55 protein-coding genes and 1 pseudogene (1 of these 56 cut by a window edge) are annotated in these 55877 nt (G+C 69.6%); 32 read left to right on the forward strand and 24 right to left on the reverse strand.

The window, feature by feature from the left end; genetic code table 11:
- Positions 1-30: 30 nt before the first annotated feature.
- The 5 genes from ACN20J_RS47270 (at position 31) to ACN20J_RS47290 (ending at position 4107) form a co-directional block, all read left to right on the forward strand.
- Positions 31-714: a GntR family transcriptional regulator gene (locus ACN20J_RS47270; RefSeq protein ID WP_419668508.1), complete on the forward strand. Its 684-nt coding sequence runs from the start codon at positions 31-33 to the stop codon at positions 712-714.
- A 165-nt stretch (positions 715-879) separates the two neighbouring features.
- Positions 880-1599 carry a helix-turn-helix domain-containing protein gene (locus ACN20J_RS47275; RefSeq protein ID WP_419668509.1) on the forward strand — a complete coding sequence of 240 codons (720 nt, stop codon included), beginning with the start codon at positions 880-882 and terminating at the stop codon, positions 1597-1599.
- Between the two features lie 10 nt (positions 1600-1609).
- A complete protein-coding gene (locus ACN20J_RS47280; protein ID WP_419668510.1) occupies positions 1610-2494 on the forward strand; it encodes a hypothetical protein in 885 nt (294 codons plus the stop codon).
- 307 nt (positions 2495-2801) lie between these two features.
- Positions 2802-3005 carry a cold-shock protein gene (locus tag ACN20J_RS47285; protein ID WP_055617413.1) on the forward strand — a complete coding sequence of 68 codons (204 nt, stop codon included), beginning with the start codon at positions 2802-2804 and terminating at the stop codon, positions 3003-3005.
- Positions 3006-3117: 112 nt separating this feature from the next.
- Complete coding sequence (locus ACN20J_RS47290) at positions 3118-4107, forward strand: phosphotransferase family protein (RefSeq protein ID WP_419668511.1); 990 nt, start codon at positions 3118-3120, stop codon at positions 4105-4107.
- A 492-nt stretch (positions 4108-4599) separates the two neighbouring features.
- Here ACN20J_RS47290 and ACN20J_RS47295 read toward each other — a convergent pair whose 3' ends face one another.
- Both ACN20J_RS47295 and ACN20J_RS47300 read right to left on the reverse strand, forming a co-directional pair.
- Positions 4600-4758, reverse strand: coding sequence for a hypothetical protein (locus tag ACN20J_RS47295; RefSeq protein WP_419668512.1), 159 nt, complete (start codon positions 4756-4758; stop codon positions 4600-4602).
- 30 nt (positions 4759-4788) lie between these two features.
- A complete protein-coding gene (locus tag ACN20J_RS47300) occupies positions 4789-6276 on the reverse strand; it encodes a hypothetical protein (protein WP_419668513.1) in 1488 nt (495 codons plus the stop codon).
- Between the two features lie 458 nt (positions 6277-6734).
- On the opposite strand from ACN20J_RS47300, the gene ACN20J_RS47305 reads away from it, so the two are divergent.
- Positions 6735-6896, forward strand: a complete 162-nt coding sequence (locus tag ACN20J_RS47305) for a hypothetical protein (protein WP_419668514.1) — start codon at positions 6735-6737, stop codon at positions 6894-6896.
- A 27-nt stretch (positions 6897-6923) separates the two neighbouring features.
- Here ACN20J_RS47305 and ACN20J_RS47310 read toward each other — a convergent pair whose 3' ends face one another.
- Positions 6924-7583: a response regulator gene (locus tag ACN20J_RS47310; protein WP_190231397.1), complete on the reverse strand. Its 660-nt coding sequence runs from the start codon at positions 7581-7583 to the stop codon at positions 6924-6926.
- A 48-nt stretch (positions 7584-7631) separates the two neighbouring features.
- Entirely contained in the window at positions 7632-9659 is a 2028-nt protein-coding gene (locus ACN20J_RS47315; RefSeq protein WP_361894266.1) for a sensor histidine kinase, read from the reverse strand.
- A gap of 116 nt (positions 9660-9775) precedes the next feature.
- Here ACN20J_RS47315 and ACN20J_RS47320 point away from each other — a divergent pair, with 116 nt between their 5' ends.
- The 5 genes from ACN20J_RS47320 (at position 9776) to ACN20J_RS47340 (ending at position 12569) form a co-directional block, all read left to right on the forward strand.
- Positions 9776-10471, forward strand: a complete 696-nt coding sequence (locus ACN20J_RS47320) for a hypothetical protein (protein WP_419668515.1) — start codon at positions 9776-9778, stop codon at positions 10469-10471.
- 183 nt (positions 10472-10654) lie between these two features.
- Entirely contained in the window at positions 10655-10993 is a 339-nt protein-coding gene (locus ACN20J_RS47325; protein WP_361911076.1) for a hypothetical protein, read from the forward strand.
- A 36-nt stretch (positions 10994-11029) separates the two neighbouring features.
- Positions 11030-11467, forward strand: coding sequence for a hypothetical protein (locus ACN20J_RS47330; protein WP_361911079.1), 438 nt, complete (start codon positions 11030-11032; stop codon positions 11465-11467).
- Positions 11468-11649: 182 nt separating this feature from the next.
- On the forward strand, positions 11650-12249 hold the full coding sequence (locus ACN20J_RS47335) for a DUF2589 domain-containing protein (RefSeq protein WP_190231402.1): 600 nt from the start codon (positions 11650-11652) through the stop codon (positions 12247-12249).
- On the forward strand, positions 12246-12569 hold the full coding sequence (locus ACN20J_RS47340) for a hypothetical protein (protein WP_361911082.1): 324 nt from the start codon (positions 12246-12248) through the stop codon (positions 12567-12569). Before ACN20J_RS47335 ends, ACN20J_RS47340 begins: the two co-directional genes overlap by 4 nt.
- Positions 12570-12760: 191 nt before the next feature.
- Here the strand turns inward: ACN20J_RS47340 and tnpA are convergent.
- A pseudogene (gene tnpA / locus ACN20J_RS47345) lies at positions 12761-13132 on the reverse strand (IS200/IS605 family transposase).
- A 580-nt stretch (positions 13133-13712) separates the two neighbouring features.
- Between tnpA and ACN20J_RS47350 the strand changes: the two are divergent.
- Positions 13713-14081 (forward strand): hypothetical protein, encoded by a 369-nt coding sequence (locus ACN20J_RS47350; RefSeq protein WP_361911085.1) that lies wholly within the window; start codon positions 13713-13715, stop codon positions 14079-14081.
- 90 nt (positions 14082-14171) lie between these two features.
- Here the strand turns inward: ACN20J_RS47350 and ACN20J_RS47355 are convergent, their stop codons facing one another.
- Together ACN20J_RS47355 and ACN20J_RS47360 are read right to left on the reverse strand one after the other, a co-directional pair.
- Positions 14172-14846, reverse strand: coding sequence for a GOLPH3/VPS74 family protein (locus tag ACN20J_RS47355; protein ID WP_419668516.1), 675 nt, complete (start codon positions 14844-14846; stop codon positions 14172-14174).
- A gap of 244 nt (positions 14847-15090) precedes the next feature.
- Positions 15091-17334, reverse strand: a complete 2244-nt coding sequence (locus tag ACN20J_RS47360; RefSeq protein ID WP_419668517.1) for an MMPL family transporter — start codon at positions 17332-17334, stop codon at positions 15091-15093.
- A gap of 242 nt (positions 17335-17576) precedes the next feature.
- Between ACN20J_RS47360 and ACN20J_RS47365 the strand changes: the two genes are divergently transcribed.
- The 3 genes from ACN20J_RS47365 (at position 17577) to ACN20J_RS47375 (ending at position 19978) form a co-directional block, all read left to right on the forward strand.
- Positions 17577-18323, forward strand: a complete 747-nt coding sequence (locus tag ACN20J_RS47365) for a TetR/AcrR family transcriptional regulator (protein WP_361894289.1) — start codon at positions 17577-17579, stop codon at positions 18321-18323.
- A 96-nt stretch (positions 18324-18419) separates the two neighbouring features.
- On the forward strand, positions 18420-18836 hold the full coding sequence (locus ACN20J_RS47370) for a YciI family protein (RefSeq protein WP_419668518.1): 417 nt from the start codon (positions 18420-18422) through the stop codon (positions 18834-18836).
- Positions 18833-19978 carry an RNA polymerase sigma factor gene (locus ACN20J_RS47375; protein ID WP_419669082.1) on the forward strand — a complete coding sequence of 382 codons (1146 nt, stop codon included), beginning with the start codon at positions 18833-18835 and terminating at the stop codon, positions 19976-19978. The genes ACN20J_RS47370 and ACN20J_RS47375 overlap by 4 nt, the downstream gene beginning before the upstream one ends.
- A gap of 8 nt (positions 19979-19986) precedes the next feature.
- Here ACN20J_RS47375 and ACN20J_RS47380 read toward each other — a convergent pair whose 3' ends face one another.
- Positions 19987-20850, reverse strand: coding sequence for a LysR family transcriptional regulator (locus ACN20J_RS47380; protein WP_361993985.1), 864 nt, complete (start codon positions 20848-20850; stop codon positions 19987-19989).
- Positions 20851-20919: 69 nt separating this feature from the next.
- Between ACN20J_RS47380 and ACN20J_RS47385 the strand changes: the two genes are divergently transcribed.
- Positions 20920-21822 carry an EamA family transporter gene (locus tag ACN20J_RS47385; protein ID WP_419668519.1) on the forward strand — a complete coding sequence of 301 codons (903 nt, stop codon included), beginning with the start codon at positions 20920-20922 and terminating at the stop codon, positions 21820-21822.
- 121 nt (positions 21823-21943) lie between these two features.
- Positions 21944-22516 (forward strand): dihydrofolate reductase family protein, encoded by a 573-nt coding sequence (locus ACN20J_RS47390; protein WP_361911103.1) that lies wholly within the window; start codon positions 21944-21946, stop codon positions 22514-22516.
- Positions 22517-22789: 273 nt separating this feature from the next.
- Here ACN20J_RS47390 and ACN20J_RS47395 read toward each other — a convergent pair whose 3' ends face one another.
- Together ACN20J_RS47395 and ACN20J_RS47400 are read right to left on the reverse strand one after the other, a co-directional pair.
- Positions 22790-23239: a spore-associated protein gene (locus tag ACN20J_RS47395; RefSeq protein ID WP_419668520.1), complete on the reverse strand. Its 450-nt coding sequence runs from the start codon at positions 23237-23239 to the stop codon at positions 22790-22792.
- Positions 23240-23430: 191 nt separating this feature from the next.
- Positions 23431-23766 (reverse strand): MarR family winged helix-turn-helix transcriptional regulator, encoded by a 336-nt coding sequence (locus ACN20J_RS47400; RefSeq protein WP_361993993.1) that lies wholly within the window; start codon positions 23764-23766, stop codon positions 23431-23433.
- On the opposite strand from ACN20J_RS47400, the gene ACN20J_RS47405 reads away from it, so the two are divergent.
- Positions 23758-24216, forward strand: coding sequence for a nuclear transport factor 2 family protein (locus tag ACN20J_RS47405; protein ID WP_419668521.1), 459 nt, complete (start codon positions 23758-23760; stop codon positions 24214-24216). The two genes, ACN20J_RS47400 and ACN20J_RS47405, sit on opposite strands and share 9 nt — an antisense overlap.
- A 138-nt stretch (positions 24217-24354) precedes the next feature.
- Positions 24355-24810: a hypothetical protein gene (locus ACN20J_RS47410; RefSeq protein WP_419668522.1), complete on the forward strand. Its 456-nt coding sequence runs from the start codon at positions 24355-24357 to the stop codon at positions 24808-24810.
- 158 nt (positions 24811-24968) lie between these two features.
- On the opposite strand, the gene ACN20J_RS47415 is transcribed toward ACN20J_RS47410, so the two are convergent.
- From ACN20J_RS47415 to ACN20J_RS47425, 3 genes are all read right to left on the reverse strand, one after another.
- Positions 24969-25514 (reverse strand): AAA family ATPase, encoded by a 546-nt coding sequence (locus ACN20J_RS47415; RefSeq protein ID WP_419669083.1) that lies wholly within the window; start codon positions 25512-25514, stop codon positions 24969-24971.
- A gap of 261 nt (positions 25515-25775) precedes the next feature.
- Positions 25776-27845: a protein kinase domain-containing protein gene (locus tag ACN20J_RS47420; RefSeq protein WP_419668523.1), complete on the reverse strand. Its 2070-nt coding sequence runs from the start codon at positions 27843-27845 to the stop codon at positions 25776-25778.
- 75 nt (positions 27846-27920) lie between these two features.
- Entirely contained in the window at positions 27921-28112 is a 192-nt protein-coding gene (locus tag ACN20J_RS47425) for a hypothetical protein (RefSeq protein ID WP_361911122.1), read from the reverse strand.
- Between the two features lie 89 nt (positions 28113-28201).
- Here ACN20J_RS47425 and ACN20J_RS47430 point away from each other — a divergent pair, with 89 nt between their 5' ends.
- Positions 28202-28690, forward strand: coding sequence for a MarR family winged helix-turn-helix transcriptional regulator (locus ACN20J_RS47430; RefSeq protein WP_361994001.1), 489 nt, complete (start codon positions 28202-28204; stop codon positions 28688-28690).
- A complete protein-coding gene (locus ACN20J_RS47435; protein ID WP_361911128.1) occupies positions 28687-29973 on the forward strand; it encodes an MFS transporter in 1287 nt (428 codons plus the stop codon). The genes ACN20J_RS47430 and ACN20J_RS47435 overlap by 4 nt, the downstream gene beginning before the upstream one ends.
- Positions 29974-30074: 101 nt before the next feature.
- On the opposite strand, the gene ACN20J_RS47440 is transcribed toward ACN20J_RS47435, so the two are convergent.
- On the reverse strand, positions 30075-30833 hold the full coding sequence (locus ACN20J_RS47440; protein WP_361994004.1) for a YhjD/YihY/BrkB family envelope integrity protein: 759 nt from the start codon (positions 30831-30833) through the stop codon (positions 30075-30077).
- Positions 30834-31753: 920 nt separating this feature from the next.
- Here ACN20J_RS47440 and ACN20J_RS47445 point away from each other — a divergent pair.
- The 6 genes from ACN20J_RS47445 (at position 31754) to ACN20J_RS47470 (ending at position 39660) form a co-directional block, all read left to right on the forward strand.
- Entirely contained in the window at positions 31754-32857 is a 1104-nt protein-coding gene (locus tag ACN20J_RS47445; protein WP_361894320.1) for a LacI family DNA-binding transcriptional regulator, read from the forward strand.
- A gap of 718 nt (positions 32858-33575) precedes the next feature.
- Entirely contained in the window at positions 33576-34820 is a 1245-nt protein-coding gene (locus ACN20J_RS47450) for a sugar ABC transporter substrate-binding protein (RefSeq protein WP_419668524.1), read from the forward strand.
- A 24-nt stretch (positions 34821-34844) separates the two neighbouring features.
- Positions 34845-35822 (forward strand): carbohydrate ABC transporter permease, encoded by a 978-nt coding sequence (locus ACN20J_RS47455; RefSeq protein WP_419668525.1) that lies wholly within the window; start codon positions 34845-34847, stop codon positions 35820-35822.
- On the forward strand, positions 35819-36688 hold the full coding sequence (locus ACN20J_RS47460) for a carbohydrate ABC transporter permease (protein WP_419668526.1): 870 nt from the start codon (positions 35819-35821) through the stop codon (positions 36686-36688). Before ACN20J_RS47455 ends, ACN20J_RS47460 begins: the two co-directional genes overlap by 4 nt.
- A gap of 135 nt (positions 36689-36823) precedes the next feature.
- Complete coding sequence (locus ACN20J_RS47465) at positions 36824-38026, forward strand: glycoside hydrolase family 1 protein (RefSeq protein ID WP_361894329.1); 1203 nt, start codon at positions 36824-36826, stop codon at positions 38024-38026.
- Positions 38027-38223: 197 nt separating this feature from the next.
- Positions 38224-39660 carry a glucoamylase family protein gene (locus tag ACN20J_RS47470; protein ID WP_419668527.1) on the forward strand — a complete coding sequence of 479 codons (1437 nt, stop codon included), beginning with the start codon at positions 38224-38226 and terminating at the stop codon, positions 39658-39660.
- A gap of 55 nt (positions 39661-39715) precedes the next feature.
- Here the strand turns inward: ACN20J_RS47470 and ACN20J_RS47475 are convergent, their stop codons facing one another.
- Entirely contained in the window at positions 39716-40918 is a 1203-nt protein-coding gene (locus tag ACN20J_RS47475) for an erythromycin esterase family protein (protein ID WP_419668528.1), read from the reverse strand.
- Positions 40919-40976: 58 nt separating this feature from the next.
- Here ACN20J_RS47475 and ACN20J_RS47480 point away from each other — a divergent pair, with 58 nt between their 5' ends.
- Entirely contained in the window at positions 40977-41726 is a 750-nt protein-coding gene (locus tag ACN20J_RS47480) for a TioE family transcriptional regulator (RefSeq protein ID WP_419668529.1), read from the forward strand.
- A 34-nt stretch (positions 41727-41760) separates the two neighbouring features.
- Here the strand turns inward: ACN20J_RS47480 and ACN20J_RS47485 are convergent, their stop codons facing one another.
- The gene (locus ACN20J_RS47485; RefSeq protein WP_189842490.1) at positions 41761-42780 is read right to left on the reverse strand and encodes an aldo/keto reductase; all 1020 of its coding nucleotides are present in this window, start codon (positions 42778-42780) and stop codon (positions 41761-41763) included.
- A 152-nt stretch (positions 42781-42932) separates the two neighbouring features.
- On the opposite strand from ACN20J_RS47485, the gene ACN20J_RS47490 reads away from it, so the two are divergent.
- Positions 42933-43523 carry a TetR/AcrR family transcriptional regulator gene (locus tag ACN20J_RS47490; protein WP_189842584.1) on the forward strand — a complete coding sequence of 197 codons (591 nt, stop codon included), beginning with the start codon at positions 42933-42935 and terminating at the stop codon, positions 43521-43523.
- A gap of 156 nt (positions 43524-43679) precedes the next feature.
- Positions 43680-44495: a DUF899 domain-containing protein gene (locus ACN20J_RS47495; protein WP_361911155.1), complete on the forward strand. Its 816-nt coding sequence runs from the start codon at positions 43680-43682 to the stop codon at positions 44493-44495.
- Positions 44496-44526: 31 nt separating this feature from the next.
- On the opposite strand, the gene ACN20J_RS47500 is transcribed toward ACN20J_RS47495, so the two are convergent.
- On the reverse strand, positions 44527-44814 hold the full coding sequence (locus ACN20J_RS47500; protein WP_419668530.1) for a hypothetical protein: 288 nt from the start codon (positions 44812-44814) through the stop codon (positions 44527-44529).
- A 234-nt stretch (positions 44815-45048) separates the two neighbouring features.
- On the opposite strand from ACN20J_RS47500, the gene ACN20J_RS47505 reads away from it, so the two are divergent.
- Complete coding sequence (locus tag ACN20J_RS47505) at positions 45049-45501, forward strand: DoxX family protein (RefSeq protein WP_189842487.1); 453 nt, start codon at positions 45049-45051, stop codon at positions 45499-45501.
- A 5-nt stretch (positions 45502-45506) separates the two neighbouring features.
- Here ACN20J_RS47505 and ACN20J_RS47510 read toward each other — a convergent pair whose 3' ends face one another.
- Genes ACN20J_RS47510 through ACN20J_RS47520 form a run of 3 tightly spaced genes read right to left on the reverse strand, consistent with a single transcriptional unit; the run spans position 45507 to position 48144 of the window.
- Entirely contained in the window at positions 45507-46166 is a 660-nt protein-coding gene (locus ACN20J_RS47510; RefSeq protein WP_189842486.1) for a response regulator, read from the reverse strand.
- Complete coding sequence (locus ACN20J_RS47515) at positions 46163-47311, reverse strand: sensor histidine kinase (RefSeq protein ID WP_189842485.1); 1149 nt, start codon at positions 47309-47311, stop codon at positions 46163-46165. The genes ACN20J_RS47510 and ACN20J_RS47515 overlap by 4 nt, the downstream gene beginning before the upstream one ends.
- The gene (locus tag ACN20J_RS47520; protein WP_189842484.1) at positions 47308-48144 is read right to left on the reverse strand and encodes a CPBP family intramembrane glutamic endopeptidase; all 837 of its coding nucleotides are present in this window, start codon (positions 48142-48144) and stop codon (positions 47308-47310) included. Before ACN20J_RS47520 ends, ACN20J_RS47515 begins: the two co-directional genes overlap by 4 nt.
- A 229-nt stretch (positions 48145-48373) precedes the next feature.
- Here ACN20J_RS47520 and ACN20J_RS47525 point away from each other — a divergent pair, with 229 nt between their 5' ends.
- Positions 48374-49240: an LLM class flavin-dependent oxidoreductase gene (locus ACN20J_RS47525; RefSeq protein ID WP_362305427.1), complete on the forward strand. Its 867-nt coding sequence runs from the start codon at positions 48374-48376 to the stop codon at positions 49238-49240.
- Between the two features lie 12 nt (positions 49241-49252).
- Here the strand turns inward: ACN20J_RS47525 and ACN20J_RS47530 are convergent, their stop codons facing one another.
- The 4 genes from ACN20J_RS47530 to ACN20J_RS47545 form a co-directional block, all read right to left on the reverse strand.
- Complete coding sequence (locus ACN20J_RS47530; RefSeq protein ID WP_419668531.1) at positions 49253-50104, reverse strand: SDR family oxidoreductase; 852 nt, start codon at positions 50102-50104, stop codon at positions 49253-49255.
- 203 nt (positions 50105-50307) lie between these two features.
- Entirely contained in the window at positions 50308-51150 is an 843-nt protein-coding gene (locus tag ACN20J_RS47535; RefSeq protein WP_419668532.1) for a hypothetical protein, read from the reverse strand.
- 6 nt (positions 51151-51156) lie between these two features.
- The gene (locus tag ACN20J_RS47540; RefSeq protein ID WP_189842480.1) at positions 51157-55341 is read right to left on the reverse strand and encodes a hypothetical protein; all 4185 of its coding nucleotides are present in this window, start codon (positions 55339-55341) and stop codon (positions 51157-51159) included.
- Positions 55338-55877, reverse strand: partial view of a hypothetical protein gene (locus ACN20J_RS47545; protein WP_419668533.1) — the final stretch only. Its footprint extends 3207 nt past the window's final position; 540 of the gene's 3747 nt are visible here — the last part of the coding sequence; its start codon lies off the right edge, out of view — the gene reads right to left on this strand; its stop codon occupies positions 55338-55340. Before ACN20J_RS47545 ends, ACN20J_RS47540 begins: the two co-directional genes overlap by 4 nt.

Here is a 55877-nt window from a genome sequence, read left to right on the forward strand (position 1 = left end):
ATTATCTACTGGATCGTCTACGATGGCGGCATGACCCAGACGGCCCACACCTCGACTTCGCCGGGCAAGCAGATGCTCTCCGAGCAGGTCTACGCACACCTGCGGGACGCGATCATGCGCGGGGAGTACGCACCCGGCCACGCCCTCAAACCGCAGGACCTCGCCAAGGAACAGGGCGTGAGCCTGGCGGTCGTGCGGGAGGCGCTCGTGCGGGTGGTCGGCGAGGGTCTCGCCGACCGGCTGCCCAACCGCGGCTTCGCCGTCCCGTCCTTCTCCGACAGCCGCTGGCAGGAGATCACGGAGGCCCGCCGGACCATCGAACCGGTCGTGCTGCGCATGTCCGTCGAGCGCGGCGACGTCGACTGGGAGGCCCGCGTTCGAGCCGCCCACCACCGTCTGGCCCGTACTCCGGCGTACGTTCCGGAGGAGGGCGAGTACTACAGCAGCGCATGGTCCGAAGCCCACCGGGTCTTCCACCGCACCTTGTTGGAGGGCTGCGGCAACCCCGTACTGCTGGAGACCGTCGACCGGATGTGGACCGCGAGTGAGCTGGCTCGCCGCTGGTCGGCACACCGCAACCCCGACCGGGACGGCCTCGACGAGCACCGCCGACTGGAGGAGGCGGCGCTGGCCCGCGACGCCGACACCGCGGCCGAGGTACTGGCCCAGCACCTCACCCAGACCGCGGCCGGACTGACCGCACCACCAGCGTGAGGACAGAGCCGCGCATCCATTTCTCGTGAGCATGCGCGGGCGTCAAGATCCCCGACCGCTGCCCGGAACCAGCGGACGAATGCTGCCGCTGGGTGCTGGGTGCTGGGTGCTGGGTGTCGGGTGCGGGCCGTGGACGAAGCCAGTCGGAGTTCTATCGTGGATGGCGTGACCTACCGCGAGTTCCGTGCGCCGACCGGGCTGCTGCCCGTGGTCGCTTGTCTGTGGCGCAACGACACCCTCGTGGACGGGACGGAGCGGGTGGTTCCGGACGGCTGCGTCGATCTGGTCTGGCTGGGCGACGGCCCGCCACTCGTTGTCGGCCCCGACACCGGCCCGGTGCTGTGGGAGCCGACTGGCATGCCGACCTGCGGCGTACGCCTGCGACAGGGTGCCGCGGGCAACGTGCTGGGGCTGCCGGCCTCGGAGGTCCGCGACCTCCAGGTCCCTCTCACCGAGGTGTGGTCGGAGGCCGAGGCCCTGAGCGAACAGGTGGCCACGGCCGGTGACACGGCCGAAAGCCTCCGCCTGCTTGCCGGAGCCGTTCTCCACCGCCGGGCCACGCCTGATCCGCTCGCCACCGCGGCGGCCCGTCGCCTGGCGGGTCGGGAGATCCGGGTGGCCGACCTCGCCGCCGAACTCGGAGTCAGCGAGAGGCAGCTCCATCGGCGGGTGACCGCCGCGGTCGGTTACGCCCCGAAGACGCTCGCCCGCGTCGCCCGGCTCCGCCGGCTCATCGGGGCGGACGAGGCCCCCGCGATGTCGCTGGCCGATCAGGCGCTCGCGGCCGGCTATGCGAGTCAGGCCCACATGACGGACGAGGTCCACCGGCTGACGGGAGTCACGCCCGTCCGATTCCTGGAAGACGTCCGGCTGACCGCCGCCTAGCGTCGACGGCATGACTACTCGAACGACCACTGGGACCAGCAGCGAATCCCGTATCGACTCGGCTCGACAGTTCATGGAAGGCACGGCCCGCGTGCTGGAGCGGCGCCAGCTCGAAGTGTTCCTCGACGACGCGCCGGTCGAGCCGGTGCTCGACGCGCTGCGGCCCTACCGGAATCCCGACGGCGGCTTCGGCCACGCGCTCGAACCCGATGTGCGCTGTCCGGGCAGTCAGCCCTCCGCGGCCCTCACCGCACTCGGGGTTCTGGCGGAGATCGGCGCCACGAAGGACCCGATGGTCACTGCGACCGCCGACTGGGTCGCTTCGGTCGCCCGGTCCGATGGCGGTGTCGCACAAGTACTGCCCTCGGCGCTCGGCCACCCGCGTACCCCCTGGATGGAGCCGAACGACGAGTCCAGCTTCCTGACCTTCGCGATCGCCGGCCGGCTGCACCAGCTCGGGGTCGAGCACCCGTGGCTCGACGCAGCTACGGCCTGGAGCTGGCGGGAGCTCGAATCGCGGAAGGAAGCCGGCGGCTACACCGTGGTGTTCGCCCTGCAGTTCCTCGACGCGGTGCCCGACCCGGACCGTGCCGCCGCCGCGATCGACCGGCTGCGGCCGTCGATCCGCCCCGACGGCACCGTCCCCGTCCCGGGCGGCATCGAGGGCGAACACATCAAGCCGCTCGAACTCTCACCACGGCCGGAAACCCCGAGCCGGGCACTCTTCACACCCGCCCAGATCGATGCCGATCTCGACCGGCTGGAGGGCGAGCAACTGGAGGACGGCGGCTGGGACTTCCACTTCCTGCACTGGATGCCGGCTCAGAGCACCGAGTGGCGCGGCATCGTCACCCTCGGCGCCCTGCACACCCTCCGCGAGCACGGCCGTCTCTGAGCGGCTCCGGTGGTGCCCGTCGGGTTCTGCTGTTGCCGCGCTTGCGAAGGGGTCCCGAGCGCAAGGAGAACGGTTGCCGACGCTGCGCGCGCGGACCGCTGACGGGCAGTACGCGCGACGCGGTTCGGATCATGGCCGTTGTTCTCTGGTGGGAGCCGGTTTTGCCGTGTAGCGTCACTGTCAGATGTCGTGGTTCGCAGTACCTGCCCGCGCTCCGGCGCGGGCGTTTTGCTGTGCAGTGCCGGACCAGGGCGATCACCTCCGGGGCCGCGCGGTGCGGGTCCGATATTGACTGGAAGGCATCAGCATGGCCAAGGGAACCGTCAAGTGGTTCAACGCCGAAAAGGGCTTCGGCTTCATTGCGCAGGACGGCGGGGGACCGGACGTCTTCGCGCACTACTCCAACATCAACTCCACCGGCTTCCGTGAGCTCCAGGAAGGCCAGGTCGTGACCTTCGACGTCACGCAGGGCCAGAAGGGCCCGCAGGCGGAGAACATCACGCCCGCCTGACCCACCGGTCGGACATCGTCGGCCCCCGGAACATGTGTTCCGGGGGCCGACGCATTCCTGAGATGGTCCCGTACGGGTCCGTAAGTCATCGTGGGGGAGAGGCGGTTCGGACGTGGCACCCAGGGCAGAGACGCGCGCGCAGTTGGCCGATGCGGCGCGGGCCGCGCTGGGCGGCGGGCGTCGGCTGGAGGCCGCTGAGCGGATCGCGGGCGGTAGCAAGAAGGGCGTATACCGCCTGGTGATGGATGACACGACGACCGCGATCGCCTACCTGTGGGACGACGCCGAGAACTACTGGCCCACGGCCGAGGGCGACGACGACCTCACCGACCCGTTCGCACCCGGCCTCGGGCTCGACCTGTTCCAGGCCGCGCACACGCGGCTCGACTCGCTCGGCGTTCGCGTCCCCGCCATCCGTCTGGTCGACCGCGACGGCGCCCATTGCCCGGCCGATCTCGTGATCGTCGAGGACATCCCGGGCGAGAACTTGGAGGATCTGCTCGCGCGCGAACCGAGCGCGGCGGCCCCGGTCATGGCCCGGCTCGGGGAGTCCCTTGAGGCGATGCGGCAGCATCGGGCGCCCACGTACGGCAAGGTGGCCGTGGTCGACGGGGGAGGCACGTCGCTCGGGACGTCGTGCGAGTCGGTCGTGCTGGACCGTGCGCTGCGGGATCTCGCAGAGGCGGCGTCGCGTGATCCGCGGATCGCGGGGGTGCGCGACCGGCTGGAGGAACGGCTGCGAGGGCTGGCGGCGGAGGTGCGGCCGCGCACGGAGTACGCCGTCGTGCACGGCGAACTGGGGCCCGACCACGTGCTGGTGGACGCGGTCGGGAACCCCGTGGCGATCGACATCGAGGGCTTGATGTACTTCGACGTCGAGTGGGAGAACGTCTTTCTACGGATCCGTCTGCACGACGCCTACCGGCCACTGGAGGTGGACGGACTGGACGAGAACCGGCTCGCGCTCTACACGCTGGCGCAGCGTCTGTCTCTGACGGCGGGGCCACTGAGGCTGCTCGACGGAGACTTCCCCGACCGGGCGTCCATGGCGGGCATCGCCGAGTACAACCTGAACCAGGCGCTGGAACTGATCCGCACCTGAACGCCCGCCGCGTCTCGCCTTGTTCCGTGTGCGTCAGTTCTGCCTTCTACCTTTGAGGGTGTTACCCGTCTGAGTGAGACCGAGGCCGCACGGCTGCGATGGGTAGGGGATGCGCCTCATGTCCTGGACGCGGAAGCGCCAGACCCGCGGTGTGCGGGGATCGTCCTGGGGAGGTTCCACGGTCCTGGAGCCGAGACGGACGGGTTGTAGCCCCAGGAGAAGCCGCCCGGAACTCTGCCGCGGGCATGAGCTCGATCGCGTTGACGCCAGGATCCGCCAGATACGGAAGGCGCTCGACGACAGCGGCGAACGTGCTCGGCCCGCCGCCCTGTTGGCCGTTGAAGGTGCCGATGTGCATCTCGTAGACGACGAGTTCATCCCAGCCCGGCGTGCGGTACGGGGGCGCCCCACCCGAAGTCCTGGGTGGTGAGTAGGAAGTTGCCGTTCGAACCGGTCATTGCGGAAGGGCTATCCGGCCGCCCTCGTGGGGCATCAGGACCCCGGCTGCCGACCAGGCCAGCCGTCGAACGAGCCGGTGACACAGACGGCACGGGCGTGGGGTGCCCAGACCCGGAAGGCCGCGCCGTCCTCGTACGGCATGCACCCCGTACCGGGGCGGTGCGACGGAGCGGGCACATGCGTATCGCTCATCATTGTCTCCGTCCGGAAGTTGATGTCCTATCAGGAACGGGAGAAGACACGTCGGAACAGACCCGTGACCTCGTCGGCCCAGCCGATGACCTTCAGGGTCGAGTCCAGGTTCCCCGGCGGCCGGTTGATCAAGGTGTCGTTGCGGATGAGGCGGTCGAAGTCGACGAGCACCGGGCTCTTGCGGGGTGTACGTCCGTCGGGCCGTAGGAACTGGACGCCTGCCAGCTCCATCACACTGATCAGTTCCTGGGCGAGGATGCCGTACCCGACCGTCGTGGGGTGGACACCGTCGAGCGAGAACAGGCCGCCGTCGGTACGCCGCTCGTTCTTGCCCGCGAGGAAGTGCGAGTTCGGCGGCGGCGTCAGCGCCTGCAGCGCCGGCGGCAACTCGTACGGCCGCCACCAGGGGGGACGTGCCTCGGGGTCCTCGGCGTACCGGCGAGACGCGAGCCGGTCCAACAATCCGCAGGTCTCCAGCAGATACCAGTCCTTGCCCGCCTGCCGGGCGCTGCGGACCTCCGCGGTGATTGCGTCGTTGTACTCGTCGATGACCTCGTCGATCTGACGCGCCTGGCCACTCGTGATGTGCGGGTCCTGGCGGGGGTCGAAGTCTTTGTCGCTGATCCAGGGGCGGGTGTAGTAGGAGAAGTACCGCGAACCCGGCGCTGCCTTGCCCCGCACTCCGCGCGCGATCGGCGCGATGGTGACGTGCGGGACTGTGCACCAGATGACATGCCGTGCCTTGATCCCGGAGACCTCGGCGGCCACCCGGCTCAGTTCGGCCTTGAAGTGCTGCGCCCGCCAGACAGTGAAGGCCCCTTTGCGGGACAGGTCGTCGTAACCGTCCTCGCTCCAGACCACACTGAGTTCGGTCACGGCCTGCAGGGCATTGTTCGCGCCGAGGAAGACGATCAACGTCTCGATCCCGTGCTCCGAGCCGGTGCCATCGGTCTCCTCGCCGAGCCGGGCCGCGGAGCCCAGTTGGGTCAGGGCCCCCGCCTCCGGGGGCTGAGTGGGCAGTGCCCGAAGGGCGGCGCGCTCGCCGGCGTTCTGGACGACCTGTTTGATCAGATCGTCCTTCGGCGCGTCGATCCGATTACGGCACTCGTTCGCCGACTTCGACAGCGCGTCGCGCAGATCCCACCCGAAGACCGCGAGGTTGTGCATGATGGCGGTCGTCGGGGGCACCGACAGGCCGGGCCCTCGCTCCCAGTGGTCCTCAACCCGGTCCATGAGGGTCCTGGCCCGGAACAGCGCGAGCGGCGTCTCCCACCAGTCCACGTCCCGCCCGTAGCGGGCATGCAGGTCACGCAGGAGCAGCTCGATATTCAATGGCAGTCCACCGAAACCTTCGTAGAGGGGGTACTTGAACTGTTCGAAGCACCCCATCTCGTAGGCGACGATGGCCGGATAGGACAGACCGGTGTTGAAGATCGCTCCGCTCTGGAATCCCTGCGTCAGTGAATCCCCTATCGCCACCAGCCGGTGCTTCGGCTCTCCCTGCCAGTCGCTGGTCACCCCTACCCCCACCTTGGGGTCGGTCTCGGGTACCCGCGGCCCCTGAGGACGTACGGAATCGGCCATGATTCCCCCTGGCCCATCGCGGCGCACCGACTGTGCCCTCGCGGGGCTTCTTCCTGCGTAGCGCGGCCCGGCTCGGAGGGGCACATCCCGGACGAGAGATACGCATAACTCAATGCCGCTCCACACGCCGGACATCCCGCCGTTCCCGGCGCCCTGCTCCGTGGTGGCTGGTTCAGGCACGTGCGTACGCTCGGCCTTCCGGGACAAGAAGATGGATTCGAGGGGCACGCAGCCGGGAGACCTCCGCGGCGTCCTGCGGATCCCGGCTGAGGGAGAGGGGAGCGACGATGCCTGCCGGAGACATCCGCGCACGACGAAGGCCTGCCACACCGTGAGGTACCGGCTGATCGACGCCGTAGGCCTCCAGCGCGGCTGTTCCACGGGACTCGCGCGTGAAGGGCGAGTACCGGGGCGGAACCGACCGGGACGTCCAGCAGATCAGCGTCGATCAGGCGCGTTCCTGCCTGGCAGCCGAAGAGGTCAGTAATTGCATCCGTGACAAATCGGTGCCGGGCGTGATCGGCCTGGCTGCCAGGCTCCATCGCGTCTCCTGACTCCGCCCGATCCGGCCTGCCGTGGCATCACGGCAGGCCGAGGCCTGCGTCCCGGGCCAGGGCCACGGCTTCCGCGCGGGTACGGGCGCGGAGTTTGGCCAGGACGTCGCTGACCCGGTTGCGTATCGTTTTTTCGGAGAGGGAGAGGTGGCGGGCGATGGAGGTGTTGTCCAGGCCGCGGGAGAGCAGGTCGAGGATCTGGCGCTCCCGGTCAGTGAGTTGGGGGAAGGGCAGCGCGTCCTGGGCCGCGTGCGGCGAGGCGAAATGGGCGAGTACCCGCTGGGCGATGCGGGGGCCGAAGACGGCTTCGCCGCGTGCGGCGCCCAGGAGGGCCCGGTGGACGTCCGCACCGTCGGCCTCCTTCAGCAGATAGCCGCAGGCCCCTGCGCGCAGGGCCGCGAAGACCGAGGCGTCGTCCTCGTCCATGGTGAGGACGATGACCGCGACCTCGGGATGGACGCTGGTGATCCGGGCGGTCGCCTCGAGACCGCCGACCCCGGGCATGCGCAGGTCCATGAGCACGATGTGCGGCAGCAGCCGTGCGGTGGCGGCGATGGCTTGGGCTCCGTCGGAGGCCTCCCCGATGACGGTGACGCCGGGCAGGTCGCTCAGTACGGTCGTCATCCCGGCCCGGAAGATCGGGTGATCGTCGACGACGAGGACGGTCACAGGCTGCGGCTGGCTCATCTCGCCCTCTCCTGTGTCGGCGTCCCCCACGGGGCGCTCGCGGGTCGGTCAGGCAGTGGCATGTGTCTCCTCTCGGGGGAGCGGCATCCTGGCCTGCACCGAGGTGCCGCCGCCCGGGGCCGGGGTAATCGCCAGCCGGCCACCGACCTCCGCCGCGCGTTCGCCCATGCTGCGCAGGCCCACGCCCGCACGGTGGCGGGGCGGGATGCCGCAGCCGTTGTCCTCGACGGTCAGTACGAGAACTCCGGCGGTGACGCTGGCGGTGAGGGTGAGACGGCCCGATGCGCTGTGCTTGAGGGCGTTGCCCACCGCTTCGGCCGCGATTGCGTACGCCGCCACCTCGACGGAGGCGGGGAGTTCGGAGCAGGCAGCGGTGACCGAGCAGCGGCAGGTGGGAACGTCGTAGCCGGCGAGCAGTTCACGTAGCGCGCCTGCGAGGCCGAGCTGGTCGAGCACGGCGGGGCGCAGGCCGTTCACGACGGTGCGCAGATCACCGACTGTCGTGCGCAGCCGGTCCCGTACCACCCTGATGGCGTCCGCGAGCCCGGGGTCGGTGGCCCTGCGGGCCAGGGAGTCCAGCTGGTGGGCGGTACCGGCCAGGGAGGGGCCGACGCCGTCGTGCAGGTCGGCGCGGAGCCGGCGGCGTTCCTCCTCCCGGACGGCGACGATGTGGGCCCGGCTGCGGGCCACGTCCTCGACGAGCCCCGCCGCGTACGCGAGGGTCGCAGCCCGCGCCGCGACCTCCTCGGCCGCGGCCCGCTGCTGTGCGGTCCAGGGCTCGGCCGCACGCCGCCGCCCCAGGTGAAGTTCGCCGACCCGGCGGCCGAGCGCCAGGCAGGGCACGGTCCGCCAGCCCGCGCCGGGGACGGGTGTGCCGGAGGTCGCCGTCACGGCCGGCCCGGTGAATGCCGCGTACGGCAGGCGCAGGGCGCGGCGGAGCTCGTCGACGAGGAGGTGCATGGCCTCGACCGGTTCCGAGGCGGGGGCGAGGTGGCGGCCGACACGGGCCATCACCGCGTACGGATCGTGGCGGTGTCCGAACAGCAGCCGGTCCACGGCTGATTGGACCGCCCCGCGCCCTGCTGCCGCGAGGAGTGCGGCCGCGGCGATCGCGGCCGTGCCGGCGGGTGAACCGGGCGCGAGGGTGCCCGCGCCCGCGACGACGGCCAGGTAGACGCCGAGGACCAGTCCGCTCAGCAGGGTGAAGACGATGGCCCGGCCGAGTACCACCTCGACGTCGTAGAGGCGGTGGCGCAGCATCGCCACGGCGATACCCGCCGGCGGACCGAGCAGCCCGGCCACCATCAGCAGGTCGGTCAGTAGCTGGGGGAGTTGCCCGGCGGTGAAGCCCACGACGGTGAGCGCGAGGGTCATCAGGAGACCGCCGAGCATCAGCCACTGCAGCTGGGAGCGCTCCACGCCGCGTGCCGCACGGGTGCGTAACACGATGAAGAAGCAGGCCGCGGCGGTGCCGGCGGCCATGCATGTGGCGGAAGACGCGTACATGACGGTGTGCAGCCACTCCGCGTCCCGTACACCCAGCGGGTTGGCCAGGGCGGGCACCGGGTCGGTGCCGCTCGGACGCAGCATCGCGGCGAGGGTGCCGGTCGTGGCGGCGGCGATGACGGTCCACGCGAGCACCCGGCGCGGGCGGGTGCCGAGCCGTCCGTACGGGAAGAACAGCGGCACCAGAGGGGTCGCGAAGTAGTAGCCCACGAACCCCCAGCAGCCCAGCCAGGCCCCGAACTGCCAGCCGGGCAGAGGGTGTTCAGCGACCAGCTGTGAATACGCGGCGTAGTAGGTGAGCAGGTGGTACGGGCCGATCAGCGCGGGCGCCATCATCAGCCAGACCAGCCGATTGCGCGGCTGGACGCGGGCCACCGCCGCGCCGAGCAGTGGCCACACCGTGCCCAGCACCAGATCGCTCCAGAACAGCTCGCTGAGCTCGATCTGCCGTGCCAGCACCGCGTGCGCCGGCACGGTGGCAACGCAGCTCGCGGCACCGACTCCCGCGACGGCGTACGCGGCACGGCGCAGCGCGCGGTCCCGTCGGTTTCCTCGGTCCCCCCGGCCCATGGGGACATGGTGGCGTACGGATATCCCGGGCGAAAGGGACTGGTGTCCCTGTTGCCCGGGACGCCGCCGCGTGGACAGTGCTGCTCAACCGTTCACAGCCAGGGGAGCTGAGGGTCATGGCAGCAGTGGATCCGGGAGCAATAGCCGACGCGGTCCGGTCCGGCGGCGGCAACGGGCGGGCCAGGTGGCCGCTCTACGGGGTCGCGGCAGGCCTGCTCGGTGTCGTTGCCACGTTCGTCGCCGATCCGCGGAACGGCGTCGTGGAGACGGAACGCGTCGACACGTCCATCCTGGACGAGGTCTCCCGCGGTACCGCCCACCTGGGCCTGGTGGCGGGGTTCATCACCGTCGCCCTCCTGCTCGTACTGGCAGCGGCCTGGCGGCGGCAGGTGGAACCGCGGGTGCCGGGCAGTACGGCGGCGCATGTGGTGAGCGGCGCGCTGACGGCTTCGGCGGCCGGGCTGACGTACGGATACGGCTGGAAGGGCGCGCTGGCCATCTATCTGCCGGCGGGGATGAATGAACAGTCCTTCGGCGACGACGGCCTGTTCGTGTACTTCATGCTCAATGACTTCGGGGGCCACATCGGCTGGCTGGGCGTGATCGTGGCGGCCGGGGCGATCGCCTGGATGGCTCTGCGCGAGCGGACGGTATCGCGCTGGATAGGCGTGCTGAGCCTGTTGCCGGTGCTGGCGGTGACGGTCTTCGCGGGGGCGACCGGACTCCCCGGCTTCCAGGGCGTGGCCGGGCCGGTGTGGCTGCTGATCGCGTTCGCCGGACTCGCGGCCGGACGCAGCACGATCGTCCGCTGAGCGCCCTGCTCCGGAAGGGTCGTGCAGCGGTTCGGACGCAAAGCCTTCCCGCGACTGATGATCCAGGACTCGCCGGACGACACGCCCCTCACAGAGGCTCTGCCCCGACGAGCGGGATCGCAAGGACCCACCCACCGGCCAACCGGTGAAGCACCGGCCGGCTACCACACGAAGGACACCACTATGCCCACCGCACGACTGCTGACTCTCACCTGCAACGCCACCGAGGACTGGATGGGGGACGACGAGGTGCTCGTCAAGGTCTTCGGCACGCGCTACGGCGAGGCCTACCGCCCCATGAACAACCATCAGACCTGGGACATCAACCTCGACGCCCCCTTCGGCACCGATTCGCGGATGCGTATCGAGGTCTGGGACAAGGACCTGGGCTGGTGGCTGGACCCCGACGACCTGCTGGGCGTGCACTACGTCAACGCCACCCAGGCCGGCACCGGGCAGAAGTCGGCGGAGTTCAACGCCGACGGGGCCAGCTACACCCTCGTCTACGAAGTGGTGGCCTGACCGACCACCCGACCAGCCAGAAAGGAGCACATAAGCATGGCCACTGCAACGGAGCACGACAACTGGCCCGTGGTGTCCCTCGAACTCGCCAAGCGCGTCCCGCTGAGCGCCGGCGCGGGAGACGGCCGCCTCCTTACTACCCCGACACCCCTCTTCGCCGTGGCGAACAGCATCGACATGGCGCCGGTCGGCGACGGTGCTACCGGCGTGACGGTGCGGACATTCTGGTGGGGTTTCCACCTGCAGATCGACCACGACACACTGCGGCAGATCCTCGACGCGGCGGACACGGTCAACGAACTGGTGGTCACCGTCGGCGGCACCATTCCCAGCCCCGTACAGCCGTGGATCCTGCTGATCGGCCTGTTCGTCGCTGGTACGCACGAGGCGCTGCGCGCACTCGACCGAGGTCAGGGCATCTACATCAGCATGAGCTGGTTCGCTCCGGGCGTCTTCGTGCCCACCTCAGTCTGAACAAGCAAGCCACCCCTGCGGGATGAGGCACTCAGCGCATTCCGCAGGGGTGGGCCAGCCACCCACGGAAGGCCTTCTGAAGCAGCTGACTTGACAGAGCAGCCTCAGGGGGTGCGGCGGCCTGTTTTCCGCGCGTCAGCGCACAGGACGCTACGGCTTTTCAACGACAACAAGGAGGAACGATGCCTGATCCGGGTAGCGAGCTGTCCTCGCTGAATTTCGAAAGTCTCATCGGGGGTCCGATGGTGGCCGCCGTACACGCACAGGTGCAGTCCGCTCTGGCGACGGTGAACTTCGTCAAGCAGGTGGGATTCCGCCAACCGCCGGCTGACGGCGGGACACCGGGCGACACGACGACCGGCGAACCCGCGACCGTGACCTTCAGCTACAAGAAGCAGGTGGCCAAGGCGGGCGGCAACGGAGTGGAGGAGAAGCCCGCCTCGCTGACCGTGCCGCTGCTGTCCATCCTGCCCATTCCGTATCTGCGGATCGACGAGGTGAACATCGACTTCCTCGCGAAGATCGACTCCGTGCAGTTCCGGCAGGTGGACGAGCAGATCAAGGTGGGCGTCGACGCCGACGCCGAGGCGTCCTGGGGATGGGGGTCGGCCCGTATCAAGGCGAGCTTCGCCTATCAGCGCGACACCAAAGAAGGAAGCAAGGACACCCGTTCGTATTCCATGGGGGTCAAGGCCCGCGCCGTTCAGGAGGAACTGCCCGGAGGCATGGCGAAAGTGCTCGGCATCCTGGAGTCGATGATCCAGGAGAAGATCACGGAATGACCCGCCTGTCGGAATTCGTCGGAGGGCTCGGAGTCGGTCTGGTCCGTGGAAGGGCCCACAGTGATCTTGCCTCCGTGGAAGTCGCCCGTAAGTACGCGGCCGAACCGCTCCTGCGTGAGGCGCGGGTGCCCCGTATGACACTGCCCGAGGTCACGATCGAGGTGAAGTGCGCGATCGTGGATGTCGGTGCCGACGACGTGGAGATCCGCGTGACCCCCAGGGAACTCATGGACGTTCCCGCCGCACATCTGTCGACGATCGTCCTGAAGTGGAACGGAGAGGACATCGATCCTGTCCCTCCGAATGAAGGGCCGAACTGAAGGGCGGTCGACTCGCACTCGCCGAAGCGCCCAGCACGCCGGAGCTGCCCCGCCCTGCCAGGTCAGAAGACTGATCACCGCCGCTTGCGGCTGGTGACAGTGTTCTTACCGGCACCCCGTCTACGACGGGGCGGAAGGCCATCCCAGGGCTGCTCCGACCCGAGCGGGTGCATGCGACTGCACCGTTTTCCTCAATCGGCGGGGCACTGTTGGTTCGCGATGTACTGCTTGACGGCGGCCAGCGGTGCCCCGCCGCGGGATTCGGCGAAGTAGGAGCCGGACCAGAGGCGGCCGCACCACAGGTAGCGGCGCACACGCGCGTCGTACTTCTGGCACAGGCGTCGGGAGGAGACGCCCTTGAGGTTGTTGACCAGCTTGGAGAGCTAAACCTTCGGCGGGTACTGCACGAGTGGGCGGACGCGGTCCCGTTCGCCGTTGAACTGCTTCAACCCAGCCTCGAAGTCCGTGCAGCCCTCGCGCAGGACCTCCTCCGTGCGGGTCGGCATGGCGTCGGTGAACGCTTTCCGCCGGTACTTGGTGACAAAGATCAAGTGGACATGCAGGTCTGTGCGGTCGTCTGTGGGTGATCGTGGCCTGGAGGCACGGCAGTTCGGGCACCGCGCCCGGCCGGCGCTGAATCCTGCCGAAGGAGAAGCGGACACTCGCGAACGCGGACGCCGCCATCCGCCAGGCCTGCCAGGACATCGATTTCCTCGCCGTCCTCCCCGCGCAGGCAGCGCAAGCGGTGTTGAAGACGTATTTCCAGGAGTGGCGGAACTGCTGGGACGGCCGTGCGCATGCCTCGAATTTCAAGGGCTGGTGACGCACCGCCATGACTGTGGACGTGCCGCAGGCCCAGGACTTGAACATCACCCGGGGCCACCGCCGGTGGGGGATGCCCAGCCTTGCCGAAGATCGGCCGTGTCCGCTCCCGCTGGACCACGGATCTCCGCGTCGGTAAGCACGCCGGCAGAGAGAACCGGATCACCGGCGCACGTCTGGTCAAAGACGTCGTCTGGCACATCGCCTTCCGCGTCCAGAGCCTCGAACCGCAGCCGGAATCACACTAAGGGCCGGAGGCCGGCATCGAGAAGGTCCCGGTCCCGAGAAGGAGAGAACCCCACCGACACCAAGGAGATTCAGATGCTCGAAGGTGTACTGATCGCCGAAAGCCTGCGGGCCGGGGCCCAGTTGACCGGGATCCCACTGCGGATCACCAAGCTGACACGGGTTGAGATGACCGACCCCGGACAGGACCAGCCACGGATCTGGACACTGCTGGACTTCGCCGCCGACGCGCTCGAAGCCGAGCGGCTCGCGGATCAGCTGGCGTCCTGTCTCTCGTCAACGGGAGGCTGGTACACCGACTTTCACACCTCTCGCGAAACCTTCGTGGTCTTCGCCGGCAAGGTCTTCCGCTACGCACGCGGTCAGGCCGAAGGCCGTCGTGAGGCCCAGGACTACGGTCGCTCCGTCGGCGTCCCTGAACAGCAACTCGACTGGCACGCCTGACCTCGGCAGTCCAGGCATCCACTCGCCTTGAGCACGGCGCCCCAGAACCTGGGTAGTTGCGTGATCGTCCGGACAAGTCCCGGCTGAGCCCTAGCTGGTGACCGTGACGGCGACGGCGGTCCCCACGGAGACCGCTGCCACGGTCCGCATCACAGCGGTGTTCACCGCTTCGGCGCCCCAACTGGCCTGCTCCAGTTCCTTCGCACGCGTATAGACCTTGCCCGACCACGGGATGGAGCGGTGCAGACTCGGCAGGGTTCCGCTTGCGGAGAGCAGGCCGATCACCGCCGCCGTACGGGCATCGGGCTCCTCTCCGTAGACCAGGACGGCGCGGACCTTCTCCATGAGGGCCTTCTTGTGCTGCGTGTCCGCGGCCGTCGTGGAAGTCGAACGGAACACGCCCAGCGTCTTCTTGCTCTCCCGGCGCAGCATGCCCCGCTCGACGAGTCGGTCGAGAACGGTCTCGTGCAATCCGGTGCCGGTCTCGATGAGGAGCGCCTGCACACCTCGCACTCGCTCGGCGACCTTGTCATGGGCGGTCTGGAGAACAGGGTCCGACAGCGCGTCGCCGGGGACGGCGTGGACCTTCAGACCGTTCAGCCCCTTGTCGTTCTCGTCGACCGTGATGTGTCCGTCGAGGCCGAGCTCGACGAGAACGGCGCCGCCGAGGGTGTAGTACAGCGTGCCGGCTCCCGCGATCGCTCCCGACTCGTCGTCCATCAGCAGCAGCACCAGATCTTCGACAATGAGGGTCTCGTTTTGCATGGTCATTCCAACCGTTCGCGTCGGGAGAGAGCTCCGGGACCGGGCCTCAGCCCAAGCTAGGCGCGAATGGGCAGGGAGAGCAGCGCGGCATGTCATCACTGTTCGTGACAGACGTCATGGGTGTCCCGTCACGGAACACTCGCGAGTGGAGTTCACCCAGGCGGCGAATGCCCGACGCGCCGCGGTGTGCCCGCCTCTCGCGTTACAGAGGCGGGCACACCGCGGCGCATGGGCTCGGGGTCGGTCAGACTCCCGTCGAGTCCTTCACGTACGGCGGCTCCGCCGCGGACTCCGGTGCGGCCATCGGCGCGGGGCCGCCTTCGCTGAGGCCGAACCGTCCGTGGAACTTTCGCAGGAAGCCGGGCGCGTACCAGGCCGAGCGGCCGAGCAGGCGCATCGCGGCGGGGACGAGGATGCCGCGTACGGCGACGGCGTCGATGAGGATGGCCAGTCCGCTGCCCAGGCCGAACAGCTGCATGAAGCTGAGCTTGGCGGTTCCGAAGGCGAAGAAGCTCACCGCGAGCAGACAGGCCGCCGCGGTGACGATGCGTCCCGTGTGCCCGAGGCCGTTGGTCACGGCGGACTCGTTGTCCTCGCCCAGGTCGTGGAGTTCCTTGATCCGGCTGGTGACGAACACCTCGTAGTCCATCGAGAGGCCGAAGGCGATGCAGAACATCAGCACGGTCATGGACACATCCATCGGCTGGGCCGTGAAGCCGAGCAGGGAGGAGAGGTTGCCGTCCTGGAAGATCCAGGTCATGACGCCGAGGGTCGCTCCCAGGCTGATCATGTTCAGGACCAGCGCACGCAGTGGCTGTACGACGCTGCCGGTGAACAGGAAGAGGAGGAGGAAGGTGGTCAGGGCGACCAGGGCCACGGCGAGCGGGAGCCGGCTGCCGACGGAGTCCTTGGAGTCGACCAGTACGGCGTCGACGCCGCCCACCAGGGACTGTGTACCGGCGGGCGGGGCGACCGCCCGTACCTCATCGACCAGGTTCTGGGCCGCGTCGGACTTCGGTGACAGGGTGCTCACCACGTTGATCTGCTGTGCGTCGGGGCGTCCGAGGGCGGCGTTGCCGGGGTCGGTCGCTGCGGACCCTCCGGCGGCGTAGGTTCCCGCGCTGGTCTCGACGCGGACGACCCCCTTGAGCCCGGACAGTTCTACCGCGTACGACTCCAATGGGGCCTTGCTCACTGCCTTGTCGATGACGACGTGGAGGGCCGCGCTGTCATTGCCGTTGAACTTCTCCTGCAGTACCGACGAGACCTGACGGCTCTCGGAGTCCTTGGGCAGCACACGTTCGTCCGGTGTGCCGAAGGTGATGCCGAGGAGCGGGCTCGCCGCCACCAGCAGGACCGCGAGCACGGGCAGCGCGGTCAGCGCGGGCCGTCGCATGACGGTGCCGGCCAGCCGTCCCCAGAAGGGTGCCCGGGTGTCGGAACGCCCACGGTTCGCCTTCGCCCACGGCAGCCGACCGCTGTTGACCTTGTGCCCAAGGACGACGAACAGGGCCGGCATGACGAACAGGGTGCTGACGGCCGCGATGGCGACGACACCGACCCCGGCGTAGCCGAACGAGCGCAGGAAGTACTGCGGGAACACCATGAGTGCCGCGAGCGCGGCCGCGACCGTCGCGGCGGAGAACGCGACCGTACGGCCCGCCGTACTCACCGTCCGCCGGACGGCGTCGTCCACGCTCGCCCCTGCCGCGAGCTGCTCCCTGAACCGGCTGACCATCAGCAGCGCGTAGTCGATGCCGAGGCCGAGGCCCAGAGCCGTGGTCAGGTTGATCGCGAAGATGGAGACGTCGGTGACGCTGCCGAGGATGAACAGCTCCGCGAACGTGCCCATGATGGCGATGATTCCGATCGCCAGCGGCAGCAGGGCGGCGACCATGCTGCCGAAGACGAGCAGGAGCAGCACAAGAGTGAGCGGCACGGCGATGCCCTCGGCCAGTACGAGGTCCTCGCCCGACTGAGTGCCCATCTCGCTGTTCACGGCGGCACCGCCGCCCGCCTGGACCGTGAACGCCTCCTTGTACGGTCCGGTGTAGGCGTCGATGACGCTCTTGGCGTTCTCGTCCCGTTCGGTGCCCTCACCCTTCACATGCGCGAGGACCATGGCCTCGCGGCCGTCCTTGGAACGGAGATCGGGGCTGGCCGTGTCCCAGAACGAGACCACGTTCTCAAGGTTCTTTTCCTTCTTGAGGTCGGCAGCCAGGGCCCGCCCACTCTGCTGGGCGGCCGTGGAGTCGACACGGCCTTCGGAGGCGCGGACCAGCAGGACCAGGTTCGTCTCCCCGCCGAACTTCTCGTCGATGACCTTCGCGGCCCGGGAGGACGGGGAGGCCGGGTCGTCGTAGCCACCTCCCAGCAACTTGCCGAACGCGCCGGCGCCCAGGACTCCCATGAGGGCCACCGCCACGACGGCGACGACGAGTACCAGCCGGGACCGGCGAATCGCCAGTTCGGCTATGCGTTCAAACACGCCCGATCTCCTTCATATCCATACGGTGAAAACGACGCGAAAAGGCCGGAGTTGACCAACGCGGGGGCCGGCGCGGTGCCCTGCGGAGTCTCTTCACCCCGTCAGAAGCAGGTGCGGTGTCGCACTCTTCGTCGCCGAGAGAGACGTTAGTGACGCGGCAGAAGATTTGGCAGTGTTAGATTTTCTTCACACCCCGCACTTCCGGGTGATCCACACGGGCGACCGTCGTACGGTCGCCGCACATGCCCGCGGAGGAACACGCAATGGCCCAGCCCACCCTGCGCCAGCGACGCCGGGCCGCCGCCACGCAGGAGATCCTGGACGCCGCAGAGCGCCACATCGCCGAACAAGGACCCGCGGCCCTGTCCCTGCGAGCGGTCGCCCGCAGCCTCGGCATGACCGTGCAGGCGCTCTACCACTACTTTCCGAGCCGGGACGCCCTCGTCACGGCCCTCGTCACCAAGGCGTACGACGACCTGGCCGATGCCGTGCAGGCCGCCATAGAGACCGCGCCGGACGATCCGGATCTGCCGCGCCTGGTGGTCGCGGCCGAGGGCTACCGCCGATGGGCCATTGCCCATCCCGAGCGCTTCCAACTCCTCTACGGAACACCGCTGCGTGACTACGCGGCACCGGTCGACGGCCCGACCACCCAGGCGACGCGGCGGATGAGCTCGATCTTCGAGCGCGAGATGTTCGACGAGTTCACCGCGGAGCAACTCGCCGCGGCCGACACCCCCGCGCTCTCGCCCTCGCTCCGGGCATACCTGGAACAGCTGCCGCACTACGGTTTCGGAAATCTGCCGCCGGCCTCGACCGCTCTCCTGCTGAGCGCGTGGGGACACCTGCACGGTCTCGTCGTCCTGGAGGTGTTCGGGCACACCTCGTTCCTCGGTGACCACCAGTCCGAGATCTTCCGCATGGCCATGCGGACGCTGATCGAGGACATCCATCGCCGGATCCCCGCACACGTGAGCAAGCCGCATTAGAAAAAACCTGGACGGCGATGTCGAGAACCCGTGGCCGGCTCCGTCCCCGCAGTGAAGGCGACCACAATGGGTCGCACGGCACCGAGGAGAGACATCATGGCCAAGTACCTGCTGCTGAAGCACTACCGGGGCGCCCCGGCCGCGGTCAACGACGTACCCATGGACCAGTGGACGCCCGAGGAGATCTCGGCACACGTGCAGTACATGAACGACTTCGCGGCGCGGCTGGAGAAGAGCGGCGAGTTCGTCGACAGCAAGGCGCTGGCTCCGGAGGGGACGTTCGTCCAGTACGGCGGTGAGGGGCGTCCGCCGGTCACCGACGGGCCGTTCGCGGAGACCAAGGACCTCATCGCAGGTTGGATGATCATCGACGTCGACAGCTACGAGCGTGCCGTCGAGCTGGCGGGGGAGCTGTCGGCCGCCCCAGGGGCGGGTGGCAAGCCGATCCACGAGTGGCTGGAGCTGCGTCCGTTCTACAGCGCGCCCACGACCACGGAATGCACTTGGAAGTGAACGAGGCCCTCCTCAGGAGCCTCACGCCGAACGTGCTCGGGATCCTCGTCCGCCGCGGAGCCGACTTCGCGGAGGCCGAGGACGCCGTGCAGGACGCGCTCATCGAGGCGGTCCGCGTGTGGCCCGCCGACCCGCCGCGCGATGCGAAGGGCTGGCTGGTCACCGTGGCCTGGCGCAAGTTCCTCGACGCGACCCGCGCCGACACCGCCCGCCGCAGGCGCGAAGACCTGGTCGAGGAGGAACCGGCCCCCGGGCCCGCACCGGCGGCGGACGACACGCTCCAGCTGTACTTCCTGTGCGCCCACCCGTCGCTGACGCCGTCATCCGCGGTCGCGCTCACGCTGCGCGCCGTCGGCGGGCTCACCACCCGGCAGATCGCCCAGGCCTACCTGGTGCCGGAGGCGACGATGGCGCAGCGCATCAGCCGGGCCAAGCGCACCGTCTCCGACGTGCGCTTCGACCAGCCCGGCGACGTCGCCACCGTGCTGCGCGTCCTCTACCTGGTCTTCAACGAGGGCTACTCCGGCGATGTCGACCTCGCCGCCGAGGCCATCCGGCTCACCCGGCAACTCGCCGCCGTGATCGACCACCCCGAGGTGGCGGGACTGCTCGCCCTCATGCTCCTCCACCACGCCCGGCGCGCCGCCCGGACCGCACCCGACGGCAGCCTGGTGCCGCTCGGCGACCAGGACCGTGGCCGGTGGGACACCACTTCCATTGCCGAGGGCGTCGAGATCCTGCAGGCGGCGCTGGCCCGCGACAGGCTGGGCGAGTTCCAGGCGCAGGCCGCCATCGCGGCCCTCCACGCGGACGCGCCCACCGCCGAGGAGACCGACTGGGTGCAGATCGTCGAGTGGTATGACGAACTCGCCGGCCTGACCGACAACCCGGTCGTCCGCCTCAACCGCGCGGTCGCCGTCGGCGAGGCCGACGGGCCGCGGGCCGGCCTGGCCGCGCTCGCGGCACTGGACGACTCACTGCCCCGCCACACCGCGGTGGCCGCCTACCTCCACGAACGCGACGGCGACCTGACGACAGCGGCACGCCTGTATGCCGAGGCGGCCCAGAAGGCCCCCAACCTCGCTGAACGCAACCACCTGACCCGCCAGGCAGCCCGCCTCAACACCCGCCGGCCCCGCTGATTCCTGGTTCAGCCGCTGCCGTCCGCGAGGACCTCGCGTGCGAGTGCCAGCAGGTCGGGGATGGCCGGGTGTCCCGGCCCCTCGCGCCAGGCGAGGACGACGGGAACGGTCGGCGCGTCCGCGAGCGGGCGGTAGACCAGCGAGGGATGCGTGTAGTTGCTCGGGGTGGCCGATGTGGAGACCCCCAGGGCGCGGCCGGCGGCAATGGCGATGAACCATTCATCGGTGTTGGTCACCTCGATGGTCGCGACGGGCCGGGCCGTTGGCGGCCACAGGTCCGTCGTCGTGGTGCCGGAGACGGTGTTGAGGGCGATCGGATGGGCAGCGAGGTCCGCCAGGGTGATCCGGGGGAGAGCCGCCAGCGGGCTGCCCGCCGGCATGACCACCACCCGCTCCTCCGACAGCAGAGGCTCCGTGCGGAGCCCGGCCGTCGTGACCGCGCCGCGCAGCAGGGCCGCATCGACCTTGCCCTGCGTGAGACCCGCCGTACGGTCGTCGATGCGGAGCAGTTCCAGCGGAATCCCGGGGCGCGTCTGGTCCCAGCGGCGCAGCAACGGGATCGTGTGGTCGCCGAGGGCCGCCCAGGTGTGGCCCAGGCGCAGCGGCCAGCTTCTCAACCCCCTGGGGTCGAGGGCCGTCTCGACGGCGGCGAGGGCAGCGAGGGCCTTGTCACGGAAGACATGGCCCTCGGCGGTCAACTCCAGGTGGTGCGTGGAACGGTCGACGAGCCGGGCGCCCAGGTGGTCCTCCAGCTGGCGCAGAGTGCGAGAGAGCGCGGGCTGGCCCAGGTGGAGACGGGTGGCGGCGCGGGTGACGTTGCCTTCCTCGGCGATGGCGAGAAAGGCCCGCAGGTGCCGCAACTCGATGGTCATGCTTCGGGAGCATAACCGCAGTGGAATCGGCATTTCACGCGGTGCGTCCGGATCCATAGCGTGCAGGGCATGACATCCACGTCGCGTCACTCAACTACGAGGACAGCCAAGCCGGTTCTCGTTCGTCACGCCGCGGGACGCGGCACCCTCGGCGGCGTAGGACTGGTACTGGCCGGGGCGCTGTCGGTGCAGTTCGGGTCGGCCTTCGCCGCGCTGTTGTTCCCCCGGGCCGGGGCGCTCGGAGTGGTTGCGCTGCGGGTGACGTTGGCCGCGGTGCTGCTGCTCGTCATCACCCGGCCCCGGCTGCGCGGACACTCGCGCGCCGACTGGGCGGTGGCCGGCGGGTTCGGTCTGGCCCTCGGCGGCATGAACGTCCTCTTCTACCAGGCGATCGACCGCATTCCGCTGGGGGCAGCGGTCACCCTTGAGGTGCTCGGGCCGCTGCTGCTGTCGGTCGTCGTCTCGCGCCGCGCCGCCGGTCTGCTGTGGGCCGGTCTGGCGCTGGCCGGGGTCTGCCTGCTCGGCCGGGGAGCCTTCGCCCAACTCGACGTCGTCGGCGTGGCCTTCGCGGTGAGTGCCGGGGGAATGTGGGCGGCGTACATCGTGCTCAACGCCCGCGCAGGCGCCCGCTTTCCGCGGCTGGACGCTCTGGCGATCGCGATGGCTGTCGCCGCGCTGGTCAGTCTTCCGCTGGGCATCGGGGCATCGGGCGCGACGCTGCTGGAACCGGCGGTGCTCGCTCTGGGCCTGGCGATCGCGATCATGAGCTCGGGGGTGCCCTACACCCTGGAACTGCTTGCCCTGCGCCGGCTGCCCGCGGCGACGTTCGCGGTACTGACGAGTCTGGCGCCGGCCGTGGCCGCGATGGCCGGCTACCTGGTCCTGGACCAAGGGCTGTCGCCGTCGCAGTGCGCCGCGATCGCGCTGGTGGTCGCGGCGAGCGCGGGCGCGGTACGTACGGGCGGCCGCTGAGGCGAAGACTCGGCCGTCCCGCGGCGGATCCCGTCGGCCGCCGACCGAAGAGTCTGCGGCCTTCCACGCCGGCTCTGCAGCACATTGAACCCAGTCCGAATCGAGACCACAGGAGGCCGAAGTGTCCACATCAGTGCTCGACATGTCGATGTCACTCGACGGGTACATCGCCGACCCCGACGACTACCTCGGCGGCGAAGACGGCGAGCGGCTGCACCACTGGTCCGCTCCGAACGGCCAGTCCGGACAACTGTCCGCGCCCGCAAGGCAATTCGCGGACGAGATCATCGCGACCGGCGCCGTCCTCGCAGGCCGGAGGACCGCCGAGCTCATGGACCACTGGGGCGGCGACCACCACGGCGTCCCGATCTTCGTGCCCAGCCACCGCCCGCCCGGCCCTGCCGCCCGGTGGGGCTATCCGCTGGTGACGTACGTGGCCGACGGCATCGAAAGCGCGATGGCACAGGCGAAGGCCGCAGCCGGGGACCGGAACGTCCTCGTGCACGGCGCCTACACGGCCCAACGAGCACTCGCGGCCGGGGTCCTGGACGAGGTGCAGATCCACCAGATCCCGGTGCTGCTCGGTGGCGGCCATCGACTGTTCGACGTCCTGCCGTCGCAGATCGAGTTGGAGATCATCCAGGTGATCGACACACCGGAGGCGACCCATATTCGGTACCGGGTCCGCCGATGAGATGGTCGATCGGCGGGGTGGGAGTGGTTGGCCGGGGCCCGTGTACTGCTCGTGCTCGTGTTCCTGCGGGTTGGAGGGATTCGGCCGACGAGCTGGAGGCCCGGACACGCCACCGCCCTGGCAGAACCCCGTGAGTCTGCCAGGGCGGGCCGAACCACTACGGGTTCCCGCGCGACGGGCTGGTCATGGCGCCGTCGCGATGACTGTCGGCCTCCGCATGGTCGGGTGGCGGAAGTCGGCGGTCAGGAAGGTGGTGGCCGGGGGAGGAGCGGGTCAGCGGGTGAAGGTGGTCCGGTGCTCCTTGAGCGCCTGGCAGTTGGAGTCGGTCACCTGCACGTACACGTTGTTGATGTGGCCGCCCCAGTCGACGCAGTGGGCCTTGCCGTACACGTAGGCCGGGCCCGCGTACGAGGTGTACCGCCCGTAGTCCTCCGCGCCTTCGTCGGTGTCGGGGACGTAGATCCAGGTGGACATGTCCACCGCGGTGCCGGGGTTGTTGCGGATGGTCGCGACGCAGTTCTCGCCGTTCGACGAGTTGTACGTCAGGTAGACGGTGCCCAACGAGCCGACAGGCGCCGAGTTCACGGTCTTGTAGCTGCTTCCGCAGACCTTCTGCGGGGTGGTGTTCGGTGCGGCGGAGGCGGGTGCCGCCAACGCGGTGGTGGCTCCCATCGCCAGGGCCGCCAAAGCGGCACCGGTCAGGACGGAACGGTTGAATCTCATATTTCCCCCTTGTGCTTCTTGCAGGCGTTTGCTCCTGCCTGGTGTGACACGCGGGGCATGCGAATGGTTGTGCACAGCTTGCGCGAGGCTCCCGAATGGTGTCGTTGGGACAGCTGGGGCCGAGGAAACGTGCTTCGGCCCAACACGCGCTGGACGGCTGCCTGTTGAGCGCCATCCTTCCTCGAACTCGCTTATCGGGGTGGCCTGACCTCGCGGCGCTGGACGGCCGCGGTGCCTCCGAGGTCGTCGAGAAGTTCGGCGAGCAGCGTGCGGGCGGCGTCGAGGGCCGTGGTGCCGAAGCGCTGCCGGAGGTGTTCTTCCTGTGCCGCCCGGGCGTGACGGGCCGCTGTGACGGCTTCGTGGCCGCGGGAGGTGAGCGTGACGCGTCGGATGCGGGCGTCGTGAGGGTCCGGGAGGCGCTCGGCATAGCCGAGGCGCTCCAGTTCGGCGACTGCCTTGGAAGCTCCCTGCTGGGTCATGTCGAGCTTCTCGGCGAGTTCGCCGATGGTGGGCCGGGTGTGGAGCACCCCAACGTCCGCACCGCGGTCCGCTATCACCAAGCGGTGTCCCGCTTCGCCGTTGGAGAGGAACTCGCCGCCTTCTTCCACCCGGACGCGGTTCATACGCAGCTGCCCAACGCTCTGTTTCCGGACGGTACTGTCCGCCCTCTGTCGGACCTGATCGCCGCCGCACAGCAGGGACGGCAGCTGCTCGCCGACCAGCATTTCGAGGTGATCAACGCGGTCGCCGCAGATGCCCAGGTCGCCCTGGAAGTCACGTGGTCCGGCACGTTGGCCGTGTCCCTCGGCGATCTGACCGCAGGGCAGGTACTGCGCGCCCACATCGCGGCGTTCCTCGAATTCCGCGACGGGAAGATCATCGCTCAGCGCAACTACGACTGCTACGAGCGCCTCAGCCCAGCAGCTCCGGGCGAGAACGGCGGAGTACGCAACGCCTCGGCGCTGGAAGTGAGTTGATGGCTCGGGGCCTGGCCGCAGGGCAGGAGACGCATTGCCAAGAAACTGTGGACGGAAAGCCGGCGACTACTGGAAAGCGACCCGGCATCCTCATCTGATTCGATCACTGCTGCTGCGGAAGGGCTTCTGATGGTCAATATGAGGAACCGGATCGCCACCCTGCTGGCTGCGACCGCCGTGATGGTCGGCGTCTCCTTCAGCGTCGGCGCGGGCACCGCCAGCGCGGCTTTCAACGTCACCTACACAGTGAGCCACTACGACGGCAACAAGTCGGCGACCATTTACCTCTACCTCAACGGCGACTACGCCGGATACGTGAACTGGAACGCGGACCCGGACAGCTTCGGCACCCCCGGAGACGCGCTGCGGGCGTATGACGGCGCGGCCGACGGGTACGGCATCAAGGGGGCGACCATATGGCCCAGCACGAACGGCACCGAGCGCACGGTCTCGACGTACGGACACGCCTACCCCTACTACACAGGGTGGAACACCGGCAATCTCACCGAGGGGACCTCTCTGGACCTCTACGGGTGTGTGGGGAAGTCCGCCGGGCCTGAAGCGTGCGCCGGCCCCATAGACATCAAGGCGTAGGAGCGGTCGCCCATCCGGGCAGGTGGGGTGTGGCGGCAGGGAGCGCTGAGCGTCTTCCGACCTGGTAGCTGACAGCCCGGCGGCAGGAGATCGGTACACGGTGGCGACGTCTGCCGACGGGTTGTCAGGCTGTGCTCGCTCTGGCCCACTTGCGGGGATCACCCGGTCCGACTGCCATTGACACGGGCCAGCACGCTGTCGGCCAGTTCCTGCGGGGTCAGCTCGCCGTCCAGGAACACGGTGTCGCCGGGCAGGGTGTCGGCCGCGGCCGTGCACGGCTCGATCCTGTCCTTGCACCACTGCCGGACCTGTTCGTCCTTGGCGGGATCGTCGGGGGTGAAGCTCCGTCCGTCGATCCGCTTCGCCAGGACTTCTGGTGGGACTTTGAGGAAGAAGTGGTGGGTGACGATGCCCGCGTCCTTGAGTGCGCCGAAGATCTCGCCGACATACCCGGGATTGACCAGTGTCATGGGGGCCAGGACCGGGCGTTGATACTCCTGGACCAGACCCACGGCCAGGTCCGCGACCTGCCGCCGCCACAGTCGCAGATCCTGGAAATCGCCGGTGGGCACCTCGACGATCTCGCGCAGCACGTACCCGACCATCTCAGGGTCATAGACCAGCGCCTCGGGCCAACGTGGACGCAGTTCATCCACCAGCGTGCTCTTCCCGCTGCCGAACGCACCGTTCACCCAGACGATCACATGCTTCTCCCACTTCATCGTCAACGACCGGCGTCCTGGGCACGGCCGTGCCCACATCACCTCGCGGCGCCAGGACGGGGCCATTCCCAATGACAGATCATGGCTGAATGATCGCCAACTCGGGCCCAGAACCACTGACTTGCCGGGTCGTGCGCAAGCCCCGCCGTCGGCGGTGCGGGTCGGCGGGGGCTGGCCGGTGATGGCTTCTTGTGTGGGACCTTCGTGGTGATGGGCCCCGGGGAGCATGTACGTCCTGTGGGACTACGTCGGCAGGTTGACCGCGGCGATGCCCTTGTCGGTGGCCACGTACACGTGTCGGTCGTCGACCACGGGTCGGTAGTCCGTCAGGACTGGCGTGTTGGGGAAGGTCAGCACTTGCTGCGGGGCGCCTTTGCGGTCCACGACGAACAGCTTTTCGCCGAGGAACGCGTAGATGAGGTCCTCGTGGACGGTGGGTCCGCTGCTGCTCGTGCCGCTTCGGCCGTCCATCGTCCATGCCTCGGACCCGTCGTCGAAGTCGACGGCCACGAGCCTGCCGTACGACGTGTGGACGACCAGGCCTTTGGAGCCGGCGCCGTCGGGCGGGATGACGGCGGTCCCGCTGAACTCGGCGGGCCGCCTGTCCGAGGATGCTGTCTGGAACCCCGACAGCCGTGTTCCCTTCTCCGTGTTGAGGGTGATCAGCTCGTCGGAGGAGATGGCCACGTAGATCACGTTCTCCGCCACGACCGGAGGCTCGTCCGCCGGGTCGGGCAGGGAGGCGCGCCAGGCCAGACTCCCGTCGGATCGGTATGCGCGAACCATGTGCTTCTCGGCGAACACGTCGGTGGTCACCAGCACCAGTTCGCCCGCCAGCACTGGAATCGTGCCGTATTGGTCCCCGGCGAACACGCGCTCCCAGCGCACGCGGCCGCCGACATCCACCGCGCACAGCTTCTGTCCGTTGCCGTACAGGCAGTAGGCGCCGTCGTCGGTGGTCACGGCCGCCCCGACCGTGCCTCCGTACAGGGGCGGTTCGCCCAGATCCGTCTTCCACAGCTCCCTGCCGTCCGGAGACACGGCGTGCAACTTGCCGTCCACGCCACCGAAGTACAGGGTGTCGCCGTCGGGCGACAGCGCCACACTGGGTCCGCCGTCCTCGCTGAGCCTGGCGATGCCGTAGGCCCAGTCCACGACCGCGGGCCGCGGCGTGGCCGAGGGACGTGCCGACGTCGAGGTGCCACCGCCGGCGTCCTCTCCGTCGCCGCCCCGATCCCGCAGCCACAGCCACCCTCCGGTGCCGACACCGGCGGCGGCCAGCGTCCCGGCCGCGAGCCCCTGGAGCAGCCGTCGCCGGGACGGTGGTGCCGAGGGCGCTTCGGCCGGCGCGCCGGTGACCGTCAGCGGAGCCAGGTACTCGACCCGGCTCTCCTGCTCCCCGGAGTCCCGCTCGGGAAGCCATCGCTCGATGCCCTCGGAGGATTCGGGGCCGGCCGCGGCGGCCGTGTACCACCCCGGGTGCCAGCTCTCCCGCAGCGACTCGGGCGTGTGGGCCACCGCCGACATCACCTCGCCCGGGGTGGGACGTTCCTCCGGTTCCTCCCGCAGGCAGGGCTCGACGAGCCACCGTATGCCTTCAGGGACCGTGGACAGGTCGAAGTCCCGGTTCATGATGCGCATCAGGATCACCGCGTCCTGGCCCTCGCCGAAGGGCTCACGTCCCGCTGCCGCGTACGCGAGGACCGCGCCGAGCGCGAAGACGTCGCTCGGCGGCCCTACATGGCCGTTGTTGCGGATCTGCTCGGGCGAGACGTACCCGACCGAGCCGACGACGGTTCCGGTGCGGGTCAGCGCGGTCGCCTCCAGCGCCCGTACGATGCCGAAGTCGATGACCCGCGGCCCGTCCTGTGCCAGCAGGATGTTGGACGGCTTGAGGTCCCGGTGGACCATGCCCTGGCCGTGGATCGCGATGAGCGCCTCGCTGAGGGCGGCTCCCAGTGACCGCACCGCATCCTCGGGCAGCCGGCCGTGGTCCAGGACCGCATCGCGCAGGTTCGGGCCGTCGATGAACTCCGAGGCCATCCAGGGCAGTTCGGCCTCGGTGTCCGCGTCGACGACACGGGCGATGTACGTCCCGGGCCCGCCCACGGTCCGCGCCGCCCGCACCTCCTGACGGAAACGGGCCCGGAAGGTCCGGTCCTCGGCATGCTCGGCCCGCACCAGCTTGACGGCCAGCCGCCGGCCGGCGGGCGCTTCGGCGAGGTAGACCACGCCCATGCCGCCCGCGCCGAGTCTGCCCAGAACCGCGTACGGGCCGATCCGCCGAGGATCCGTTTCGCGCAGCGCCTGCACCTCGAACTCCCCCTGTTCGCCTGTGCGATTCGTACGGCCGCAGAAAGGGAGCGTATACGCCGGAAACCCGTCTGGTCAGCGGTCGCTCCCGCAACTGGAACGGGTGCGCCCGATGAGGTTGACGGCCCCTCCTGAGCCGACGGGCTGGACCTGGATCGGGAGCCGGAACCGGGCCGCCATGACGGCGGACAGTGCGCCGAGATGGCCGAAGTAGTGCGCGCGGCCGAGGAGTTCGGGGGCCGGGACGCTGTCGCCCCACAGTGCCAAGCCCTGTGGCCGCTCCAACGCACTGGGTGCAGGTGAGGGCTGCCCGGACTATCGCCGCGCCATTACATTAGCGCTGTTATATTAGCGCTGTGACAAATTCTGATCCCACTGCACGGCCCGATCCCTGGCAGTCACTGCACAAGCTGCTGGCCGCCATGGACGCCGAGATCGAGCAGGTCTACGTCGAGCGTGGCATCGAGGGGGTGCGCCCTCGGTTCGCCTATCCGCTGATCCGGCTTGCCCATACCGGGCCACTGACCATCCGTGAGCTCGCGGAGTCCCTGGACCGCTCGCACTCCGCGATCAGCCAGACCATTGCCGCCATGCGCAAGGAGGATCTGGTCACCTCCGAGCCGGGGCCCGACGCCCGCACCCGGCGGATCGACCTGACCGAGCGCGGCCGGTCGCTGGTGCCGTTCCTGGAGGCCGAGTGGCGCGCCACCCACGCGACGGTCGCCGAATTGGACGCAGAGGTCCCGTACGCATTGACCACTGTCGTCGAGGAGCTGCGGCGGGCGCTGGAGCACCGGTCCATGCGGCAGCGGATCCTCCACCACCTCGTCGAGCCAGCGGGATGAGAGGGCGGGTCCGGTTCCTCGACACCCGTCCGCTGCGAAGCAGCCCACCGTTCCGCGATCTGTGGATCGGCTCCTCGGCCTCCCAACTCGGAGGACAGATAGCCACCGTGGCGGTGCTGGCCCAGGTGTGGGACCTGACCGGCAGCCCGGTGGGCACCGGCGCCATCGGGCTCGCGACCGGTCTGCCGATGGTGCTGTTCGGGCTGCTCGGCGGCACGTTGGCCGACTCCGTCGACCGCCGTGCGGTGGTGCGGGTCACCGCCGTGGGTCAACTGCTCGCTGCCGTAGGGCTGTTGGCCCAGGCTCTGGCGGACAACCGAAGCGTGCCGCTGCTGCTCGCCCTGGTTGCCACGGGGACCGCGTGCGGCGCGCTCGGCGCCCCTGCCCGGCGTACGTTCCCGGTCCGGCTGCTCCCCTCCGACCAGGTCGCGGCCGGTCTCGCGCTGACCAACGTCTCCTTCCAGGCGGCGATGCTGGCCGGGCCCGCGCTGGCCGGGCTGATCATCGCCCGCTGGGGCTTCCCGGCCGCGTACGCCGTACAAGCCCTGACCGTCGCGGTCTCGATGCTCGCGGTGATCCGCCTCCCGGCCATGAAACCCGAGGGCGTCGACGCGAAGGGCGGCCGGCGTCGACCGGAGCGCGGCGGCTGGGGGATCATCCTGCGCCGTCCGACGCTGTGGGGCTCGATGGCCACCGACCTGTCCGCGACGTTGCTCGCCATGCCCATCGCACTCTTCCCGCTGGTCAACGAAGTCCGCTTCGACGGCAACCCGCAGACCCTCGGCCTGTTTCTCTCGGCCGTCGCGGTCGGGGGGATCACAGCAGGCCTGCTCTCCGGAACGGTGACGCGCTGGCGCCGTGGCGGCCTGGTCCAGGTGACCGCGGCCGGCGTCTGGGGCGTGGCGCTGGCCGGCTTCGGCCTGGCCGCGCCACTGTGGCTGGCGCTCGGCTGCCTGGCCGTGGCAGGCGCCGCCGACACCGTGTCCGTGGTCACCCGCAGTGCACTGGTCCAGTTGGAGACCCCGGATGCGTACCGGGGGCGAGTTTCCTCCGTGGAACACGTCATCGGTGTCGCGGGCCCCGAACTCGGCAACTTCCGCGGCGGCCTGCTGGCGTCGGTCACCTCCGCCTCCTTCTCCCTCGTCGCAGGCGGCCTGTCCGCCGTCCTGGCGATCGCCGCCGTGGCCGCGACCAACGCCCCTCTTCGCGCCTACCGCACGCCGTCTGCTGCCACGGAACCCACTGCTCGCGGGGTTGCCGACGCGGCGACGGCTGCTGGATAGGTGGTCGGTGGTCGGTAGGCCAACGGCTTGTCCGCCGACTTCTCTACGAATCCGTCGGGCAGGTGGGCTGCCTCGTCCAGGCCGTCGAGCGCATCGGAGCTTCAGCGTTTCCGCGAGCGCGAGCGGGAACGGTGGTGAGGATGGGGGTGCGGAACATGGTGCGGTTCGTGGACGTACCAGTAGCGACCGACGAGGGCGCCGCCGAATACGACGAAGCCGACGCCGATGAGCCAGGACGTCACGATCAGGACGGTGCCGACCGAGCCGTACGAGACCGCGTTGCTCACGATGAGCGGGGAGAAGACCAGGGACGAGAACAGGCGCAGGCCGACCAGGCCGACCAGCGTGGCGATGGCGCCGGGCAGGAGGGCGCGCCAGGGGACGCGGCCGCCCAGCAGGAAACGCGGTGCCCACCAGAAGAAGAGCACGCCGAGCAGCGAGGACAGACCGATCCGGCCCCATGAGCGCAGGGTTCCAGACCCCAGGACGGCCACGCTCTGCGCTTCGGCGAACAGGTAGGCCGTCAGAGCGACGAGCCACACCACGCGTCGCCATACGGTGTGCCAGCGCCCGGCAGGCAGGTCCCAGACCTTTTCGTAGCCGGTCTGGACGCTGCCCGCGAACGTGACGCCGAAGAGCGCGAGCAGCACCACGCTCAGGACGCTGGTCGTGCTCAGAACCTTGCCGGGTGCGGCGAAGAGATCCTGTACGGCGTCGGCGGGGCGTCCGGACAGCCCCATTCCGTCCACGATCCACAAGGCGAAGCCGCGCTCCTGGATCGGAAGGGCCGCAGCGACCACGATCAGCAACGGCGCGAGCGTCACCAGTCCCAGAGCCGCGAAGCCCATGGCCCGGTGCATGAGCTCAACTTCTTTGCCGCGCTGCCATACGTGCGTGCCCCTTTCATGGAGGAGACGCCCCAGCTCGGCCGACCGGTGCTTGTGGTTGTGGAGATGCGTCCAGCCCCTGGTCTTGTCCGCGGTCGTGCTTCTGCTTGTGTTTTTGCGACTGCCTCTGCCTGTGCCGGGTCGGCCGGGGTGAGCGGAACTTGGAGAGTCCGGCGCCTCCGAATCTTCGGGCACCCCGGGCTCTTCAGGCGCCCGCGAAGATTCCGGAGCCCCCGTTGAGCCGGACGGCTCAGAGGGCTCGGACGAGTCAGACGGGTCCGAAAGGCGGGGCATGTCCCGCGCTCCGCTCCGGTGCGAGAAGGTGACGACAAGCGCGAGAAGCGCGACGCCTGCGAGGACCGCGAAGGCTACGAGGACCGCGAGGGCTACGAGAGCTACGAGAGCTGCGAGAAGCCTGCCGCAACGATGGCACGACCCCGTGGCGCATGTGTGGTCACCTCGTCCCGTGCTCCCGTTCCCGCGCACCTCATGCCGCCTCGTCCCCGCACCGGGGGGACCCCGTGCATCACGAGCGGCTGCTTCCAGCGTGCCCCGCCACCCCCGGAAGCGCGACCGGCTCGACGATCACCTACCGGAAAGGGCTTGAAGCGGCGGCGTACGTTCTCTGATTGTCGCTGGAGCCGGCGCGCGGTGAGGCGGCCCGCCTCGTCGGGCAGCGCCCGAGGGAGCGGACAGCCTTGAACCCGCTGATTTCACGCGAGGACAGGGAGGAAGAGGGAGGAAGGGCAGAGGGCCCCGCCCCCGCAACCGCGACACCGACGACTCCGAGCCCCGGTTGCCTCACAGACCTGCCCGCCCTAGGGTGAATGCGCTTTCATCTACGTGCATGCATCAGCAGAGACGGGGGCCCGACCCATGAACGGCATCGCATCGTGAACGCGATCCCCACGGTGTACGACGTGGCCGAACGCTCCGGTGTATCCATCGCCACGGTGTCCAGGGTGTACCGCAGCCCTGACTCCGTGCGTGCCGCCACCCGCGAACGGGTGCTGGCCGCGGCGGGAGAACTGGGATACGTGCCGAGCGGCAACGCCCGCGGTCTCGCCAGCCGTTCGACCGGCGTCCTCGGTCTGTGCTTCCCGGACTATTCCGACCCGGACACGCTCGACGCCGAGGACGACGATGCCGCGATGCTCTACTCGGACCAGATCATCCGGGGCATGGAACGCGCGGCACGCCGGCACGGGTACGCGTTGCTGATCGCCGCCTCCCTCGAAGGCGGCCCGGAGAACCTCGTGGCCCAGGTGGCCGGCCGCGTCGACGGCTTCGCGGTGATGGCCCGCACGGTACCGACCGAAGAGCTCGAAGCGATCTCCCGGCGCCGACCGGTCGTGATGCTGGCCGGCCCCCGCGCGCAGGACCCCTCGCTCGACCACCTGGACCACGTCGAGGTCGCCAACGAGGACGGCCAGTACGAGCTGACCCGCCACCTGGTCCACGACCACGGGCTGCGCCACCTCGCCTACGTGGGGCTCGTCGACGAGTCTCCGGACGTCGAAGCCCGGTTCCGTGGATTTCGGCGGGCCTGCCGCGAGGCCGGCATCGAGACTGCCGCCGCCCCGGCGCTGCGCATGCCGATGATGACCCAGGCCGAAGGCGCCCGCGCCGCTGACCTGCTGTGCGAGGGAGACGGTGACCGGCCCGAGGCGTTCGTGTTCGCCAATGACCAGATGGCGGTGGGCGCCCTCCAGGCGCTCGAACGTCGCGGCGTACGCGTGCCCGACGACGTAGTGGTCACCGGCTTCGACGGCATTCCGTTGAGCCGTCTGGTGCGCCCCGCCCTGACCACCGTGCGCCAGCCGATGGTGCGCATGGGGGAGGAGGCCGTCGACCTGCTGGTACGGCGGCTGAGCGGACAGCGGCCCGAGGAGCCGGTCTCACTGATGCTGCCGGTCGGTGTGGTCCGCCGGGCGAGCTGCGGCTGCGACGAGGCGACAACCCTTTCGACGGCGACCCTTCCGGCGACGACCAGCTGAACGCCGCCTCTCCGGACCGAAGGTCACCCGCCCGCGACCGACCCACTCGCTGACTCACTGACTCTCGGGCACCGGGTCACGCTCACCGTGCCGCGGCCGGACTCAGCCGGACTCGGCCCTCCACGCCCGGCGGGGGAGGGCTGCGGCCCTGGCGACTCCCTGCCAATGCCAGTCGACCTCCGCGACCAGCCCTCCCGCGACGCGACCGACGCCCGCCACCGAAGCTCACCGCCGGCGCCCGCCACGATGCCTGCGGCCGACACCCGCCACGACTCCCGAGACCGACGCCCGCCCCCACCCCGCCGCCGAGGCCTTCACCGAGCCGCGATACGTCGCCGCCGCCCCCGCCCCGCCCGCCATCACCGCCCCGTTCACGAAACGGTCGCGGACGCACGGGTCGCGCACACAGTCGCGCCAGCAAAGATCGCCCCCGCAACCGAGCGCGCGGCGACCTCCTCCAGAACCATCCCAACCCTCAGTCAAAAGAGCCCTGGATCACAGACGCTTTCCCCACACACTGATCCGTCTTACGTTGCTCTCGCACAGGCCCTTCGCGGCCGGTACCGCGTCCCCGGGCAGTGCGGGCCGCCCCGTCGGATATCCCTCTCGTTACGGGAGTGTGACCAAAGCCCCTCTTGCCAGGCCCGGAATCGCTGCAACAGAGTGATGTATGCGCTTACAGGCAGCGCATACATCACCGCTCAAGGAGGAGCCGCCCATGAACCGCGCCGTCGCAACCGGGTCGATCGCACTCACCCTGGCGTCTGCGCTCACCCTCACCGCCTGTGGCGGTTCGGGTGGCGCGGGCGTGGCAGCAGACGCCAAGCAGACCCTGACCGTGTGGGCGATGGGCACGGAGGGGGAGAAGCTCGGCGACGTCGCCAAGGAGTACGAGAAGTCGCACTCCAACATCAAGGTCAAGATCACCCCGATCGGCTGGGACGTGGCCCACCAGAAGCTGGTCGCCGCTGCCGCCGCCGGGAAGCTGCCCGACGTGATGCAGATGGGCGGGAGCTACCTGGGCGAGTTCGCCGACATGGGCGTCCTGGAGCCGGTCGACACCAAGACCTTCCGCGAGGGCGACTTCTTCCCCGCCGCCTGGCAGCAGGGCTCCTACGACGGCAAGACCTACGGGGTCCCCTGGTACGTCGACACCCGCGTGCTCTTCTACCGCACCGACCTCGCCACCAAGGCAGGCATCAAGAAGGCCCCGGCCACCATGGCCGAACTCCAGAGCGCCGCCGAGGCCTACCAGAAGAAGGCCGACACCAAGTGGGGCCTGTCCATCCAGCCGGGCGGACTCGACACCGTACAGAGCTTCTACCAGTTCCTGTACTCCGCCGGCGGCGCCATCATCGACGACAACGGCAAGGCCGTCGTGAACTCCGACGCGGCCGTCAAGGCGCTGGAGAACTACGGCAGTTACTTCGACAAGGGCCTCAGCGAGAAGTCCGTACGCCCCGGCTACGACGTCACCAAGGACTTCAACTCCGGTGCCGTGCCCATGTTCTTCGGCGGCCCCTGGTTCACCAACCTCCTCGACGAGAACTACCCCGACATCAAGGGCAAGTGGGCCGTCGCCCCCGTCCCCGCCGACGAGGCGTCCGTGTCCATGGCCGGCGGATCCAGCCTGGCCGTCTCCGCCGACAGTGACCACAAGGCCGCGGCCAAGGAGCTCGTCTCCTACCTGACCGGAGCCAAGGGCCAGGCCGACTGGTTCGAGCGCACCAACGACCTGCCGGCCAACACGGCGGCCTGGAAGACCGGCGAACTCGCCTCCGACCCCACCATGCAGGTGTGGCGGAAGCAGATGGACACCGCCCGCACCATCCCCTCCCAGCCCAAGCTGACCGAGATCACCTCCAAGGTGGACACGGCCATCGAGTCGGTCACTCAGGGCAAGTCCTCCGCGAAGGCCGCGCTGGACAAGGCCCAGTCCGAGATCGAAGGCCTCGTGCAGTAGAAGGCAGTAGGAGAGCGTCCCCTCATGTCCCTCACCACAGGACCCGCCGTCCCCCAGGCGGCCGTCGACAAGAGTCCCGACAGCGGCGGGAAATCCGGTCGCACCCGCCGGGGCCGCCGCTCACTGAGCAAGCACAATCTGACCGGATGGCTGTTCTCCACGCCGTTCCTGGTGCTGTTCGGCGTCTTCATGCTCTTCCCGATCGTCGCCACGCTCCTGATGAGCTTCACCGACTTCGGCGCCCGCAACGTCACCCGCCCGCTGGAGGCGGAGTTCGTCGGCCTGGACAACTACACCCAGCTCTTTCAGGACGACAAGTTCCTCAAGGCCCTGTTCAACACCGCCTACTTCGTGGTCGTCGGCGTCCCCGCGACCATCGTCCTCGGACTGCTGGCGGCGATCCTGCTGAACAACGGCATCGACCGGGCCCGTACGTTGTTCAGGGTCGGCTTCTACGCGCCGGTCGTCACGACCATCGTCGCCGTGGCCGTCGTCTGGCGCTTCGTGCTCGACCCTTCCGACGGGCTGATCGCCTCCCTCGCCTCCGAAGTCGGCCTGACCGCACCGGACTTCCTCGGCTCGGAGACCTGGGCCATGCCGTCCCTGATCACCATGGCCGTATGGCGCAACCTCGGCACCGTGATGGTGCTGTGCATCGCCGGCCTCCAGGCGATCCCGGCCGAGGTCCGCGAGGCGGCCCGCCTCGACGGCGCCGGTGCCTGGCAGGAACTGCGCGGCATCACCGTCCCGTTGCTGCGGCCCACCCTGCTGTACGCCACGGTCATCACCACCATCGGCTATCTCAACGTCTTCGAGGAGCCCTTCGTGATGACCCAGGGCGGTCCCTCCGACTCCACGCTGACGGTGTCGCTCGACATGTACCGCGAGGGCTTCAACTTCTTCCACATGGGCTACGCCAGCGCCATGGCATACGTCCTGTTCGTCGTGATCATGGGCATCACGGTGCTCCAGCTCCGACTGCTGAAGGACAACACCCGATGACCGCCGACACGGCCACCAAGGCCCGGACCCGCCGCCGCACCGGACGGATGCGCACCCCGCTGCTCTACACGATCGCCTCGGTCGCACTGCTGGTGATGGCCGCCCCGTTCCTGTGGATGGCGCTGTCCGCTTTCAAGACGAAGCAGGACCTCACGGCGAGCCCGCCCGTGTGGATCCCCTCCCGGTGGACGCTGGACAACTTCGCGGCCCTGCTCGACCAGCTCGACATGCCGCAGTACTTCCTCAACTCGCTGATCGTGGCCGTCCTGGTGACCGTCAGCAACCTGCTGTTCTGCTCCATGCTCGGCTACGCGCTGGCCAAGCTCGACTTCACCGGGCGCTCCAAGGTCTTCGCGATCGTGCTCGCCGCCCTGATGGTCCCCGGCAACCTCATGATCCTGCCGCTGTACGTGCTCATGAACGGCCTCGGCCTGATCGACACGTACGCCGGACTCGTACTGCCCTTCGCAGCGGGCGCGTTCGGGGTGTTCCTGATGCGCCAGTTCATGCTCTCCGTGCCCGACGAATTGCTGGAGGCGGCCCGCCTCGACGGCGCGGGGGAGTGGTACATCTTCTGGCGGATCGTGATCCCGCTGGTCAAGCCCGCCCTCGCGACCCTGACGATCTTCACCTTCCTCGGCTCCTGGAACAACTTCATCTGGCCCCTGATCGCCACCAACGACCCGGACAAGTACACCCTGCCGGTGGCGTTGGCGACCTTCGCCAATGATCCCAACCGCACGGTCGGGGGCGGCAACGGCATGCTCATGGCCGGCTCACTCCTCGTCGTACTTCCGGTCCTGGCCGTCTTCATCGTCCTGCAACGGCACTTCACGCAGGGCATCGCCACCGCGGGCCTGAAGTAGCGCCGCCCGGCGCCTCTTCCCTCGGCCTTCCCGCACCCGCTTCTCCCGGCCTCCCGCACCCGCCGGTCGCTTCGCCGCGCCCACCGGGCCGGTCGCCGTGCCACCACCCCCACATCAGAAGGACAGAAACGGACGATGACGCACACCACCACCCGCTTCCCCGACGGCTTCCTGTGGGGCGCCTCCACCGCCGCCCACCAGATCGAGGGCAACAACGTCAACAGCGACTGGTGGCGCAAGGAGCACGACCCCGCGGCCGGGATCGCCGAGCCCAGCCTGGACGCCTGCGACAGCTACCACCGCTGGGAGCAGGACATGGACCTGCTCGCCGAACTGGGCTTCACCGACTACCGGTTCAGCATCGAGTGGGCACGCATCGAGCCGGTCCGCGGCACCTTCTCCCGCGCCGAGATCGCCCACTACCGCCGTATGGTCGACGGGGCTCTCGCCCGCGGGCTGCGTCCCATGGTGACCTTGCACCACTTCACCGTTCCGCAGTGGTTCGAGGACTTCGGCGGCTGGACCGCCGACGGCGCCGTCGACCTCTTCGCCCGTTACGTCGAGGAGTGCGCGCCCGTCATCGCCGACGGCGTACGGCACGTGTGCACCATCAACGAGCCGAACATGATCGCCGTCATGGCAGGAGCCGCGAAGGCCGGGGACAAGGGCTTCCCGCCCGCGGGCCTGCCCACTCCCGACGAGGAGACCACCCGCGCGGTGATCGCCGCACACCAGGCCGCCGTCAAGACCATCCGTGCCCAGCACCCCGACGTCGAGGTCGGCTGGACCATCGCCAACCAGGTCTACCAGGCCCTGCCCGGCGCCGAGCAGGTCACGGCCGACTACCGCCACCCCCGCGAGGACGTCTTCATCGAGGCCGCCCGTGGCGACGACTGGATCGGCGTGCAGTCCTACACCCGAACCAAGATCGCCTCCGAAGGTCCCGTCCCGGCCCCCGACGACGTCGAACGCACCCTCACACAGTGGGAGTACTACCCGACCGCCGTCGGCCACGCCCTGCGCCACACCGCCGAAGTCATCGGCGACGACACACCCCTGATCGTCACCGAGAACGGCATCGCCACCGCGGACGACAGCCGTCGCGTCGACTACTACACCGGCGCCCTCGGGGCGGTCGCCGCCGCCATCGAGGACGGCCTGAACGTCCAGGGCTACCTTGCGTGGAGCGCCCTGGACAACTACGAATGGGGCTCCTTCAAGCCGACCTTCGGACTGATCGCCGTGGACCCGACCACCTTCGAGCGCACCGCGAAGCCGTCCGCCGTCTGGCTCGGCGGCCTGGGCCGCGACCGCGCCCTGCCGCGCGCCGAGTCCTGACGCCTCTCAAGACCCGGGAGCCGGCCGGCACCTGACACCGGCCGGCTCCCGCCTCCTCTCGCACGCGTACGAACGCGCCCCTCCCGCACCCACCACAACCCGGCACCACCGAACCACCGAACCGCCGCATCACCGCGCACCACGGACACGCACCTTTCCGCCTGCCTGCCTTCCCACAGCACAGGAGTCAGAGCCGCATGAACCGTCGTAGCTTCCTCATCACCGCCGCCGCGTCCACCGCCGCGGCCACCTGCGCCACGTCCCTCACCGCAACTACCGCCACCGCGGCCAACGCCGCCCCAGCCGTACGGACCGACACCGAACGCCGTCTGTTGCGCGACTGGTTCGTCGCGACCCACCGCTCCATGGAGGCCATGACGACTGAATTCGGCCTGGCCGCCGACAAGATCGACGTCAGCGGGAGTGGCACGCCGGTACCGTCCGCGCAGACCTCGCCGACCAACATCGGCTGCGGCCTGTGGTCCACCGTCGCAGCCGCCGGACTGGGCGTCATCTCCGCCGCCACCATGCGCAGTCGGCTGGCCCGCACGGTCGCCGCCGTGGAACGACTGGAGCGAGCCCACGGCTTCTGGTTCAACTGGTATGACGCGCACGACGGTTCACTGCTGACGACCTGGCCGGAGACCGGCGACCCAGTGCGTCCGTTCCTGTCCAGCGTCGACAACGCGTGGCTGGTGACCGGCCTGCGCATCGCCGCGCACGCCCACCCGGGCCTGCGCCCCCGCATCGCCGCCCTCCTCGCCGACGCCGACTGGTCGTACTACTACACCCCCTACGACCCGGCCGACCCGGTCGCCGGCCCCGGACAACTGCGAGGCGGCTTCTGGCCGGACAAGCCGGGCAAGGGCGAACCCACCGGCCACCACTACGGCGCCCTCAACACCGAGCCCCGTATGGCCAGTTACCTCGGCATCGCCGACGGCTCACTGCCCGGCGAGCACTACTGGCACCTGATGCGCACCCTGCTCCCGGGCATGGGCCAGGAGCAGGAACCGCAGGGCGAGTACGTCGAGATCGACGGCGTACGCGTCTGGGAGGGCCACTACACCTACCGCGGCCGGAAGCTCGTCCCCACCTGGGGTGGCTCCATGTTCGAGGCACTGATGGTCCCGCTGTTCGTGCCCGAATCGGAGTGGTCCCCACGCGCCTGGGGCACCACCCACCGCCGTTACGTCCGCAGCCAGATCGAACACGGCCTGATCGAGGAGGATTACGGCTACTGGGGCTTCTCCCCGGCCTCCATCCCCGCCGGCGGCTATCGCGAATACGGCGTCGACGCGATAGGCATGCAGGAGGACGGCTACAACTCCCTGGGCGTCGTCACCCCGCACGCCTCCTTCCTCGCCCTGCCCCAGGCCCCGACCGAGGCCCTCACCAACCTCCGCGCCCTCGACCGCGCCTTCGGCGCCTACGACGACCGCTACGGCTTCCGCGACGCCGTCGACGTCACCACCGGCCGCGTAAGCGACTTCGTCCTCGCCCTCGACCAAGGCATGATCACCGCAGCCATCGCCCAACACCTGCACCCGGGCCTGCTCCAGACACCGTTCCGCACGGGGGGCTTCCGCACTCGGGTACGCCCGCTGTTGGGCAAGGAGCGGTTCTCCCTCTAGACGGGAGGGGCATTGTCAGGGCCTCCGACTGGCCGGACTGCCGATGATGGTCGCACTAGCTCCGCGTGACGTCCCTGACGAACACGATGCCGTCGCTGTTCGCCAGGTGGGCCGGGTCGAACGGGGCGTAGCCGAACCAGGGGGAGACGCGGGGTGCGGGGGGTGTGTCGGCGAGGGTGGTGGTCAGTTGTGGGGGGTTGATGACGTAGCGGTCGTCCGGGAGTTCATAGAGGAGGCCTTCGAGGGTGTTCGGTGGTGGGGTGTCCACTCCCTGGTGGCGGATCGTGCCGAGGGCCGTGGACACGAAGGCGTACTCCTTGCCGAGTTGGGCGCTCACCAGGGCACCGGCGCTCCACCACTCCACCCGGCCCTGCCACATCTGCATGGAGCTCTTCTCCCGCTGGAGATGGGAGTTCTGGGCGTGGAGGAGTGCTGGTCCCCGGGCGGCGAGGGCCAGGAGGTTGTGGGACATCATCAGGTCCCGCAGCGCGCACAGCCGTGTCATGCGGGCGGGGGAGGGGTCGGCCATCCAGTGGTGGTAGCGCAGGAGGCCGGTCGCGGTTCGTGCGTACAGGCGTGCGCGGTCCAAGTCGTCCCGCGAGGTCGTCGTGATCAGGTGTGGTGTCTGCGCGTCCAGCAGCGCCACCAGGTCGTCGGCGAGGAGTCGTAGTCGACCGGCCTCGGCGGACTGCCCCATGGACTGGGACGGGTCCATCATCGCGGCGGGATTCGTCCACCGGTCGTCGGCGCCGAGCAGGCCGTCGAGTGTTTCCGCGGTGCAGGGGAGCAGGCCCGCGTCCACCCGGGCCGTGAGGTAGGCGTGGAGTGCGGTGAGGGCCTGCCGGGGGCTCGCGGCGGCGGTGATCTCCAGCGGGCCGTCGAAACCGGCGAAGTGGAGCCGCTCGGACGCGGGCCTGCCCTCGTTGTGGGCGCGCATCCAGCGCACGAGCTCGCGGTTGCCCGCGGACGCGCCCCAACCGTGGCTGAACCCGTGCTCCATGACCTCGTCGAGAGTGCCTGTGCCCGAGGCGACGTAGTCGTCCACGACCAGGCCCATCATGCAGTCGCTCTCGATCGCGATCGTCGTGTAGCCCTCATGCTCGACGAGCTGCCGGAAGAGTTCGTTGCGCAGGTCGAGCAGCGTGTCCTCGCCGTGGGTGGGCTCGCCCAGCGCGAGCAGCCGGGGACGGGTCGGAAGCAGCCTCATGACGGCGGCAGCGTCGAAGGCGTGGACGGCGTCCTTGATGTCAGTAGCCATGCCTTAAACGGTATCGTTGAACCTCCGGTTGAAACTTGTGCGCGATATCGGCAGGGACATGGGGAGAAACCTTCAAAACAGCGGGCGGCTCAGGCCGGTTGATCTCGCGCGCGGGCACGGTCTGTCCACGCAGGCGGTCAGAAACTACGAGGAGGCCGGCATCCTCCCGGCCGCTGACCGCACACCCACCGGCTACCGCACCTATACCTCTCTGCACGCGGGGGCCCTGCGCGCGTTTCTCGCCCTCGTGCCCGGCCACGGCCATCAGACGGCGACGTCGATCATGCGGGCCGTGAACCAGGGCGCGATCGATGAGGCGTTCCGTCTCATCGATGACAGCCACGCCCAGCTCCTCGACGACCGGCGGACCCTCCAGACCGTGGAGAGCGCCCTCCGCGACCTGGAGCCCACCACGGCGTACGGGAGCGATGCGGGCGCTGGACCCGACGCGAGCCCCGGGCCCGTCGACAGGTTCATCGGGCCGCTGGCGGAAGAACTCGGGATCCGGCCCGCGACCCTGCGCAAATGGGAGCGCGCCGGGCTGGTGCGCCCACGCCGCGACGCGCTGACCGGGTACCGCGTCTACGACGAGTCCGACATACGGGATGCCCGGCTGTCCCACCAACTCAGGCGGGGCGGCTACCTGTTGGAGCAGATCGCCCCGCTGATCGCCCAGGTGCGGTCGGCCGGCGGGCTGGGGCCGCTGGAGGCCGCGCTGTCCGACTGGCGAGGACGGGTATCGACCCGCGGGCGCGCGATGCTGACCGGGGCCGCCGAGCTGGAGGCGTACCTCCGCGAGCGCGGATGAGCCTGACGTGGCCGCGTCGTCGCGAGCCAGGTCGTCAGCGGCGTCGTAGTGCCGGGTCGAGCAGGGCCGGCGGAGTGTCGTTCTTCTCGTGTGCGGCCAGGTCGACTCCGGGGGCGACGATGGTGTCGATGGCGTCCAGCACGTCGGCCGTGAGCACGGTGTCGGCCGCGGCGAGCTGCGAGCGCAGATGGTCCAGCGTGCGGGGACCGATGAGCGCGCTGGTCACGGCGGGGTGGGCGGTCACGAATCCGAGCGCGAGCTGGATCATGGTCAGGCCGGCCTCGTCGGCGACTGCGGCCAGCCGCTCGACGGCGTCGAGCCTGGCCCGGTTGGAGGGGATGGCGGTGTCGAAGCGCTGCGGCATGAACGTCGAGCGGCTGGTGGCGATGTCCCGGCCCTCGCGGATCGCCCCCGACAGCCAGCCCGAGGCCAGCGGGCTCCATGCCAGCACTCCGAGCCCGTACTCCTCGGTCACGGGCAGGACGTGGGTCTCGATTCCGCGTTGCAGGATCGAGTAGCTGGGCTGTTCGGTGACGTAGCGGCTCAGGTGGTGCTCGCGGGCGGCCCACTGTGCCTGCACGATCCGGTACGCCGGAAAGGTCGAGGAGCCGAAGTAGCGGATCTTTCCCGCGCGTTGGAGGTCGGTCAGGGCCGACAGCGTCTCCTCGTCGCTGGTCGTCGGGTCCCACCGGTGGATCTGGTAGAGATCGACGTGATCGACACCGAGGCGGCGCAGACTGTTGTCCAGCGAGGTGACCAGCCAGCGGCGTGAGCTGCCCCGATGGTTGCGCTCGTCGCCCATCGGCAGGGTCGCCTTCGTGGCCAGCACGAGGTCGTCGCGGCGGCCGGCGATGGCCTTGCCGACCATCTCCTCGGACTCGCCGCCGCTGTACGCGTCAGCCGTGTCGATGACATTGATTCCGCCCTCGATGGCGGCGTCGACGACAGCGGTGACCTCCTCCTGCGTGGTGCGCCCGATCCTGCCGAAGTTCATCGCGCCGAGCGCGAGGGAGCTGACCTGCACACCGGTGCGGCCCAAGGTGCGGTACTGCATGACCGTGATCCTCCATTGCGGGTGAAGCGTGGTGTCACTGCATGGCTTGGTTGTGAGGCCCCCGCTCTGGCATCATGAGCAAACGGAACCTCGTTCCGGAAAGATACGGAACAGTGTTCCGTTTGGCAAGCTCGACGGCGGAGGGTGGCGCGGTGAACGACAGCGACGAGGGCACGGGGCGTGCGGCCCAGTCCAAGCGGAAGGACGCCCGGCGCAACAAGGAGACCCTGCTCGACGCGGCCGCCGCGGTCTTCGTCACGTCGGGTGTGGAGGCGCCGGTACGTGACATCGCGGCCAAGGCGGGCGTCGGGCTGGGCACGATCTACCGCCACTTCCCGACTCGGGCGGATCTCGTCATCGCCGTGTACCGGCACCAGGTCGAGGCCTGCGCCGAGGCCGGCCCGGCCCTGCTGGAGAGCAGCCCGACACCGCACGCCGCCCTCGGGCAGTGGGTCGATCTCTTCGTCGACTTCCTGGTCACCAAGCACGGACTCGCGGCCGCGCTGCAGACCGACAACGCCGGTTTCGAAACGCTGCACTCCTACTTCCTCGACCGCCTTCTGCCGGTCTGCACCCAGCTCCTCGACGCTGCCGCCGCCTCCGGCGAGATCCGCTCCGACCTCACCGCCTACCAGCTCATGCGCGGCGTCGGAAACCTCTGCATCGGCGCCGACAGCGATTCCCGCTACGACGCACGCCGACTGGTCGAACTCCTCGTCGCGGGCCTACGTCAGCCGCACTGATCGTGGCAGCCGTGGATGCCGGGGCCTCGGGCGGCCGAGGGTGCTCCCTGCCGCGATGAGTTTCGGCGGCGTCGCGAGTCTGTTCTGGTGAGCGTCGGCGACGTCGTATGGATGTCGCATGGCACTGCCCCGGCACGAGACACCACGGAGGACACCATGACGACCACGCCCGGCACCGCGAGCAGCGACCTCCCCGGCAAGCCGCCGGTCGTCGACCTCGCCACCTGGCAGACCGCCCGTGACGAGCTGCTCGTCCGCGAGAAGGCGCACACCCGTGAGGGCGACGCGATCGCCGCTGCCCGGCGGAGGCTGCCGATGGTGGAGCTCGACGGAACGGTCGAGGTCGTCGGAGCCGACGGCCCGGTCCCGTTCCTGGACCTGTTCCAGGGGCGCGACGAGCTCGTGGTCTACCAGCACATGTGGTACGACGGTGCGCCGCACCAGGGGCAGTGCGAGGGCTGCACCACCACGGCCTGGCATGTGAAGGACGCCGTCTATCTCAACGCCCGGGGCGTCTCGTTCGCCGTCCTGACCTCGGGTCCGTGGGACGAGGTGGCCTCGTACGTCGAGTTCATGGGTTACACCCAGCCCTGGTACTCGGTACGGGGCGTGGCGGCGCCGGTCGGCGGAGGCATGGGGCACATCGCCTGCTTCCTGCGCGACGGCGACCGCGTGTTCCTCACCTACTCCACGACGGGCCGGGGCAACGAGCCGGTCAACGGGTCCCTCAGCCTGCTCGACATGACTCCCTACGGCCGCGGCGAGGCGTGGGAGGACAACCCCGAGGGCCGGTCCGTGATCGGCGAAGTCCGCGAGGGGCACCCGTCCGTCGGCCAACAGGCCTGCTGGTACTGGCGCTCGGACGCCGACGGCACCGCCACCTGGGGCCCGACCAGCCGACCCGTGCCCCAGTGGACCCGCCCCGGCGCGACCCCGGCGGAGACCCTCGGCCGCCAGGGCGACCACCACTGACGCGCCTACGTGGACACGCCGACCGGCTGGGTCAGTGGAAGGAGTTGCTTCGAGCCGACTCCTGCCGCTGCTCGTGCTGCTCGTTCCAGAGGTCGGCGAGCTCGCCGAGTGCGCTGTTGAAGCGGCCGAGCTCCCAGAGCAGGTAGACGCTGGCTCCGGCGAACGGGATCCACTCACCCCATCCGAAGATGAGAACCGGCATGTACAGCTGGCCGGCCAGGACGAAGAACTTGACGAAGACCTCGGCCGCGTACGTCTGCTTGCGGCCGACGGTGACGTGCTCTCCGCGGCCGTTGGTCCACTGCAGGCGCGATCTCATGGCTACTCCCTATGGGCTCCGGAGGGACATCATGCCGTCCGTCGCTCGGTGAGTGCCAGTGCGGAATGAGGCCGGTTGGGACCGCGACACAGGCGACTACGATCACGGTGCGCAGGGGCCAGAAATCTGTTTGAACCCGGAGCGCTCCGGACACGTACGGTCAACTGGGGGCTTTACCAGCATCCTGCGGTCCATGGCCCCCTGATTCCGTAGTGACACTTTCGAGGAGTACCGATGACCACCACTCCGCGCCTCGGCGACTGGCTGACGACGCGCCAGCCGTTCGTGCTGGGCCTTTTCCGCATGGTCCTTGGCCTGTTGTTCGCCAGCGAGGGCGCTGCCACGGTCTTCGGGGTGCTCGACAGGAAGGCCAGCCCGACGGGTGACTGGCCCTTCTGGTACGCCGGAGTGATCGAGTTGGTGTGCGGCGTTCTGGTTCTCCTCGGTGTCGCGACCCGCAGTGCCGCGTTCCTCAGCTCGGGCATCATGGCGTTCGCGTACTTCACGGAGCACCAGCAGGACGGCCTGTTCCCCTTGCAGAACGGGGGACTTGCGCCGGTGCTCTTCTGCTGGGGATTCCTGCTCATCGTGTTCTCCGGCCCCGGTGCCTTCTCCCTGGCGGGACTGGTCGGCCGCGGGAGCGGCGCACGTCCCGTCGCCCGCCCGGTGACCGAACAGGCCCGGTAGCGACGTCAGGTCACCAGTCCCTGGCGGTAGGCGTAGACGACCGCTTGGACGCGGTCCCGGAGATTGAGTTTGGCGAGGATGCGGGAGACGAAGGTCTTGACGGTCTCCGGGCTGATCACGAGGGTCGCGGCGATCTCGCTGTTGGAGAGGCCGTTGGCGATGAGCCGAAGCACCTCCAACTCGCGAGGGGTCAGCGGGATGTCGGGTGACGTGCCCTCGGAGGGCCGGATGCGGGCGGCGTACCTGCCCACGAGCCGACGCGTCACCTCGGGGTCCAGCAGTGCCGCGCCCGTGCCCACGGTGCGGATCCCGTGGAGCAGTTGGGCCGGCGGCGCGTCCTTGAGCAGGAACCCGCTGGCCCCCGCGCGCAGCGCCTCGTAGACGTACTCGTCCAGGTTGAACGTGGTCACCACGAGCACCTTGACGGGATGCGGCACCCCGGCCCCGGCCAGCAGACGGGTGGCCTCGATGCCGTCCAGCACCGGCATGCGGACGTCCATCACCACGACGTCCGGGTGCACTTGGCCGGCGAGGTCGACCGCGGCCCGGCCGTCACCGCACTCGCCGGCCACCTCCATGTCGGGCTGGGCGCCGATGATCGTCACCAGCCCGGTGCGGATCAGCACCTGGTCGTCGCAGACCAGGACCCGGATCGGTGCGGTCACGACGGGCTCCCCGCGGGTATCCGCGCCCGCACGACGAAGCCACCGGCCTTCTGCCGGCCCGCGCTGAAGTCACCGCCCAGGACGTCCACCCGTTCGCGGAGACCGGCCAGGCCCCGCCCGCTCCCGCCGGGGGAGCCGGCCCCCGAGCCGGAACCGTCCGTACTGACCTCCACGGTGATCTCCCTTTCGGCGTGGCGCACCTGGACCGAAGTACGGCTGCCGTGAGCATATTTGAGGGCGTTGGTCAGGGCCTCCTGCACGACCCGGTAGGCCACGAGGTCGGCGCTGCCGGTGGACTCCGCCGGTGTGCCCTCCTCGGTGAACTCCACCGGCTGACCGGCCCGGCGCGTCTGCTCCACCAGTGTGAGCAGTCTGCCGACCGACGGCGTTCTGGCCTCGGTGCCGTGGTCGGGATTGAGCAGGTCGAGCAGGTGCCGCAGGTCGGTGATGGCCCGCCGGCCGGTGTCGGAGACGGCGGTCAGGGTCTGGTCGAGGCGATCGGGTGAGGCGGTCAGATAGCGCGCCGCCTCGGCCTGTACGACCATCGCCGTCACATGATGGGTCACGACGTCGTGCAACTCGCTTGCGATGCGGGTGCGTTCGGCGGTGCGGGTGTCCTCGGCGATACGGCTGCGGCGCTCGGCATCCGCGACCCGCGTGGAGCGCAGCCACGCCCCGAAACCCCACGCGAGGACCATCGCAAGATAGAACGTCACGAATCCGCTCGGCGGCTCGCCCGAATCGAGCAGGAGGAGCGTGACCGCCAGCGGCACGTACGCCAGGGAGAAGGCGATCGCGGCGGCACGCCGGTGCCGTTCCAGATGGGCTCCCGCACTCAGCAGCGCGATCGGCAGCGCGGTGCCCGCGAACGAGTGGTAGCCGCGGATCTGGTCGATGGCGAAGCCGACCGACACGAGGGCGAGACAGACGACCGGCCACCGCCGGCGCACGGCGAGTGGGAAGCATTCGAGGGCGATCGCCACGAAGGCCAGTGCGTCGAAGGGGCGGTGCGGCAGATTGCCGATCTGCGTGCCGTAGAAACCCGGCAGGAACGACCCGGCGAGGCACAGCAATCCGATCGGGAGATCCCGGACCGTGACGTCGGCCCGGTGCCACCACTCCGGGGGCCGCCGAAGACTGATCATCGGGGGAGTGTAGCGGCGGTGTCGGTCCGCTCGGCGCGCCGACGGCGGGGCACCACATGGCCGCGCCGGTGGGCCATCCACATGAACGCGATCGTCGCCAGTACGCAGAACAGCACCGAGTACACGCTTCCCTCCGGGCCGAAGTCGCCGCCGGTGAGCAGCTTCGGGCCCGACATCGCGGAGTCCAGCAGCCCCTGGGGGGTGTCGTTGCCCGAGACCTCGGTGCTGAAGATGCCGGACGCGGCGAAGTTCCAGCCGAAGTGCAGGCCGATCGGCACCCACAGCCTGCGGGTGGCGACGTACGCGGCGGTGAGCATGCCGCCCGCCTCGATGGCGATGGCCGTGGCACCCCACACGCTGGCGTTCGGGTTGAACAGATGCGAGAGGCCGAACAGGGTGCCGGTCAGCACCAGCGCGATCCACGTGCCGATGCGTTCCTCGGTGATGCGGAACAGGACGCCGCGGAACAGCAGTTCCTCCGTCACCGCGGCGGCGGCCATGAAGCCGAACAGCCCCGCCGCGCCCGACACCGAGCCCAGACCGTCGACCTCGTAGTGCCCGGAGGTGAAGAGGTTCACCATCACGGCTCCGAACAGCGCGGCGCCGATCAGCGTTCCGCGGCCTGTCGCGGCCGGGGCGCCTTCCAGGGCCACCTCCGTGGACGGGCGGCGCTCGGTCCGCCGTACCACCCACCCGTAGACAAGCACCGCGAGCGCGGCTGTCGGGACGCCGACGGCCAGTTGGAGCCAGGGGTGGTCCTCCAACGCGGCAAGCGCCTGGCCGCCGATGAAAGCGACCGCCGCGACGGCCAGGAATTGCCAGACCAGTCTCATGAGAACTCCTACGTCAGAGCCGCGACCTGAGTGCCGCGGGCTGTGTAGAAAGCTATGGATCCGGCGGCCCGGAATCGTCACCGCTCGGTGGACACCTGCACGTAGCTCTCTCGGGGGACAGGACGTACCGGCCTGCTGGGACAGGGCGCACCGGACCGCCAGTGCAGGGCGCACCGGCCTGCCAGGATTTTCGGTTGCCGGTCCCGATGCCGTGCAGCACGATGCGGGGATGCGCTTCTCGGTGAACATTCCGAACTTCGGCGACTTCGCCGATCCCAGGACCGTGGCGAAGGTGGCCGCGGCGGCCGAACAGGCAGGGTGGGACGGGCTGTTCGTCTGGGATCACGTACTGCACCGCAAGCACGGGGACAGGCCCTTCGGGGACCCCTGGATGCTGCTGACCGCCGCCGCGCTGGCGACATCCCGGATCAGGCTGGGCACGCTGGTCACCCCCGTCGCCCGGCGGCGCCCGCAGCAACTCGCCCGCCAGGTGGCCACGTTGGACGCCGTGAGCGGCGGCCGGGTCACCTTCGCCGCGGGGCTGGGCGGGCCCGTCGAGGACGAGTACGCGAGTTTCGGCGACACCACCGACCCGAAGGTACTGGCCGAGCGGCTGGACGAGGGCCTGGACCTGCTCGAGCGCTACTGGTCGGGCAAGCCGGTGAACCACGACGGACGGCACCACCAGGTGCGGGACGTGACCTTGCTTCCCGCCACGGTGCAGCGCCCTCGCCCGCCGGTCTGGGTCGCCGGATTCTGGCCGAACCGCCCGCCCATGCGCCGGGCCGCCCGCTGGGACGGCGTGGTCCCACTGTTCACCGAGGCCAGGCACGGCCACGTACCGCCCGTCGATCAGGTCCGCGACCTGGTCGCCTACGTCCGCAAGCAGCGCGAGGACCGGTCCGGCACCCCGTTCGAGATCGTCCTCGGCGGTGCCACACCGGGCGACGACGCGGCCAGGACCCGCGATCTGATCGGCCCGTTGGCCGAGGCGGGGGCCACCTGGTGGGACGAACGGCAGATCCAGACCGGCGAAACACTGGACCGGCTCGTACCGGTGCTGCGCCGCATCGAACAGGGCCCGCCGGTCTTGTAACGCGCCGGGCGCCTAGTGGACGCGGAGGAACTCTCCGGCTCCCCGAAGCCGTGTGCGTACGTGCTCCTGGGTCGCGCGGCTGTCGAGGCGGACGTCGAGGGCGCTGGGCATGGGGGTGTCGGACCGGCGCCCGACAGGCAGCCGGCCCGCGTCGAGTCCGTCGCGTCGGGCGATGAGTACGCCCAGTTCGTGGCGGCTGAGAGCGTCCGCTCCGGCGAGGTGGAACATCCCGGCCCGGTCCGACACCGCGAGCTCCAGCAGAGCGGAAGCCAGGTCCTCGACATGGACCGGGCAGCGGACGTCGTCGGTGAACAGGACGCCGTCGTGCGTGCCGGAGGCCAGAGCGTGGACCAGGCGCTCGTGCACGGACCCGTCGGACCCGCCGTGTCCGATGATCAACGACGTACGGGCGACCGCGGCGCTCGGCGCCAGGAGCCGCACCGCGGTCTCGGCGGAGGCCTTGGCCGCGCCGTACGGGGTGACCGGGTCCGGCAGGCAGGTCTCGTCGTAGTGAATCCGGGAACCGGAGAACACGGCGTCGCTGGATACGTGGACCAGACGGCAACCGCGTCGCGCAGCGGCCATCGCCACGCGGATCGAGCCGTCGGCGGTGACCGCCCAGTCGCTTCCTCCGCTCGTGGCGTTGATGACGGCACTGGGGGCCACCGCTGCCAGTACCTCGTCGATGTGCCCGGGGGAGCGAAGATCGAGCCGGTGCCACGAGGCGCCGACAGCTCCGGCGGCTCCGGTAGCGCTGCCGGGGCGGGAACAGTACGTCGCGGCCGTTTCCCAGCCCGCGGCCGTCGCTCGGCGCACCAGTTCCGTGCCGAGAAATCCGCTGCCGCCGATGATCAGGATCTTCATGGCGCCCTACGGTAACCGGGCTCGGATGAGCGCGACCCCGAAGGAACAGGCCGCGGAGCAGGGATGACTCCCTGGATCTTGGACGACTTCCTCCGGAGACCGCGCGCGCCGGGGACGAGTGTGGCACCGTGGACACCAGGCCCGGCCCGTCACTTCCCCCCGTAGTGGCGGGTCGGGTCTGTGTGTGGATCCCCCAGCCGTTCTCAGGGATTCTGGGTGAGCACTCTGACGTTGAGGCCGTCGGGGGATTCGATCTGCCGGAGCGTGTGGAAGACGACCGCCGCGTCCTGGTGCGGGGGCCCGTCCTTGCTGGGATCTCCGCCGACGAGCATGCCGACGATGACGGCGTTGCCGTTCTCGATCTTGAACACCGGTGAGCCGGAGTCGCCGGGCCTGGGGCCGGACGAGACCGGCTTGGTGGCCTCGGCGAGGCCGATGGTGCAGTCGTTGGTGTGTCCGGGTTCCCTGCTGCACGATTTGCTTCCCGTCAGGGTCTGGACCGTGAATCCGCAGTTCGCCCTGGTGACCATCCCGCTGTAGCAGACGCTGTCGCCCGGGCTCGCTGTGCCGGTGCCCACGACACGCATCGCGCTGGGCACCCGGGGATCGACCCAGAGGGTGGGCGCATAGGTCTGCGGTCCGGTCTGACTGGGGACACCGGTGATCAGTTCCATGTCATGTGTCCCGTTGGGTACGTTTCTCTCGTATTTCACGACCGTGACCGCGCCGAAGTCGATCGCGCCGCCCGCGTCGTTGCCGGAGCCGAGAACGCGGTTCAGCGTGAAGCAGTGCCCGGCCGTCACCATGCCCACCGTCCGAGGGTCGGATTTGCTGCGCACGGCGAATCCGGCGGTGCAGTCGTAGGTGGTGGCCGTCGGGAAGACCGAGAGCCCGGCGCCCCCGCGGTGCGGCTGTAAGTCATTGAGCCGGTCGTACGCCGCGGCGGCGGCCGGCGTCTGTGGCGCGTCGAGTGCCATGGGCACCAGGCAGAGCAGGCCCACCGCGGCGAGCGCGACCGCGTAGCCGGTGCGTGCTTTCGTCGGCATGGCCCCTCACAGCTCGATGTCGATGACGATGCCGCCGAGCAGTCCGCGCTTGGCGGGCAGATAGTCGGCGTGCACCAGGCGGCGGGCCACCGGGACGGGTACGCCGGCCACGGGCACGGTCTCGGCGGCGGTGTCCGGGTCGGTCTGGTACAGCTCGTGCTCCTCGACCAGGAACCGGTAGCGGGACAGCAGTTCGGTGGGGCGGTCCGGGAAGTCGACCGCCCAGCTGAAGGCGTTGCCGTCCGGCTGGCAGCTGAGCTCCACCGGGTCGCCGACCGGTACCCAGTCGAGTTCGTTGCCGGCCGCCAGCTTCTGCAGGGTGGCCCGGACCCGTCGGCTTCCCTTCACCGCGGCGAGGCCCGTACCGATCCGTCGCCCGAGTTCGTTGAAGGTGGCCGGGCCGGACAGGCGTAGCCGGGCGTGGTTGTCGACAGTGGTGGCGGTGACGGTCCGGTGCGGCGGCAGCTGGGTGAACTCGGCCACCACCGCCTTCGACAGTTCCAGGCCCTGCAGCGCGAAGGGCTGGTAGCGGGCGACGGCCAGTCGCAGGAACGGGAAGTAGGCGGTGGGTCCTGCGGTGGCGAGGTCCACGTCGATGTCTACGTACCAGAGGCGGCGGTCCGCGTCGTACGTGGGCGTGTAGGCCGTGACGGACACGGTCGTCGGGGTGGGGCCGGTGGACTCGGCGAGCGGCAGGTCCGTCGCCGTGGCGGTCGGGTTCGGGAAGTTGGCCGTCGACGGCGGGGGCATGGCCGTGGTGTCCGCCCAAACCGGGTCGATGCCCCATCGCGTGGCGTACTCGTCGGGCAGTTCTCCGCTCGGATCCAGCAGGACGGCGAGGAGCTCGTCGTCGCCCGAGGAGTACCACGGGCGGTTCAGATAGAGCCGCACACCGGCGAGATGCCGGGTCCGGGTCACCGTGCGGGTGTCCTGGTCGACCGTCCGTGACCAGCGGAACGTCGGCACGAGGTGGCTGACGTCGGGCGGCTCGGGACGCCGGGAGCTCGGCACCGGCACGCCGACGCCGGGGCCGGTCCTGGTGACGAGTTTCGGGTCGCCGGTGATGCTCGGGTGGAAGTACTCGCGGAAGCGGGTCATCGCGACGGGCGTGTAGGTGAGGTTGCGGTGCCGCGTGTCGCCGAACTCGTGGGCGCGGGAGAGGCTGACCAGGTCGTCGTCCGCCGGAATCGTCGTGTCGTCAAGGTGGGCCAGGTGGTGGAAGCGCCGCGGTCCCGCCTGGGTGACGTCGTCGACCCACTCGCTCCAGGTGCCCTCGACGGCGACCTGGGCGGTGCTGTCCCCGTGCACGAGCAGGTTGCCCAGGAGCCGGGCGGACGTCTGTTCGGGATCCCGGTCGGCGCTCGGCCGGTCCAGCTCCGGCGGACGCAGCGGCTTCTCCACCGCGTGCACCAGGTCCAGCCGCACCCAAGGGGTGAGCAGCCAGTTCTCGCCCGCCGCGCTGACCTGGGTGATGAAGTCGCGGTCCCGCTGCCGGAGTCCCGCCCAGTAGTCGGAACGGGTCAGGAGCGTCCACTGGTTGAGCAGGGGCAGGTCGGCGGGGTCGAGATAGCAGCTGAGGTAGACGCGGGCGGTCTCGCTCTTCGTCAGATACACCGTCAACCGGCGCCGCAGCAGGGTGTCTTCGAGCAGCGGCTCGTCGTCGCCCTCCTGGATGCGCAGCACGAACGGCTTGGCCTGCGGCCAGGGTCCGGGGAACGGGAGCAGGTAGTTGCCGGTGGTGCCCGGCAGACCGCGCAGACAGACACCCCGGGCAAGCGGATCGGGCAGATACGGCAGCAGGAGCTGGTCGCGGTCGTGGATCACGAACTCGCCGGTCTTCAGGCCCGCGCCGCGATGGGTGAGCGGCAGCTCGGTCAGTGGCTCGGTGTCGTCCACGCTGTGCTTGGCCACATGGATCTCGCGGCGCAGCAGCAGATCGGTGGTGAACTGTGGGTTCTCGGGATCGCTGACGACGGTGTCCAGGAACGACCCGGACTCGCGGGCGGCGGAGGCGAAGAAGCGACGGCGTACCGCTTCGGGGACGTGAGGCCCGAACGCCGGGTCGTAGCAGCCGTGTTCCTCGGCCATGCGCAGCGCGCACTTGGGCGGCGCGATGTGCCGCTCGTCGCGGAAGCCGTAGCCGCGGTCCAGATGGTCGATGCCGGAATCGGTGCCGTGGTCCGGAACGTCCGAGCGCAGCACGCTGTACCGCAGGGCGGAGATCTCCCTGCCGTCGTCCTCGACGGTGCTGCGGATGACCAGCCGCTCCGCGGACTCGCCCTCGTTGAACGGCTTCATCGGTACGACGACCGGTTGCGGCACGGGCTCCCAGCGCCGGTAGGTGAGGGCCGGCGTGGCCAGTTCGTCGGGGATCGGGGCGGTGGGGGAGAGGCTGTTGCCGGCCAGGTCGACGGAGCGGGCCCGCAGCCGGTAGGTCTCGCCGTAGCGCAGGGCGGGCAGGCTGCCGGGCTGCGCGGTGAACCTGGTCTCCAGCGGTACGTCCGGGGAGACCTCGGGGACCACCGCCTCCGGCCGGTCCTGGAGGTTGATCGTCTTTCCGGGGCGCGCCGCGACCAGGCTCCAGCCCTCCCAGCCGAACAGCGCCTGGTGGCCGTACAGTTCGTCTGCGTCGCGCGACTGCTTCGTCACCGCGCTGGTCTTCACGTGGCCCTCGTCGGGCCGGACGGTGAGAGGGACGGGCACTTCACCGGGGCGACGGACGGTGTACGTGCCCACCCGCCGGCACAGCGAATGCCAGCTGTGGACCTCGCCGGTGGTGTCGGCGACGCCGACGTCCACGCGGTAGCCGCGCACCAGGTCCTCCGCGTGCAGCTTGGGGTCCACGTGCGTCGCGACGCGCTCGCCGTCCGCGCCGATCCGCCCCGCCAGCCGGTGCTCGCCGTCGGCGACCAGCACGGTGAGTCCGCTCCCGCGCGCCGCCGGGGTGCCGGTGCCCAGTTGTTTGCGCGCGGGCGCCGTGTCGTCGAGGAGACCCTGGTCCAGGGCGTTGATCGCCCTGGCGTAGTCGACGTACTTCAGTGCCGAGCCGTCCACGTCGAGATCGGTCACCTGGAAGGCGTCCGAGCCGAGGTTGAGCATCCTGGTGCGCAGGACGTCCTCGTCGGCGGACAGGGGCTCGAACCTGGACCCCGCCTGGTACCGCAGTCTGGTCAACGGCCGCAGCCCGGGGGCGTGGAGCAGGTCCTTGTCGGGGTGCCCGTCGAAGGAGACCTGGACCGACCCCTCGTCGGCCAGTGCGGGCGGCGCGGTGAAGAGCAGGTCGACGACCAGCCCGAACCTGCGCTGCAGTTCGGGGTAGTCGGCGAGCAGTGTGCATGCCTGATGGAAGTCGACGCGGTGCGGCTCGGGTTCCGGCGCGGCCGTCCGGTCGGCCGACGGCGGTGTGCGGTCGAAGAAGCGGTGGGCCTCGGCGAACGCGAAGGTCTTGGCCTCCGGCTCGTACTCCGGGTTGCCGGTGCGCCGCATGACCTTGGGGGTGTACGGCGAAGCGTCGTCGGCGACTCCGTGGCCGCGGTTGAGCAGAGTGTCGAGAGTCGAGTAGACCGTGGACGGATCGAGCGAGAAGTCCTTCACTCCCTGGCCGATCAGGGAGAGGACCGTACCGGTCGAGGGGAACCGGCAGCCCTGGTCGAGATCCGGGTCCGGCGGACCGCACTCGCCGAGTTCACGCGCGGCGGCCTCCAGCCGGACGCGCTCGGCCGTCGTGGCGACCGCCACCTCCCGGTACAGGCCGGTGACCTCGGTGTGGACCGCGGCCGCGGGATATGAGCGGAGGGTCTTCCTGACCGGCTCGGCGAGCGCCGCGCGCGACTGTCCCGGCGGCTGCACCAGGGTGTCGCCGCGGAACAACGTGGTCCATACGCCGCTGTCCGCGGGCGGGAACCGGTCGGCGGGCGTGGTCGAGGTGACCGTACCGACCGAAACATCCGAACTGTCGTAGAAGGCGAGGGACATGCTCGCGACGAGCCCGTCCAAGGTGTCCGGCCAGTCGCGCATCCCCGCGTAGTCGCCGAGTCGGGCGGACCCGGTGAGCAGTGGGGTGATCAGGACGGAGACCCGGAGGATGTCGTGGCCGTCCGCATCCTTGCCGACGACTCCGTCGGGCAGCACGGTCCAGCGCAGGGTGCGGGTCGGGGGTACGGGGTCGTTCCCGGGGAGGCTTGTGGTCACGGGGTCACTCCCGCGAAGGCGGTGCAGTACTCGAACACGGGGTCCCGCTCTTCTCCGGTGACCGGGTCGGGGTAGTCGGCCATGAGGTCGGCGAACGTCGGTGGGCTGATGGGCGGGGGATCGGCGGCCGCGAATCCTGCCGCCGCGGCCAGGGGTGCGGGGGCGACGCCCGAGCCGGCGAACCGCTTCTCGCAGGTGATCTCGACCGACTCGGAGAAGAAGCCGATCTCGATGCTGATCGTCAGGGTGGCCCGGCCGACCGCGTAGCCCTCGCTGTAACCGATCTCCAGATACAGCTCGATCGAGGCGGACACCAGGCCGAGCACGTCGACCTCGCCGCGGGCCCGCAGATAGCCGACCAGCTTCACGCCGCACTCGATGTCCAGCCGGAAGTACACCCCGGCCATCACGGAGAGACTTCCGCTGGCCACCCCGAAGTTCAGGGACACCGCGGCGCCGAACTCCAGGGCCGCCTCCAGCACCTTGATCCTGTCGGCGGACAGCACGATGCCGAAGTACCCGCCGCCGCCCAGCAT

The sequence above is a fragment of the Streptomyces sp. 2-1 genome, from assembly GCF_048564895.1.
GTDB classification, from domain to species: domain Bacteria; phylum Actinomycetota; class Actinomycetes; order Streptomycetales; family Streptomycetaceae; genus Streptomyces; species Streptomyces phaeochromogenes.

What these genes read in the sequence shown, in the direction of transcription:
- ACN20J_RS47270 (WP_419668508.1), top strand. Translation starts at nt 31, where the DNA reads ATGACCCAGACGGCCCACACCTCGACTTCGCCGGGCAAGCAGATGCTC.
- ACN20J_RS47280 (WP_419668510.1), top strand. Translation starts at nt 1,610, where the DNA reads ATGACTACTCGAACGACCACTGGGACCAGCAGCGAATCCCGTATCGAC.
- ACN20J_RS47285 (WP_055617413.1), top strand. Translation starts at nt 2,802, where the DNA reads ATGGCCAAGGGAACCGTCAAGTGGTTCAACGCCGAAAAGGGCTTCGGC.
- ACN20J_RS47295 (WP_419668512.1), bottom strand. Translation starts at nt 4,758, where the DNA reads ATGAGCGATACGCATGTGCCCGCTCCGTCGCACCGCCCCGGTACGGGG.
- ACN20J_RS47310 (WP_190231397.1), bottom strand. Translation starts at nt 7,583, where the DNA reads ATGAGCCAGCCGCAGCCTGTGACCGTCCTCGTCGTCGACGATCACCCG.
- ACN20J_RS47315 (WP_361894266.1), bottom strand. Translation starts at nt 9,659, where the DNA reads ATGGGCCGGGGGGACCGAGGAAACCGACGGGACCGCGCGCTGCGCCGT.
- ACN20J_RS47320 (WP_419668515.1), top strand. Translation starts at nt 9,776, where the DNA reads ATGGCAGCAGTGGATCCGGGAGCAATAGCCGACGCGGTCCGGTCCGGC.
- ACN20J_RS47325 (WP_361911076.1), top strand. Translation starts at nt 10,655, where the DNA reads ATGCCCACCGCACGACTGCTGACTCTCACCTGCAACGCCACCGAGGAC.
- ACN20J_RS47330 (WP_361911079.1), top strand. Translation starts at nt 11,030, where the DNA reads ATGGCCACTGCAACGGAGCACGACAACTGGCCCGTGGTGTCCCTCGAA.
- ACN20J_RS47335 (WP_190231402.1), top strand. Translation starts at nt 11,650, where the DNA reads ATGCCTGATCCGGGTAGCGAGCTGTCCTCGCTGAATTTCGAAAGTCTC.
- ACN20J_RS47340 (WP_361911082.1), top strand. Translation starts at nt 12,246, where the DNA reads ATGACCCGCCTGTCGGAATTCGTCGGAGGGCTCGGAGTCGGTCTGGTC.
- ACN20J_RS47350 (WP_361911085.1), top strand. Translation starts at nt 13,713, where the DNA reads ATGCTCGAAGGTGTACTGATCGCCGAAAGCCTGCGGGCCGGGGCCCAG.
- ACN20J_RS47355 (WP_419668516.1), bottom strand. Translation starts at nt 14,846, where the DNA reads ATGCAAAACGAGACCCTCATTGTCGAAGATCTGGTGCTGCTGCTGATG.
- ACN20J_RS47365 (WP_361894289.1), top strand. Translation starts at nt 17,577, where the DNA reads ATGCCCGCGGAGGAACACGCAATGGCCCAGCCCACCCTGCGCCAGCGA.
- ACN20J_RS47370 (WP_419668518.1), top strand. Translation starts at nt 18,420, where the DNA reads ATGGCCAAGTACCTGCTGCTGAAGCACTACCGGGGCGCCCCGGCCGCG.
- ACN20J_RS47380 (WP_361993985.1), bottom strand. Translation starts at nt 20,850, where the DNA reads ATGACCATCGAGTTGCGGCACCTGCGGGCCTTTCTCGCCATCGCCGAG.
- ACN20J_RS47385 (WP_419668519.1), top strand. Translation starts at nt 20,920, where the DNA reads ATGACATCCACGTCGCGTCACTCAACTACGAGGACAGCCAAGCCGGTT.
- ACN20J_RS47395 (WP_419668520.1), bottom strand. Translation starts at nt 23,239, where the DNA reads ATGAGATTCAACCGTTCCGTCCTGACCGGTGCCGCTTTGGCGGCCCTG.
- ACN20J_RS47410 (WP_419668522.1), top strand. Translation starts at nt 24,355, where the DNA reads ATGAGGAACCGGATCGCCACCCTGCTGGCTGCGACCGCCGTGATGGTC.
- ACN20J_RS47435 (WP_361911128.1), top strand. Translation starts at nt 28,687, where the DNA reads ATGAGAGGGCGGGTCCGGTTCCTCGACACCCGTCCGCTGCGAAGCAGC.
- ACN20J_RS47440 (WP_361994004.1), bottom strand. Translation starts at nt 30,833, where the DNA reads ATGCACCGGGCCATGGGCTTCGCGGCTCTGGGACTGGTGACGCTCGCG.
- ACN20J_RS47450 (WP_419668524.1), top strand. Translation starts at nt 33,576, where the DNA reads ATGAACCGCGCCGTCGCAACCGGGTCGATCGCACTCACCCTGGCGTCT.
- ACN20J_RS47455 (WP_419668525.1), top strand. Translation starts at nt 34,845, where the DNA reads ATGTCCCTCACCACAGGACCCGCCGTCCCCCAGGCGGCCGTCGACAAG.
- ACN20J_RS47460 (WP_419668526.1), top strand. Translation starts at nt 35,819, where the DNA reads ATGACCGCCGACACGGCCACCAAGGCCCGGACCCGCCGCCGCACCGGA.
- ACN20J_RS47465 (WP_361894329.1), top strand. Translation starts at nt 36,824, where the DNA reads ATGACGCACACCACCACCCGCTTCCCCGACGGCTTCCTGTGGGGCGCC.
- ACN20J_RS47470 (WP_419668527.1), top strand. Translation starts at nt 38,224, where the DNA reads ATGAACCGTCGTAGCTTCCTCATCACCGCCGCCGCGTCCACCGCCGCG.
- ACN20J_RS47475 (WP_419668528.1), bottom strand. Translation starts at nt 40,918, where the DNA reads ATGGCTACTGACATCAAGGACGCCGTCCACGCCTTCGACGCTGCCGCC.
- ACN20J_RS47480 (WP_419668529.1), top strand. Translation starts at nt 40,977, where the DNA reads ATGGGGAGAAACCTTCAAAACAGCGGGCGGCTCAGGCCGGTTGATCTC.
- ACN20J_RS47485 (WP_189842490.1), bottom strand. Translation starts at nt 42,780, where the DNA reads ATGCAGTACCGCACCTTGGGCCGCACCGGTGTGCAGGTCAGCTCCCTC.
- ACN20J_RS47495 (WP_361911155.1), top strand. Translation starts at nt 43,680, where the DNA reads ATGACGACCACGCCCGGCACCGCGAGCAGCGACCTCCCCGGCAAGCCG.
- ACN20J_RS47500 (WP_419668530.1), bottom strand. Translation starts at nt 44,814, where the DNA reads ATGAGATCGCGCCTGCAGTGGACCAACGGCCGCGGAGAGCACGTCACC.
- ACN20J_RS47505 (WP_189842487.1), top strand. Translation starts at nt 45,049, where the DNA reads ATGACCACCACTCCGCGCCTCGGCGACTGGCTGACGACGCGCCAGCCG.
- ACN20J_RS47515 (WP_189842485.1), bottom strand. Translation starts at nt 47,311, where the DNA reads ATGATCAGTCTTCGGCGGCCCCCGGAGTGGTGGCACCGGGCCGACGTC.
- ACN20J_RS47520 (WP_189842484.1), bottom strand. Translation starts at nt 48,144, where the DNA reads ATGAGACTGGTCTGGCAATTCCTGGCCGTCGCGGCGGTCGCTTTCATC.
- ACN20J_RS47525 (WP_362305427.1), top strand. Translation starts at nt 48,374, where the DNA reads ATGCGCTTCTCGGTGAACATTCCGAACTTCGGCGACTTCGCCGATCCC.
- ACN20J_RS47530 (WP_419668531.1), bottom strand. Translation starts at nt 50,104, where the DNA reads ATGAAGATCCTGATCATCGGCGGCAGCGGATTTCTCGGCACGGAACTG.
- ACN20J_RS47535 (WP_419668532.1), bottom strand. Translation starts at nt 51,150, where the DNA reads ATGCCGACGAAAGCACGCACCGGCTACGCGGTCGCGCTCGCCGCGGTG.